Origin of the sequence: Amnibacterium flavum, assembly GCF_003097495.1 — a bacterium.
GTDB lineage: Bacteria > Actinomycetota > Actinomycetes > Actinomycetales > Microbacteriaceae > Naasia > Naasia flava.
Window position 1 is genome coordinate 1,193,660 of record NZ_QEOP01000001.1, and the last position, 56,615, is coordinate 1,250,274.

General features: G+C 69.9%; 53 protein-coding genes and 1 tRNA gene (2 of these 54 running past the window's edge). 29 read left to right on the plus strand and 25 right to left on the minus strand.

The window, feature by feature from the left end; all coding sequences use genetic code 11:
• A protein-coding gene (locus tag DDQ50_RS05540) for a stage II sporulation protein M (protein WP_116756111.1) crosses the window boundary here: on the plus strand, positions 1-671 show its 3' portion. It extends 325 nt beyond the left edge of the window; 671 of the gene's 996 nt are visible here — the last part of the coding sequence; the start codon falls outside the window, past its left edge; it ends in the stop codon at positions 669-671.
• A 399-nt stretch (positions 672-1,070) separates the two neighbouring features.
• Here DDQ50_RS05540 and DDQ50_RS05545 read toward each other — a convergent pair whose 3' ends face one another.
• The 5 genes from DDQ50_RS05545 to DDQ50_RS05565 all read right to left on the minus strand — a co-directional run bounded on the left by DDQ50_RS05545 (position 1,071) and on the right by DDQ50_RS05565 (position 6,509).
• Positions 1,071-2,390, minus strand: coding sequence for a DUF58 domain-containing protein (locus DDQ50_RS05545; RefSeq protein ID WP_116755664.1), 1,320 nt, complete (start codon positions 2,388-2,390; stop codon positions 1,071-1,073).
• A gap of 79 nt (positions 2,391-2,469) precedes the next feature.
• Positions 2,470-3,423, minus strand: a complete 954-nt coding sequence (locus DDQ50_RS05550) for an AAA family ATPase (protein WP_116756112.1) — start codon at positions 3,421-3,423, stop codon at positions 2,470-2,472.
• A 49-nt stretch (positions 3,424-3,472) separates the two neighbouring features.
• Positions 3,473-4,696, minus strand: coding sequence for a DUF4350 domain-containing protein (locus tag DDQ50_RS05555; RefSeq protein WP_116755665.1), 1,224 nt, complete (start codon positions 4,694-4,696; stop codon positions 3,473-3,475).
• Positions 4,693-5,355: a DUF4129 domain-containing protein gene (locus DDQ50_RS05560; RefSeq protein WP_240614242.1), complete on the minus strand. Its 663-nt coding sequence runs from the start codon at positions 5,353-5,355 to the stop codon at positions 4,693-4,695. The genes DDQ50_RS05555 and DDQ50_RS05560 overlap by 4 nt, the downstream gene beginning before the upstream one ends.
• Positions 5,352-6,509, minus strand: coding sequence for a DUF7847 domain-containing protein (locus DDQ50_RS05565; RefSeq protein ID WP_133245921.1), 1,158 nt, complete (start codon positions 6,507-6,509; stop codon positions 5,352-5,354). Before DDQ50_RS05565 ends, DDQ50_RS05560 begins: the two co-directional genes overlap by 4 nt.
• A 97-nt stretch (positions 6,510-6,606) precedes the next feature.
• Here DDQ50_RS05565 and mtrA point away from each other — a divergent pair, with 97 nt between their 5' ends.
• The 6 genes from mtrA to secA all read left to right on the plus strand — a co-directional run bounded on the left by mtrA (position 6,607) and on the right by secA (position 15,522).
• Positions 6,607-7,299: an MtrAB system response regulator MtrA gene (mtrA, locus tag DDQ50_RS05570; protein WP_116755667.1), complete on the plus strand. Its 693-nt coding sequence runs from the start codon at positions 6,607-6,609 to the stop codon at positions 7,297-7,299.
• A 60-nt stretch (positions 7,300-7,359) separates the two neighbouring features.
• Positions 7,360-9,069 carry an MtrAB system histidine kinase MtrB gene (mtrB, locus tag DDQ50_RS05575; RefSeq protein WP_240614243.1) on the plus strand — a complete coding sequence of 570 codons (1,710 nt, stop codon included), beginning with the start codon at positions 7,360-7,362 and terminating at the stop codon, positions 9,067-9,069.
• Positions 9,066-10,766 (plus strand): LpqB family beta-propeller domain-containing protein, encoded by a 1,701-nt coding sequence (locus DDQ50_RS05580; protein ID WP_116755668.1) that lies wholly within the window; start codon positions 9,066-9,068, stop codon positions 10,764-10,766. Before mtrB ends, DDQ50_RS05580 begins: the two co-directional genes overlap by 4 nt.
• Before the next feature lie 107 nt (positions 10,767-10,873).
• Positions 10,874-11,557, plus strand: coding sequence for a ComF family protein (locus DDQ50_RS05585; protein ID WP_116755669.1), 684 nt, complete (start codon positions 10,874-10,876; stop codon positions 11,555-11,557).
• A 143-nt stretch (positions 11,558-11,700) separates the two neighbouring features.
• Complete coding sequence (hpf, locus tag DDQ50_RS05590) at positions 11,701-12,426, plus strand: ribosome hibernation-promoting factor, HPF/YfiA family (RefSeq protein ID WP_116755670.1); 726 nt, start codon at positions 11,701-11,703, stop codon at positions 12,424-12,426.
• A 222-nt stretch (positions 12,427-12,648) separates the two neighbouring features.
• On the plus strand, positions 12,649-15,522 hold the full coding sequence (gene secA / locus DDQ50_RS05595; RefSeq protein ID WP_116755671.1) for a preprotein translocase subunit SecA: 2,874 nt from the start codon (positions 12,649-12,651) through the stop codon (positions 15,520-15,522).
• Positions 15,523-15,694: 172 nt separating this feature from the next.
• On the opposite strand, the gene DDQ50_RS05600 is transcribed toward secA, so the two are convergent.
• Positions 15,695-16,372 (minus strand): NUDIX domain-containing protein, encoded by a 678-nt coding sequence (locus DDQ50_RS05600; RefSeq protein WP_116755672.1) that lies wholly within the window; start codon positions 16,370-16,372, stop codon positions 15,695-15,697.
• Positions 16,373-16,459: 87 nt separating this feature from the next.
• Positions 16,460-16,873, minus strand: a complete 414-nt coding sequence (locus DDQ50_RS05605; protein ID WP_116756115.1) for an Rv3235 family protein — start codon at positions 16,871-16,873, stop codon at positions 16,460-16,462.
• A gap of 199 nt (positions 16,874-17,072) precedes the next feature.
• Here DDQ50_RS05605 and DDQ50_RS05610 point away from each other — a divergent pair, with 199 nt between their 5' ends.
• On the plus strand, positions 17,073-17,651 hold the full coding sequence (locus DDQ50_RS05610; RefSeq protein ID WP_116755673.1) for a hypothetical protein: 579 nt from the start codon (positions 17,073-17,075) through the stop codon (positions 17,649-17,651).
• Between the two features lie 62 nt (positions 17,652-17,713).
• On the opposite strand, the gene DDQ50_RS05615 is transcribed toward DDQ50_RS05610, so the two are convergent.
• A complete protein-coding gene (locus DDQ50_RS05615) occupies positions 17,714-17,989 on the minus strand; it encodes a helix-turn-helix domain-containing protein (RefSeq protein WP_240614244.1) in 276 nt (91 codons plus the stop codon).
• 109 nt (positions 17,990-18,098) lie between these two features.
• On the opposite strand from DDQ50_RS05615, the gene DDQ50_RS05620 reads away from it, so the two are divergent.
• From DDQ50_RS05620 to DDQ50_RS05635, 4 genes are all read left to right on the plus strand, one after another.
• A complete protein-coding gene (locus DDQ50_RS05620) occupies positions 18,099-18,731 on the plus strand; it encodes a hypothetical protein (RefSeq protein ID WP_116755674.1) in 633 nt (210 codons plus the stop codon).
• The gene (locus DDQ50_RS05625) at positions 18,728-19,969 is read left to right on the plus strand and encodes a CpaE/TadZ family protein (protein WP_116755675.1); all 1,242 of its coding nucleotides are present in this window, start codon (positions 18,728-18,730) and stop codon (positions 19,967-19,969) included. Before DDQ50_RS05620 ends, DDQ50_RS05625 begins: the two co-directional genes overlap by 4 nt.
• An 88-nt stretch (positions 19,970-20,057) precedes the next feature.
• Positions 20,058-20,948 carry an aminotransferase class IV gene (locus tag DDQ50_RS05630; RefSeq protein WP_116755676.1) on the plus strand — a complete coding sequence of 297 codons (891 nt, stop codon included), beginning with the start codon at positions 20,058-20,060 and terminating at the stop codon, positions 20,946-20,948.
• A 65-nt stretch (positions 20,949-21,013) separates the two neighbouring features.
• Positions 21,014-22,513 carry a sensor histidine kinase gene (locus tag DDQ50_RS05635; protein ID WP_116755677.1) on the plus strand — a complete coding sequence of 500 codons (1,500 nt, stop codon included), beginning with the start codon at positions 21,014-21,016 and terminating at the stop codon, positions 22,511-22,513.
• Positions 22,514-22,587: 74 nt separating this feature from the next.
• Here DDQ50_RS05635 and DDQ50_RS05640 read toward each other — a convergent pair whose 3' ends face one another.
• The gene (locus DDQ50_RS05640) at positions 22,588-22,836 is read right to left on the minus strand and encodes a WhiB family transcriptional regulator (RefSeq protein WP_116755678.1); all 249 of its coding nucleotides are present in this window, start codon (positions 22,834-22,836) and stop codon (positions 22,588-22,590) included.
• A gap of 204 nt (positions 22,837-23,040) precedes the next feature.
• Between DDQ50_RS05640 and DDQ50_RS05645 the strand changes: the two genes are divergently transcribed.
• A complete protein-coding gene (locus DDQ50_RS05645) occupies positions 23,041-23,451 on the plus strand; it encodes a hypothetical protein (protein WP_116755679.1) in 411 nt (136 codons plus the stop codon).
• A gap of 64 nt (positions 23,452-23,515) precedes the next feature.
• Here DDQ50_RS05645 and bcp read toward each other — a convergent pair whose 3' ends face one another.
• Complete coding sequence (bcp, locus tag DDQ50_RS05650) at positions 23,516-23,995, minus strand: thioredoxin-dependent thiol peroxidase (protein ID WP_116755680.1); 480 nt, start codon at positions 23,993-23,995, stop codon at positions 23,516-23,518.
• Between the two features lie 97 nt (positions 23,996-24,092).
• On the opposite strand from bcp, the gene DDQ50_RS05655 reads away from it, so the two are divergent.
• Positions 24,093-24,165, plus strand: a tRNA-Lys gene (locus tag DDQ50_RS05655).
• 117 nt (positions 24,166-24,282) lie between these two features.
• On the opposite strand, the gene DDQ50_RS05660 is transcribed toward DDQ50_RS05655, so the two are convergent.
• From DDQ50_RS05660 to DDQ50_RS05670, 3 genes are read right to left on the minus strand one after another with little or no spacing between them, the layout of a single operon-like run.
• Positions 24,283-24,864 carry a dihydrofolate reductase family protein gene (locus DDQ50_RS05660; protein WP_116755681.1) on the minus strand — a complete coding sequence of 194 codons (582 nt, stop codon included), beginning with the start codon at positions 24,862-24,864 and terminating at the stop codon, positions 24,283-24,285.
• 18 nt (positions 24,865-24,882) lie between these two features.
• Positions 24,883-25,539: a GlxA family transcriptional regulator gene (locus tag DDQ50_RS05665; RefSeq protein WP_338065142.1), complete on the minus strand. Its 657-nt coding sequence runs from the start codon at positions 25,537-25,539 to the stop codon at positions 24,883-24,885.
• A gap of 10 nt (positions 25,540-25,549) precedes the next feature.
• A complete protein-coding gene (locus tag DDQ50_RS05670) occupies positions 25,550-26,230 on the minus strand; it encodes a TetR/AcrR family transcriptional regulator C-terminal domain-containing protein (protein ID WP_165829712.1) in 681 nt (226 codons plus the stop codon).
• 99 nt (positions 26,231-26,329) lie between these two features.
• On the opposite strand from DDQ50_RS05670, the gene DDQ50_RS05675 reads away from it, so the two are divergent.
• Positions 26,330-27,352 (plus strand): SDR family NAD(P)-dependent oxidoreductase, encoded by a 1,023-nt coding sequence (locus DDQ50_RS05675; protein WP_116756118.1) that lies wholly within the window; start codon positions 26,330-26,332, stop codon positions 27,350-27,352.
• 24 nt (positions 27,353-27,376) lie between these two features.
• Here DDQ50_RS05675 and DDQ50_RS05680 read toward each other — a convergent pair whose 3' ends face one another.
• The gene (locus tag DDQ50_RS05680) at positions 27,377-28,621 is read right to left on the minus strand and encodes an MFS transporter (RefSeq protein WP_116755683.1); all 1,245 of its coding nucleotides are present in this window, start codon (positions 28,619-28,621) and stop codon (positions 27,377-27,379) included.
• A gap of 54 nt (positions 28,622-28,675) precedes the next feature.
• Positions 28,676-29,593: a methyltransferase family protein gene (locus tag DDQ50_RS05685; RefSeq protein ID WP_116756119.1), complete on the minus strand. Its 918-nt coding sequence runs from the start codon at positions 29,591-29,593 to the stop codon at positions 28,676-28,678.
• Positions 29,594-29,671: 78 nt separating this feature from the next.
• Between DDQ50_RS05685 and DDQ50_RS05690 the strand changes: the two genes are divergently transcribed.
• Positions 29,672-30,334, plus strand: a complete 663-nt coding sequence (locus DDQ50_RS05690; RefSeq protein ID WP_116755684.1) for a DUF4166 domain-containing protein — start codon at positions 29,672-29,674, stop codon at positions 30,332-30,334.
• Between the two features lie 135 nt (positions 30,335-30,469).
• On the opposite strand, the gene DDQ50_RS05695 is transcribed toward DDQ50_RS05690, so the two are convergent.
• A complete protein-coding gene (locus DDQ50_RS05695; RefSeq protein WP_116756120.1) occupies positions 30,470-32,200 on the minus strand; it encodes a bifunctional 3'-5' exonuclease/DNA polymerase in 1,731 nt (576 codons plus the stop codon).
• A gap of 153 nt (positions 32,201-32,353) precedes the next feature.
• Between DDQ50_RS05695 and DDQ50_RS05700 the strand changes: the two genes are divergently transcribed.
• On the plus strand, positions 32,354-32,992 hold the full coding sequence (locus tag DDQ50_RS05700; protein WP_116755685.1) for a nucleoside/nucleotide kinase family protein: 639 nt from the start codon (positions 32,354-32,356) through the stop codon (positions 32,990-32,992).
• Positions 32,993-33,132: 140 nt separating this feature from the next.
• Here the strand turns inward: DDQ50_RS05700 and DDQ50_RS05705 are convergent, their stop codons facing one another.
• From DDQ50_RS05705 to DDQ50_RS05715, 3 genes are all read right to left on the minus strand, one after another.
• Positions 33,133-33,591: an SRPBCC family protein gene (locus DDQ50_RS05705; RefSeq protein ID WP_116755686.1), complete on the minus strand. Its 459-nt coding sequence runs from the start codon at positions 33,589-33,591 to the stop codon at positions 33,133-33,135.
• A 130-nt stretch (positions 33,592-33,721) separates the two neighbouring features.
• The gene (locus tag DDQ50_RS05710; RefSeq protein ID WP_116755687.1) at positions 33,722-33,961 is read right to left on the minus strand and encodes a hypothetical protein; all 240 of its coding nucleotides are present in this window, start codon (positions 33,959-33,961) and stop codon (positions 33,722-33,724) included.
• Between the two features lie 102 nt (positions 33,962-34,063).
• Positions 34,064-35,836, minus strand: coding sequence for a glycoside hydrolase family 15 protein (locus DDQ50_RS05715; protein WP_116755688.1), 1,773 nt, complete (start codon positions 35,834-35,836; stop codon positions 34,064-34,066).
• 80 nt (positions 35,837-35,916) lie between these two features.
• Here DDQ50_RS05715 and DDQ50_RS05720 point away from each other — a divergent pair, with 80 nt between their 5' ends.
• Positions 35,917-36,540 (plus strand): nucleoside deaminase, encoded by a 624-nt coding sequence (locus DDQ50_RS05720; protein ID WP_205663575.1) that lies wholly within the window; start codon positions 35,917-35,919, stop codon positions 36,538-36,540.
• 60 nt (positions 36,541-36,600) lie between these two features.
• Here DDQ50_RS05720 and DDQ50_RS05725 read toward each other — a convergent pair whose 3' ends face one another.
• The 3 genes from DDQ50_RS05725 to DDQ50_RS05735 are packed head-to-tail and all read right to left on the minus strand — an operon-like array spanning position 36,601 to position 39,793.
• Positions 36,601-38,286, minus strand: a complete 1,686-nt coding sequence (locus DDQ50_RS05725) for an FAD-binding oxidoreductase (protein WP_116755689.1) — start codon at positions 38,284-38,286, stop codon at positions 36,601-36,603.
• A complete protein-coding gene (locus DDQ50_RS05730) occupies positions 38,283-38,975 on the minus strand; it encodes a lysophospholipid acyltransferase family protein (RefSeq protein WP_116755690.1) in 693 nt (230 codons plus the stop codon). Before DDQ50_RS05730 ends, DDQ50_RS05725 begins: the two co-directional genes overlap by 4 nt.
• Positions 38,972-39,793 carry an SDR family NAD(P)-dependent oxidoreductase gene (locus DDQ50_RS05735; RefSeq protein ID WP_116755691.1) on the minus strand — a complete coding sequence of 274 codons (822 nt, stop codon included), beginning with the start codon at positions 39,791-39,793 and terminating at the stop codon, positions 38,972-38,974. Before DDQ50_RS05735 ends, DDQ50_RS05730 begins: the two co-directional genes overlap by 4 nt.
• Positions 39,794-39,894: 101 nt before the next feature.
• Here DDQ50_RS05735 and DDQ50_RS05740 point away from each other — a divergent pair, with 101 nt between their 5' ends.
• The 3 genes from DDQ50_RS05740 to DDQ50_RS05750 are packed head-to-tail and all read left to right on the plus strand — an operon-like array spanning position 39,895 to position 43,878.
• Positions 39,895-40,824, plus strand: a complete 930-nt coding sequence (locus tag DDQ50_RS05740) for a hypothetical protein (RefSeq protein WP_116755692.1) — start codon at positions 39,895-39,897, stop codon at positions 40,822-40,824.
• Positions 40,821-43,073, plus strand: a complete 2,253-nt coding sequence (locus tag DDQ50_RS05745; RefSeq protein WP_116755693.1) for an HAD-IB family hydrolase — start codon at positions 40,821-40,823, stop codon at positions 43,071-43,073. Before DDQ50_RS05740 ends, DDQ50_RS05745 begins: the two co-directional genes overlap by 4 nt.
• A gap of 10 nt (positions 43,074-43,083) precedes the next feature.
• Positions 43,084-43,878, plus strand: coding sequence for a ferritin family protein (locus DDQ50_RS05750; protein WP_116755694.1), 795 nt, complete (start codon positions 43,084-43,086; stop codon positions 43,876-43,878).
• A gap of 72 nt (positions 43,879-43,950) precedes the next feature.
• Here DDQ50_RS05750 and DDQ50_RS05755 read toward each other — a convergent pair whose 3' ends face one another.
• The gene (locus DDQ50_RS05755; protein WP_116755695.1) at positions 43,951-45,474 is read right to left on the minus strand and encodes an amino acid permease; all 1,524 of its coding nucleotides are present in this window, start codon (positions 45,472-45,474) and stop codon (positions 43,951-43,953) included.
• A 265-nt stretch (positions 45,475-45,739) separates the two neighbouring features.
• Between DDQ50_RS05755 and DDQ50_RS05760 the strand changes: the two genes are divergently transcribed.
• The 6 genes from DDQ50_RS05760 to DDQ50_RS05785 all read left to right on the plus strand — a co-directional run bounded on the left by DDQ50_RS05760 (position 45,740) and on the right by DDQ50_RS05785 (position 52,430).
• Positions 45,740-47,128: a glutamine synthetase family protein gene (locus tag DDQ50_RS05760; protein ID WP_116755696.1), complete on the plus strand. Its 1,389-nt coding sequence runs from the start codon at positions 45,740-45,742 to the stop codon at positions 47,126-47,128.
• Positions 47,109-47,843, plus strand: a complete 735-nt coding sequence (locus DDQ50_RS05765) for a gamma-glutamyl-gamma-aminobutyrate hydrolase family protein (RefSeq protein WP_116755697.1) — start codon at positions 47,109-47,111, stop codon at positions 47,841-47,843. Before DDQ50_RS05760 ends, DDQ50_RS05765 begins: the two co-directional genes overlap by 20 nt.
• Before the next feature lie 40 nt (positions 47,844-47,883).
• Entirely contained in the window at positions 47,884-49,239 is a 1,356-nt protein-coding gene (locus DDQ50_RS05770) for an aldehyde dehydrogenase family protein (protein ID WP_116755698.1), read from the plus strand.
• Between the two features lie 69 nt (positions 49,240-49,308).
• Positions 49,309-50,097, plus strand: a complete 789-nt coding sequence (locus DDQ50_RS05775; RefSeq protein ID WP_116755699.1) for a 3-oxoacyl-ACP reductase — start codon at positions 49,309-49,311, stop codon at positions 50,095-50,097.
• 121 nt (positions 50,098-50,218) lie between these two features.
• The gene (locus DDQ50_RS05780) at positions 50,219-50,968 is read left to right on the plus strand and encodes a FadR/GntR family transcriptional regulator (protein WP_116755700.1); all 750 of its coding nucleotides are present in this window, start codon (positions 50,219-50,221) and stop codon (positions 50,966-50,968) included.
• A gap of 190 nt (positions 50,969-51,158) precedes the next feature.
• Positions 51,159-52,430: a mechanosensitive ion channel family protein gene (locus DDQ50_RS05785; RefSeq protein ID WP_377940290.1), complete on the plus strand. Its 1,272-nt coding sequence runs from the start codon at positions 51,159-51,161 to the stop codon at positions 52,428-52,430.
• 307 nt (positions 52,431-52,737) lie between these two features.
• Here the strand turns inward: DDQ50_RS05785 and DDQ50_RS05790 are convergent, their stop codons facing one another.
• Complete coding sequence (locus tag DDQ50_RS05790) at positions 52,738-53,196, minus strand: hypothetical protein (RefSeq protein ID WP_116755701.1); 459 nt, start codon at positions 53,194-53,196, stop codon at positions 52,738-52,740.
• A 2-nt stretch (positions 53,197-53,198) separates the two neighbouring features.
• Positions 53,199-53,387, minus strand: a complete 189-nt coding sequence (locus tag DDQ50_RS17025) for a hypothetical protein (protein WP_133245922.1) — start codon at positions 53,385-53,387, stop codon at positions 53,199-53,201.
• A gap of 123 nt (positions 53,388-53,510) precedes the next feature.
• Between DDQ50_RS17025 and DDQ50_RS05795 the strand changes: the two genes are divergently transcribed.
• Together DDQ50_RS05795 and DDQ50_RS05800 are read left to right on the plus strand one after the other, a co-directional pair.
• On the plus strand, positions 53,511-54,098 hold the full coding sequence (locus DDQ50_RS05795; RefSeq protein WP_240614245.1) for a TetR/AcrR family transcriptional regulator: 588 nt from the start codon (positions 53,511-53,513) through the stop codon (positions 54,096-54,098).
• Between the two features lie 25 nt (positions 54,099-54,123).
• Positions 54,124-56,615, plus strand: partial view of an MMPL family transporter gene (locus DDQ50_RS05800; protein WP_165829713.1) — the 5' portion only. Its footprint extends 382 nt past the window's final position; the window shows 2,492 of its 2,874 coding nt (coding positions 1-2,492); the start codon lies at positions 54,124-54,126; its stop codon lies off the right edge, out of view.

The window sequence follows — 56,615 nt, forward strand, 5'->3', positions numbered from 1 at the left end:
CGATCGTCATCGGTGCCCTGTACGCCCTCTGGATCATCGGCGACCCGCGTGTTCTCGCCACGATGGGCGACGACGCCGACCTGCAGGCCTACGTCAACGACAGTTTCACGGGCTACTACAGCGAGAACCCCGCCGCATCGTTCGCCGGACAGGTGTGGACGAACAACGCGTTCATCGCCGCCCAATGCGTCGCCTTCGGCATCGCCGGAGTGTGGGTGCCGTACGTCGTTTTCAGCAACGCCCAGAGCATCGGCACCGCGGCGGGTGTCATGTTCTCCTACGACCGCGGAGACGTCTTCTTCGAGTACATCCTCCCGCACGGCATGCTCGAGCTGACCTCGGTGTTCGTCGCCGCCGCCGCGGGGCTCCGGATCTTCTGGGCGTGGATCGCCCCGGGTGCCCGCACGCGGGGCCAGGCGCTCGCCGAGGACGCCCGGGCCCTGTTCACGGTGGCGATCGGGCTCGTCATCGCACTGTTCGTCTCCGGCATCATCGAGGGCTTCGTGACCCCGTCGACGCTCCCGTGGTGGGCGAAGATGGCGATCGGCGGCGCTGCCTTCGCGGGCTTCTGGTTCTACGTGTTCTGGGTCGGCGGACGCGCATGGCGGGCCGGCCAGACCGGGGACCTCGGCGAGTTCGAGTCGGGAGCCCGCCGCATCGTCGCCGGCTGACGCGCACATCACCGGACCCCGCCCATTGAGCCCGTCGAAATGAGCGGGCGGAGTGGAGGAGAGCCCGCCCATTGAGCCTGTCGAAATGAGCGGGCGGGTTGGCGGCGGGTGCCTTCGCTTCGCCGGGCTCAGCGGGCGGAGCGGGCGGAGTGGAGGAGAGCCCGCCCATTGAGCCTGTCGAAATGAGCGGGCGCAGTGGAGGCGGGTGCCTGCGCTTCGTCGGGCTCAGCGGGCGGGGGCGGGGTGGAGGAGAGCCCGCCCATTGAGCCTGTCGAAATGAGCGGGCGCAGTGGAGGTGGGTGCCTGCGCTTCGTCGGGCTCAGCGGGCGGCGGCGGGTTGGCGGCGGGTGCCTGCGCTTCGCCGGGCTCGGCGGGAGGTGGCGGCGCGGTGCGCCCGCGTCAGAGCCGGCCCGAGGCCTTCAGCGCCAGGTAGCGGTCGACCAGGGCGACCGGCAGGTCGGCCGGGGGAGCCGTCACGATGTCGGCTCCCTGTTGACGGATGGCGGCCGCCACGCGTTCCCCGTCGAGGAGTGCTCGCTCGGATGCGGCGGCGCGGTAGACATCGCTGAGCCCGTCGCGCGAGAGGGTGTCCTTCGCGACGCCGGGGTCGAGCACCGACGCGACGACGACGGTGTGCCGACGCGTGAGCTGCGGGAGCACTGACAGCAGCGGCCGGGCGGTGCCGACCGAGTCGACGGAGGTCAGCAGGACGACCAGGGCCCGCTGCGAGGTGATGGTGCGCACCTGCCCCGGGATCGCCGCCCAGTCGGTCTCGATGAGCTCGGGTTCGAGGGGTGCCATCGCGTCGACCATGCGCGCGAGCAGATCCGCGCCGGTAGCGCCCTGCACCCGAGCCCGCTGCCGCCGATCGAACGCGAGAAGGTCCACGCGGTCGCCGGCTCGGCTCGCGAGAGCGGCGAGCAGCAGCGAGCTCTCGATCGCGGTGTCAAGTCGTGGCTCGTCACAGACCCGCGCGGCAGAGGTGCGCCCCGAGTCGATGACGACGATGACCCTGCGGTCCCGTTCGGGTCTCCAGGTGCGCACCATCACCTGGCTTCCCGCACCCGACCCGCTGCTGCGACGGGCGGTGGCGCGCCAGTCGATGGAGCGCACGTCGTCGCCGCGAACGTAGTCGCGCAGCGAATCGAACTCGGTGCCCTGCCCGCGGTGGAGGATGCTCGTGCGCCCGTCGAGCTCGCGCAGCCGCGTGAGCTTCGACGGCAGGTGCTTGCGCGACAGGAAGGGCGGGAGCACCCGCACCGAGCCCGGCGCCGACAGCGTCGCCTGTCGGGCGGCCACCCTCAGGGGGCCGAAGGAGCGGATCGTGACCTGCTCCACCCTCCGCTCGCCGCGACGGAACGGGGTGAGCGCGACCTCGACCCTGCGGCGTTCACCGGTCGGGACGTCGATGCGGACACGGTTCGCGGTCGCTCCCGCCGACGGCTGCCAGGCATCGCGGAGCAGCCCGCGCAGGCGGCGCCGCCCGAGGTTCTGCACGTTGAGCGTCGAGATGGTGGTCTCGCCGAGTCGGAGGCGCGCGGCGACCGACCGCTCGAGCGAAACCTGGCGCGGCGATGCCGCCAGGATCAGGTCCAGCGCGGCGATCAGCACGGAGATCACGAGCCAGGCGAGGAGCACCCAGCCCGCGTTGTCACCGGCCAGCACGACGGGAACGGCCCCGACGAGCACGAGGACGACGAACCGGCCCGAGAGGCTCACGACGCAGACCCCCGTGAGTTGCCCAGTTCCGCCCCTTCCAGCGTCACCGAAGCGGCCGAACTGGGCATCTCGGCGGTCATCAGATCGGCACCTGCACCTGTGCGAGCACCGAGCGGAGGATCGCGTCGACGGAGACGCCCTCGAGTTCGGCCTCGGGACGCAGCTGCAGTCGGTGCCGCAGGACGGGGAGGGTCATCTCCTGGATGTGGTCGGGGGTGACGCTGTCGAAGCCCTGCAGCCAGGCCCACGCCTTGGCCGCGTTCAGGAGAGCGACGGCACCGCGGGGTGAGACGCCGAGGCGCACGGATGGCGCGGCCCGGGTCGCGCGTGCGACGTCGACCGCGTAGCCGAGCACATCGTCGGAGGCGCGGACCGCGGTCACGGCGCGCTGGGCCGCCTCGAGCTCGCCGGGGGAGAGAACGGGCCGTACGCCCGCCGCGCCCAGGTCACGCGGGTCGAAGCCCTCCGAGTGCCGGCGCAGAACCTCGAACTCGGTGTCGCGCGGAGGCAGGTCGAGCACCAGCTTGAGCAGGAACCGGTCGAGCTGCGCCTCGGGCAGCGTGTAGGTGCCCTCGTATTCGATCGGGTTCTGCGTCGCGGCGACGAGGAACGGCGACGGCAGTTTGAGCGTCTGCCCGTCGACCGAGACCTGTCGCTCCTCCATCGCCTCGAGGAGTGCCGACTGCGTCTTCGGAGGGGTGCGGTTGATCTCGTCGGCGAGGAGGATATTCGTGAACACCGGCCCCTCGCGGAAGACGAACCGTCCGGTGCTGCCCTCGTAGATCATCGATCCGGTGACGTCGCCCGGCATCAGGTCGGGCGTGAACTGGACGCGCTTGGTGTCGAGCTGCAGCGCGGCGCTGAGAGAGCGCACGAGCAGCGTCTTCGCGACGCCGGGAACGCCTTCGAGCAGCACGTGTCCGCGCGCCAGGAGCGCCACGATGAGCCCGGTGACCGCTCCGTCCTGCCCGACGACGGCCTTGCCGACCTCGGTCCTCACATCGCTCAGTCGCTGCCGCAGATCGTCGCTCATGTCGTCCATTCTCTCGGGATGCTGTCGCGCACCGCGTCGGTGAGGCCTGTCATCGTGCTGTCCCGTCGCCGTTCACGCGGAGCGCGGCGGCCACGTCCCGCTCGAGGACCAGCAGCCGTTCCGCGTACTCCACGAGCTGCGCGTCGTGGTGCGGGTCGTCGTCGACCAGCAGCGCTCGCACCTCGGCGAGCGGCCGTCGCAGCGTGGAGGCGACAGCGCGGGAGACCTCTTCGACGGTCGCGGTCCGCGACAGCCGCAGGGCGGTCGCCAGGCGCGAGACCGTTCCGATGCGCAGGGCGTCGAGTGCGTGCAGGCGCGACGCGGACCGGGCGTAGAGGCGGGCGCGACCTTCGATGGTCTCGCTCGCGGGCACGACGACCGGCAGGTCCTCGACGACGAGGGGGCCGAAGCGTCGTCCCCGCCAGACCGCTCCGGCGAGGAACACGGCGATGAGGAGGACGATCAGGGGGGTGACCCAGCCCGGGGTCAGGTCAGCGCCCGTCGGGGCGGCGTCGAGGTCGAGATCGCCGATGCCCGGGTGGTACCAGATGAGCGTCGGCGTCTCGCCGAGGACCCCCAGGATGAGCGCCGCGTTGCCGGCGCTGGTGACCCCTTCGTTCTGGAAGGGGGTCGACTCGGCGAGGACGGTGACGGTCTGCTCGCCGTCGGTGGTCTGAGCCAGTTGCGAGCGGCCGTCGGCGTCGGCGAAGCAGAAGGTCGCCTCGGAGCCGGAACCCGACGGCTGCAGGCTGGATCCGCTCGCGGTGAGGGAACCGGCGCGGGTGGCGGCCGGCAGGTCGCAGGCCGCGTCGAGGGAGCCGTCGGCGTCGGGCACCCCGCCGTAGCTGACCGAGGGAGCGTAGGCCTCGAGAAGCGCGGCGGTCGGCGCGACGAGCACCAGGCGTGAGGCGACGGCGCCGAGATCCGCGATCCGCTGGTCGTCGAGGAGGCCGTCGGAGTCGTCGACGAGGAGCGTGGTGGAGGCCGGATCTGCCGAGGAGGCCGTCACGTCAGCGAACGAGGCGGTGTCGATCACGTCGACGCCCTGCTGCCGCAGCACCTCGGCGACCGCCATTCCGCCCGTCGGCCCGGGATTCTGCGAACCGAACGGCGTCATATCGCCCACGGACGCGGTGGTAAGCGTCGATCCGACGGCGGCGACGACGACCGCGATGCCGGCCACCAGCCAGAAGCGCCACGACCGGAGCCATTGCCGTGTCGTCGGGGTGATGGCGACGGCGGGCGTCGCCGTCGCCGTGGTGGGGGAGGTCACGCGGGTGCCTCCGCGGTCGCGGGCCGCGCGGTGCGGAGGCGCTTCTCGAGGTCGGCCATCGCCTCGTAGCGCTCCGAGGATCCCGAACCGCCGAGGTAGCGGACGCGGTCGAAGTCGGCGGAGGCGGCCCGCAGTCGTTCCGCCTCATCGGGGAATGGGCGTGCGGCGTCGCGGGCGAATGACCCGGCCGTCGTCCCGGGCACCACGTCGACGAGCGTGCGCTCGTCCAGTCCGCGGGCCATCGCCCGGAACATCTCCTCGATCGCTTCCGTGTAGTCGCCGTCGCGTGCGAGGCGCTCCGCTTCGCCACGGATCTCGTCGGCCGTCCGCTCGTCCGAACTGCCGAAGAGCGCGCCGGCTCCGGCGCGCCGCCTCTCGAGTCTCGGCCTGCCGAAGATGAGGAAGCCCGCGACGATGAGCGCCGCGATGGCGGCGACGGCGACCGCGAGTCCGATCGCTCCGCCCGCGCCGTTCGCCGAGTCGAGGAGTGGCGCGAACCAATCGAACACCGCCTGCGACAGGAGGTCGAACCAGGTCGGTTTGGCCTCCTGGTAGACGTTCTTGCTGAGCTCGTCGGTCAGGAGCCGCCGCCCCTCATCGGCGTCGGGGTCGACCGGGACGCTCCGCAGCGCCGCGGCGGCCAGGGCGGCGATCGTCACGCGGCGCCCGGGGCGTACGGGTCGACACCCTCGACGGGCTCTTCCACGTGTGCCTGCAGCACGAGATCGAGCCCCTCTTTGCGCATCCGCAGGTCGATGTAGATGAGGGCGACCGCAGCGGAGATGACGATGCTCGAGATGGTGCCGACGACGAGCGACACGACGACGCTGAGGATCGAGCTCAGAACGGTGATGACCACCGCGGCGCCTTGCCCGTTCGGATCGATGACGTACCCGAGGAGCGGCAGGAAGGACAGAGGGGTGGCGACGATCTGCGAGGCGACGGAGATGATGACGGTGATCAGCGCCTGGACACCGAAGGTCCGCCAGAAGTGCCCGTGGGTGAGTCGCCACGACCGGGCGATGGCGCCGCCCAGGCTGAGTCGTTCGAGCACGAGCGCGCTGGGGAGGACGGAGAGGCGCACCGATACCCACACGCCGAGTACGACGAAGCCGAGCCCCAGGGCCACGGCGATGGGGATCGTGACGACGAGGGCGTCGGAGGAGCCGAGACTGCCGACCGCGATGATGCCGACCAGAATCGCGATCGCGATGCCCGCGGCCACGAAGACGACGATCGACCACCCGACGAGCGGCACGATGTAGGAGCGGACGCGTCGCCAGAGCTCCCTGAGGGTCGAGCGTCGCCCGAGGACAGCGCCCGCGACATCGACGACCACGAAGCCCTGAAGGGTCGACGTCACGATCAGGTTGAACAGCCCGACCACGAGCGTGCCGAGGATTCCGCCGCTGATCGTGCCGATGACCAGGGGCGCCTGGTCGGGGTCCTGGAAATCGGTGATGCGGCTGAGCCCGCCGAAGATGACGGCGGCGAGTAGGCCACCGCCGACGATCACGACCGCAAACTGGAGGAGAAGGGCGAGGCCGACGATCGCGCGGCTATGACGCAGCACCCGGAACGGAGCTCCGAGCAGCGTGCCGAAGCCGAGAGGACGGAGCGGGACGAGTCCCGGCTTGGGCGGGGGAGTCCACGCACCGGGCGGAGGAGCGACGGGCGGAACGGCGCCCGGCACCACGGGCGATACCGGGGCGGGCTCAGCTCCTGGCGCGCTCGGGCCGTAGCCTCCGTATCGCGGCCGATCGTCCGGGTCTCCTCCGGGCGACTGCCAGCCGCCGCCTTGCGCATCGCTCACGCCTCAATGCTCGCATAGGCGGCCCGAAGCCGCCCATCAGCGCGCGCCCGGTCATCCGCCCCCGGATCAGGGCTTATCGGTTATTGTTTCCAGCACCATGACGGACACGTCCTCCGGCCCATCCATCCTCGTCGTCGACGACGACCCGGCTCTCGCAGAGATGATCGGGATCGTGCTCCGCGGCGACGGACTCGAGCCCACTTTCTGCGCCGACGGTGCGAAGGCGCTCGCCGCGTTCCGCTCCTCGACGCCCGACCTCGTGCTGCTCGACCTCATGCTGCCGGGCCTCGACGGCATCCAGGTCTGCGAGCAGATCCGCGCCGAGTCGGGGACACCCATCATCATGCTGACGGCGAAGAGCGACACGGCCGACGTCGTCAAGGGCCTCGAGACGGGCGCCGACGACTACATCGTCAAGCCGTTCGACCCGAAAGTCCTGATCGCCCGCATCCGCGCCCGTCTGCGACCCATCGTCGCCCAGAACGGGCTGCTCCAGATCGGGGACCTCACGGTCGACGCGACCGGTCACGAGGTGCGCCGCGGTGAGGAGCGGATCGGTCTCACCCCGCTCGAGTTCGAACTGCTGCACACCCTGGCGAGCAAGCCCCAGCAGGTCTTCACCCGCGAGATGCTGCTCGAGCAGGTGTGGGGATACCACTACAAGGCCGACACCCGGCTCGTGAACGTGCACGTGCAGCGTCTGCGCGCCAAGGTCGAGAAGGACCCCGAGAACCCGCGCATCGTGACGACGGTTCGAGGGGTCGGCTACCGGGCCGGCGCCGCGGTCTGAGATCCCCCATGAGCCCGGCACGGTCATGAGTCGGGCACGCCCGATGGAACCGGAACGCAGATGAGCGCCACCCCCGGCGGGCGCGTCGGCGAGGCCGCCATCCCGTTCGGCATGCGCCTCGCCGGCATCGGCCGCAGCTCGCGCGACATCGCCGGCACCGTCGTCCGCTCCTTCCGGCGGTCGCTCGAGCTGCGGATCATCGCCATCACGGTGGGGCTCTCGGCGCTCGCCGTGCTGGGGACGAGCGCCTACATGGCGCACACGATCGGCGACGGGCTCTTCGACGCCCGCGTCCAGCAGGTCACCGAGGAGGCCGGTCGGGCCACGACGACGGCGCAGGACACCTTCGCCTCCAGCACCGCCGTCGACGACGCGGCGCTCAGCGGTCTGCAGCAGTCGGTGCTCGCCGACGTGGGCGACATCGCGACCTCGTCGTCGGGGCTCTGGTTCGTGCGCGCTCCGGGGACGCGCGCGAACTTCGCCCTCCCCGACGCGAGTCGGGGGTCGGCGGACCAGGTCGTCACCGAGTCGCTGCAGACCCAGGTCGAGAGCGGCGAGGCGCCGCAGTACTGGCAGTCCGTCAGCATGCCGGGCGAGAGCGCCGGCACGCCGGGGATCGTCGTCGGCTCCCTCGTCACGGTGCCCGGAGTCGGGCCGTACGAGATGTACCTGCTGTTCGACCTCAGCGACGTCCAGCAGTCGCTCTCGTTCGTCACCGGCACGCTCGCCATCGGCGGGATCCTGCTCATCCTCCTGATCGCCGCCGTCACCTGGGCTGCCGTCCAGTTCGTCATCTCGCCCATCCGGGTGGCCGCCGAGACGAGCCGCAAGCTCGCGGCCGGTCATCTCGAGGAGCGGATCCCCGTCCGAGGGGACGACGTCCTCGCGACGCTCGCGCAATCGTTCAACGGCATGGCCGACAGCATCGAGCGTCAGATCAGCCAGCTCGCCGGACTCTCGCGCGTGCAGCAACGGTTCGTCTCCGACGTCTCGCACGAGCTGCGCACCCCGCTCACCACGATCCGGCTCGCCGGCGACGTGCTCTACGACCGGCGCGACCAGTTCGATGCCACGACCGCCCGCACCGCCGAACTCCTGCACACGCAGGTCGAGCGGTTCGAGTCCCTGCTCGCCGACCTTCTCGAGATCTCCCGGTACGACGCGCAGGCCGTCGACATCGACCAGGAGCCCGTCAACCTCGTGCGCCTCGCCGAGTCGGCCATCTCGGGGGTCGAGACCCTCGCCGAGCGCAAGGGCTCGACCATCACACTCATCGCCCCCGGCGGCCACTTCGACGCCGAGGTCGACGCCCGGCGGATCGGCAGGATCCTCCGCAACCTGCTCTCCAATGCGGTCGAGCACGGGGACGGTCAGCCGATCGAGGTCGTCGTCGACAGCAATCGCAGCGCGGTCGCGGTCGCGGTGCGGGATCACGGCATCGGCATGAGCGCGGCCGACACCGAGCGGGTCTTCGACCGGTTCTGGCGTGCCGACCCGTCGCGCCAGCGGACGACCGGCGGTACCGGTCTGGGGCTCGCGATCTCGCTGGAGGATGCCACCCTGCACGGCGGCCTGCTCGACGTCTGGTCGCGCGAGCACGAGGGCTCCACGTTCCGGCTGACGCTGCCCCGCCGCGCGGGCGGCACGATCGACGAGTCGCCCGTCCCGCTCGAGCCCGACGCGAGCCCCGCGGACGGCGTTCCGGATGGCGCGACGCGCGCCCAGTTCGTTCCGGAGCCGTCGGCCCCGCGGAAGAGACGCAGATCATGACCGCCCTCGACTTCGCGAGGGCCGCCTCGCGCTGGCGCCGCCTCGCCGCCGGGCTGGTCGCCGCCGCGACGCTCGCCCTCGTCGGCTGCGCCGCCATCCCCGTCAGCGGCCCGGTGCAGGCCGGCGTGCCCGTCACGAGCAACGACGACGAGCCGTTCGCCTTCCGCCCGGCGGGCCCGAGCGACGGCGCCTCGACGGCGGACATCGTCCGCGGCTTCATCGCGGCCGCCGTGCGCCCGCAGGACAATTACGGCACCGCGCGCGAATTCCTGACCGACGGCCTCTCGAAGACCTGGAACCCGAACGCCGGCGTGCTGCTGCACGAGAGCCCCAACGTCGTCGTCGACGAGGGGTCGGGGGCCGTCCAACTGACGATCTCCGCCGTCGGCCAGGTGGGCACATCGGGCAGCTACGCCGAGTACGGCGAGAGCGTCGAGGCCACCCTCGCGTTCCGGCTCGAACAGGTCGACGGCCAGTGGCGGATCGCCGAGGCGCCGGACGGGATCGTGCTGCTGCGGCAGACGTTCGAGCGGCTCTACACGCAGCGCTCCCTGTACTTCTTCGACCCCGCCTTCGACAACCTGGTTCCCGACGTCAGGTGGTTCCCGAACGGTGCCGACACCCAGACCCGCATCGTCGAGGCGCTCATCGCCGGTCCGTCGCCCGCGCTGGCGTCGCCGGTGCTCGCCACCGCGTTCCCCCCGGGCGTGTCACTCGAGCGGCAGTCCGTCGTGCAGAGCGACGGCGTCCTCATCGTCGACCTCGATCCCGCGATCGTCAGCCTCGAACGGATCAGCCAGCAGCGGTTGAAACTCCAGCTGACGCGCAGCCTCCTCGGCGGCTCTGTCGTGTCGGTGCAGATCAGGGCGGACGGTTCGGTCCTCGACATCCGCGACCTCACCGATGTGCCCGTCCTCCAGCAGGTGGACCCGCGAGCGGCGGTCGGCATCGGCGACGCCTTCGGATGGCTCAGCTCCAATGAGGTTCTGCCGATCGACGGGCTGAGCGACGCCGTCGCCGCGCTGCAGCCGAACGCCGTCGCCCTCGACGCCGACGGGGGCCGGGCGGCGGTTCGCGGCGCGTCGGGAGTCACCCTGGTGACCGACGGCGGCGGAACGGTGCCCATCGACGCGCGCGGCGGCCTGATCGCGCCCGCACTCGACTCCCGTGGCTTCGTCTGGACCGTGCCGGCGGGCGAGCCGGGTGCGGTTCAGGTCGCCGACGTGAACGGCACCGCCTCCGCCGTCCCCTCCGGCTGGAACGACCTGGAGTCGGTCGTCTCGATCGGCGTCTCGCGGGATTCGACCAGGCTGATGGTCTACGGCACCGCGGACGGGGCCGGACTGCTGCGCGTCTACGGGATCGTCCGCGACGCCGATGGGAGGCCGACCGGGCTGTCGACGTCATGGTTCGAGCTGGTGCCGCCGGCGGGGACCCCGGTAGCGGCGACGTGGGTCGACGAGACGTCCGTCGCGAGCGTCGCGACCGCTGCGTCGGGGGAGCCGAGCATCGTCAGTCAGGTGGTCGGCGGGATGAGCGAGCAGCTCAGTCGTGCGACCAGCGCTGTGACGATCTCGGGAGCGAACGGCGAGAGCGGACTGCGGCTCCTCGCCGCCGACGGCGACGTGCTCGTCCTGCGCGGCGCCGGCTGGCAGGTGACGGGCGCGGGGGTCTCCTACCTGGCCAACCAGCGCTGACCCGTCGTAGCTGACCGGTGTCCTCCCCAGCGGGGAGATGCGGTCCGTGCGCCATCGATGGCACGTGGCCCCACCTGCGAGCGGTCGGTCCGAGGCAGTGTGGGCGGATGGGCACCCCCGTCCGCTCGATCATCGCCGAGGCGGTCCTCGACGCCCTCGCCCTCGTGCTGCCCGTCCGGTGCAGTGGCTGCGGCGCCCCGGACCGCGCGGTGTGCGAGGACTGCCGCCGCCTGTTCGTGGGAGGGGTGTTGAGGCGCGAGACCGAGGGGCTTCCCGTCTTCAGCGCCGCGCCCTACGGCGGTGCAACGGCCCGCATCCTCGCGTCGTACAAGGACGGCGGCCGCCTCGACGCCGCGCCCGCGCTGGGGTCGGCACTCCGTCATGTGCTCACGCAGATGCCGGCGCCCCGCGACGGGCCGGTGCTGCTCGTCCCCGTGCCGACGACGCGAGCCGCCGTCCGACGCCGCGGCGTCGCCCCGCTCGAGGGCATCGCCCGTGCGGCACGTGTCCCGTTCCTCGATGCGCTCGCGGTCGGTCGCCGGGTCGTCGACCAGAGTCGGCTCGGTGCCTCGGATCGCGCGGAGAACCTGGCGGGTGCGTTCCGGGCTCGACGTCCCCTTCCCGGAGCCCAGGTGGTGCTGCTCGACGACATCGTCACGACCGGGGCGACGCTCCGCGAGGCGGCGCGGGCGCTGGGGGAGGCGGGTGCGCTCGTTCAGTCGGCCGTCACACTCGCGGCGACCCCGCGCCATCATGCGCCGCCGACTCCACTCCACCAGAAGGCTGAGTGAATGGTCCATGACACGGCGGAAGGGGAGGTCTATGGTCGGTGCAAAGGCGTTACCGATCGCCCGGGCCCGGCCCGATCGACGAACACCCTCGTACCGGACCTGGCCGCTCAAATGGGCGAGCGCCGAGAAACGGGGAGGTCAGCATGGACACCACCATCACTGGACGCGGCGCCGGGATCACCGACCGCTTCCGCGGATACGTGGAAGACAGGGCCGGCAAGATCGAGCAGCTCTCGGAGAAGGCACTCGCCTTCGAGGTGCGACTCTGCCGCCACCATGAGACCAACGGTTCGAACGGCGACGACCGCATCGAGCTGACCCTGATCGGCCCGGGACCGGTCGTCCGTGCCGAAGCCGCGGGGAGCGACAAGTACGCCGCCTTCGACATCGCGTTCGACAAGCTCCTCGAACGATTGCGGCGTGCCAAGGACCGGAAGAAGGTGCACAAGGGGCAGCGCCGCCTCGGCACCGTGCGCTCCGTCGACCACCGCGACTTCCGCGTGGGCGATGTCGAGCCGGTCGACGTCGAGGTGCTGCGACGTGTCGACCCCGAGACCGGCGCCATCGCCGCCGTCGAGGAGGACGCCGGATCGTCGCAGCAGGTCGACACGCCGGTCGCCGGCGACGACGACTACTCGCCCGTCGTGATCCGTCACAAGGTCTTCTCCTCCACGCCGATGACGGTCGACGACGCCCTCTACTACATGGAGCTCGTCGGCCACGACTTCTATCTCTTCATCGACGGCGAGACCCGCAGGCCGAGCGTCGTCTACCGGCGCAAGGGCTGGGACTACGGAGTCATCCACCTCGACGAGTCGGCCGGCGAGGTCCAGGAAGCGGTGACAGCGGCGCGCGCGATGGCGCGCTGACCCACGCCGCCCGTCGAGCGCAGCGAAACGACGTCCTCGCGATCGAGGTGCTCGTTTCGCGTCTCTCGACGGGCGGCTCTCTGTGCGACGCGGCGCCGCGCGGCCAGCACGGCACAGGGATAACAGCTGGGTAACGCTGGTACGATTTGGGGCTGCGCGGCATCTGCGGCGCTTCCGCATGAGGGTGCGAACGCCTTCGTGCGAAGAGGAGAGGATTCCCCTTTGGCTTCGGTACTCGAAAAGGTTCTCCGCGTCGGAGAAGGCCGCATCCTGCGACGACTGGAGAACTACGCCAAGCAGGTGAACCACCTCGAAGAGGACTTCACCCACCTCAGCGACGAAGAGCTCAAGAACGAGACGGTCGTGCTGCGGGAACGCTATGCATCGGGTGAGTCGCTCGACGACCTCCTGCCCGAGGCGTTCGCGGCCGTCCGCGAGGCAGCCAGCCGCACGCTCGGTCTGCGTCACTTCGACGTCCAGGTCATGGGCGGCGCCGCGCTCCACCTCGGCAACATCGCCGAGATGAAGACCGGTGAGGGCAAGACCCTCGTCGCGACCCTCCCGGCCTACCTCAACGCGATCACGAGCCGCGGCGTCCACGTCGTCACGGTCAACGACTACCTCGCCAGCTACCAGTCCGAGCTGATGGGCCGTGTGTTCCGCGCCCTCGGCATGACGACGGGCGTCATCCTCAGCGGCCAGACCCCGGCCGAGCGTCGCGAGCAGTACGCCGCCGACATCACCTATGGCACGAACAACGAGTTCGGCTTCGACTACCTGCGCGACAACATGGCCTGGCAGCCCCAGGACCTCGTCCAGCGGGGCCACTACTTCGCGATCGTCGACGAGGTCGACTCGATCCTCATCGACGAGGCGCGCACCCCGCTCATCATCTCGGGCCAGGCATCGGGCGAGGCGAACCGCTGGTTCAACGAGTTCGCGGGCATGGCCCGCCGCCTTCAGGAGGGCGTCGACTTCGAGGTCGACGAGAAGAAGCGCACCGTCGGCGTGCTCGAGCCCGGCATCGAGAAGGTCGAGGACCACCTCGGCATCGACAACCTGTACGAGTCGGCCAACACCCCGCTCATCTCGTTCCTCAACAACTCCATCAAGGCGCGGGCCCTGTTCAAGAAGGACAAGGACTACGTCGTCATGAACGGCGAGGTCCTCATCGTCGATGAGCACACCGGCCGCATCCTCGCCGGTCGTCGCTACAACGAGGGCATCCACCAGGCGATCGAGGCCAAGGAGGGCGTCGAGGTCAAGGCCGAGAACCAGACCTTCGCCACCGTCACCCTCCAGAACTATTTCCGCCTCTACAACAAGCTCTCGGGCATGACCGGTACCGCCGAGACCGAGGCCGCCGAGTTCATGTCGACCTACAAGCTGGGTGTCGTCCCGATCCCGACGAACCGGCCGATGCAGCGCACCGACCAGCCCGACCTCGTCTACAAGAACGAGAAGAGCAAGTTCGATCAGGTCGTCGAGGACATCGCCCGCCGTCACGAGACCGGCCAGCCGGTCCTCGTCGGCACCACGAGCGTGGAGAAGAGCGAGTACCTGTCGCGTCTGCTCGCGAAGAAGGGCATCCGGCACGAGGTCCTCAACGCGAAGAACCACGCGCGTGAGGCCGCGATCGTCGCCCAGGCCGGTCGTCTCGGCTCCGTCACCGTCGCCACGAACATGGCCGGTCGTGGAACCGACGTCATGCTCGGCGGAAACGCCGAGTTCCTCGCCGTCGCAGAGATGCACGCGCAGGGTCTCTCCCCCGTCGATACTCCCGAGGAGTACGAGGCCAAGTGGGACGAGGTCTTCGAGAGCGTGAAGGCCGAGGTCAAGGTCGAGGCCGACAAGGTCATCGAGGTCGGCGGACTGTACGTGCTCGGCACCGAGCGTCACGAGTCGCGCCGCATCGACAACCAGCTGCGCGGTCGTTCCGGCCGACAGGGCGACCCGGGCGAGAGCCGTTTCTACCTGTCGCTCACCGACGACCTGATGCGGCTGTTCAACTCGGGTGCCGCCGAGGCGCTCATGGGCCGTGGTGGTGTGCCCGACGATCTGGCCATCGAGTCGAAGGTCGTCTCCCGCGCCATCCGCAGCGCCCAGTCGCAGGTCGAGGCCCGCAACGCCGAGATCCGCAAGAACGTCCTCAAGTACGACGACGTCCTCAACCGCCAGCGCGAGGCCATCTACGCCGACCGCCGCCGCGTGCTCGAGGGCGACGACATCCACGAGCGCACCCAGGCGTTCCTCGAGAGCGTCATCGACGAGGTGCTCGATGTCCACACGGGCGAGGGCAACAGCGAGGACTGGGACTTCGACGCCCTGTGGACCGAGCTGAAGACGCTGTACCCGATCTCGATCACGATCGACGAGGTGCTGTCCGAGGCGGGATCGAAGGGGCGCGTCTCGCGCGACTTCATCCGCCGCGAGATCATGTCCGACGCGAAGATCGCCTACCAGCAGCGCGAGGAGTCGCTCGGCGGGCCGGCCATGCGCGAGCTCGAGCGTCGGGTGGTCCTCTCGGTCATCGACCGCCGCTGGCGCGACCACCTCTACGAGATGGACTACCTGAAGGACGGCATCGGCCTGCGCGCGATGGCGCAGCGCGACCCGCTCGTCGAGTACCAGCGCGAGGGATTCGCCTTGTTCCAGACGATGATGGGCCAGATCCGCGAGGAGACCGTCGGCTACCTGTTCAACCTCGAGGTCGAGGTCCAGCAGAACGCCACGGGTGCTGTCGCAGCGCCGGTGGTGGCGGCCAAGGGGCTCGGCGTCGCGCCGGCCCCTGTCCAGAACCTCAGCTACTCGGCGCCGAGCGCCGACAACAACGGCGAGGTCGAGGTGCGCAACCAGCGCGGCCAGGTCAACCGTGCGGCGACCGCCAAGGCGCAGCAGAAGGAAGCGGAGCAGGAGCAGGCCATCGCGCCTCTGCCTCCCCGTTCGGCTCCCGCACCCCAGGGTGGCGCGCCCCGCCCCGCTGGACAGCAGCGCCCGGCGGCCCGTGGTGCGTTCGGCCAGTCCAGCGGCCAGCCGGCGGCCCCGGCCCCGGTGAACCGCGCCCAGCGCCGCGCAGCCGACAAGGGCAAGAGCTAGAGAGTCGACGAAAGAACCCCCGCAGCCGAAGCGCTGACGGGGGTTCTTCCGTTCCCGGGCCGTCTGCACGGATCAGGCCCTCTTGCACGGATCAGGAGAAATCTCGGATTCGTCCTGATCCGTGCGGAAATCGTCCTGATCGGTGCAGATCCCCTGATCCGTGCAACCGGCGTCAGCGGGCGAAGGGCCCGGAGAGAGCGGCCCACTGCAGCAGCATGATGGTCTTCGCGTCGATGATGTCGGAGCCGATCGCTGCGAGGGCGGCGTCGAAATCGAGTTCGACGATCTCGATGTCCTCGCCGTCGTCGACCAGGCCCCCGCCGTCGCTGTGGCGGGTCGAGGTGTCGTAGGGCGCGGCGAAGAAGTGCAGCCTCTCGGTGACCGAGCCGGGGCTCATGAACGCGTCGAAGACGTGCTGTACCTCCCCGATGCGGTGCCCGGTCTCCTCTTCGGCCTCACGACGGATCGCGGTCTCCGCGTCGTCGTCGTCGAGGAGACCCGCGGCGGTCTCGAGCAGCAGGCCGTCGGGCGACCCGTTCACGTAGGCGGGGAAGCGGAACTGCCGCGTGAACAGCACGGTCCGGCGATCGAGGTCGTAGAGCAGGATGGTCGCGCCGTTGCCGCGGTCGTAGGTCTCGCGGTGCTCGGTCGACCAGTGACCGTCGCGATGCCGGTAGTCGATGGTGGTGGTGCGGAGTACGAACCAGGACGACGAGAGCAGCTTCACGTCGCGCACCACGACGTCGGGGTTTCCGGTGAGGTCGCGTCCGACCTGATCGAGGCCGACGCGGCCGCGGCGGTCGGGGATGTCGATGCCGGGGATGCCGGGGGAGGGGATCTGATCTGACATGCTTCGACGCTATCGGCCGCATCGAGCTCGCACGGGTGCGGCCGTCCGGTGCAAGACCCCTGCAACAGCAGTCGACAGCTCCGCGTTTCAGAGGACGTGCAACGCGGTCGCCCGCCAGCGGGAGTCGAGTCCCTCGAGGCGGAGCGCGACGGCGCGGGAGCGCTGGCGCCCGTGCACGACGACCGATGCCTCGACGACACCGTCGCGCGGGTAGTCGATGCGCACCGTGCCGATCGTCACCGTGGGGCGACGAGGTGTCGTGCCCCTGAGCGCGCGCGCCCTGTTCGAGAGGACGACCCGCTTCAGCATGTGCCGGTACACGTTCTCGTCGACCCAGCGCCCGATCTGCTCGAGTTCGCGCACACCGGCGAGGATCTCGATGGCGCTTCGACTCAGGTTCTCGACGAGCGGAGTCGGGTCGGGCAGATTCGCAGACGAGGTCGGCTGAGGCGCGAACAGGTCGTCGGCGGGGAGGGCGAAGGTGCGGGCGGGGAGAGGCATCGGGATCGGCTCCACTGTCGGAGGACACTCGTCGCGGGTACAACGAGCGCCGAAAGCCAATCCCCTGGCTCTTCCCGCAGATCGCTCTGCGGCATCGGGTAGGGATAGCAAAGCAGGTCCGCCGCGCTCCGGGCAACTCGATTCGGAACCTGTGGACAACTTCTCCGAGGGCCCGGCTGTGGGCGTAACGTCCGCGACTATGCGCTGGGAATCCCTCTTCGACGACCTCGAGGCCCAACTCGAGCACGAGCGGACCGCCGGTGAGGGCGCCTTCTCGGTGGACACCGAGCGGCACCGTCTGGCCGAGCTGTCACTCGCGGATCGCCTGAGGGCGCTGCCGCCCGGAACCGCGGCGCGGATCCGGCTCCTCGACGGACGGACCGTGCACGTTCTCCCTCAGGCGTTCGGCAGCAACTGGCTCAGCGGGGAACTCCGACCCGCCGCCAGACCCGCGCGCACCGTCGTCATCCCGATCGGGGCGATAGCGGGGGTGCTGCTCGACCCGTACGACGAGACCCACATGATCGCCGCGCCGCCGGAGGCCCCGAGCTCGCTGTCCCGCAAGCTCGGTATCGGAGTCGTGCTCCGCGATCTGTGCCGCCGCCGCGCGACCGTGCAGGTGAGCACCGCGGCGGGCGAGTCGACGGGAACGATCGACCGCGTCACCGGTGACCACCTCGATCTCGCGGTGCACGAGCCCGACTCTCCGCGCCGATCGACGGCCGTGCGGTCGATCGAGATGATCCCGCTCGCCGCGGTGCTGCTCGTCACCTGCTGAGCCTCAGGCATCATCGGCGGAGAGGCGCCGCGCGCGAATCGGCCGGGCTCGCGCCACCCGGCTCAGATGAACCGGTCGAAGGAGAGCTCGGGGATGTCGGCGTAGTCGCTCTGATTGAACAGCGCCGCGCGGCGGGACTCCTCGTACTTCGCCGAGATGTACGCCTCGAGCTGTTCGCGTTCGACTCGCCAGTGGCCGTTGCCGCCCAGCTTGATCGCCGGCAGTTCGCCCGAACGCACCAGTGCGTACGCCTGACTCAGCGACACGTTGAGCACGTCGGCCGTATCGGAGAGGGTCAGGAACCGCCCGATCGAACCCGGGGACACGGTGTCGTTCACGAGCAACGATTATCCGCCTTCGGAGACGTCGGAAACGGGCGTGTGGATAAGTCCGGCGGCCCCGCCGCAGCTCTCGGCACCATGGATCTCCGTCCCCTGAGGAGGAGAGATGACAGCACCGGTCCCGCGCAAGGCCCGTCGGTTCGACGTGCGACTGCTCATCGGCGCCGTGATCGTCGTGGCGTCGATCGTCGGGGTCGCACTCGTCGTGGGAGCCTTCGACCGGAGCGTCATGGTCTACCAGGCGGCTCGGCCCCTCAGCGTGGGCCATCGTCTCGTCTCCGGCGATCTGGCGCTCGCCGAGGTGAGGCTCGGAGCACTGGAGAGCCGGTATCTGCGCGCGGAGGCGCTCCCGGATGACGGAGCGGTCGTGACGCGTCAGGTGGATGCGGGCGAGCTCGTGCCCGTCGCCTCGCTGGGCAGTGACGCCGGGGCAGGCCTGTCGACCGTCGTGGTGCGCGTCGAAGCGCCCGTCGCCAGTGGGGTCCGCGCCGGAGCCGCGGTCGACGTCTGGTCATCGCCCCGAGACGAGGCAGGTCGTTTCGGGCCGCCCTCGGTCATCGCCGCCGACTCGAGTGTCGTGAGCGTGATCGACGAGTCCGGCGTCGGCTCGATCTCCGCGGACACGGGGGTCGAACTGCTCGTCCCGAGCGACGACGTCGCCGAGCTGCTGAGCGCGATCGCCAACGGCGACGCGATCTCCCTCGTCCCCAGCGGTTCCCCGATCGGGGCGGCGTCATGAGGATCGTTCTCTCGCTCACCCCGGCCACCGAGGAACGGCTCCTGGGCGCCCTCATCGGCGCCGGCCATGAGATCGTCGCGCGTCCGGCAGGGGCCGCGGAGCTCGCGGCCGCCCTGGCGAGCCTCCGCCCCGACGTCGCCCTCGTCTCGTCGGCGCCCGGGCTGCTCGGCACGGCCGTCGTCACGCGGGCGACGGAGGTCGGTGTGCGGCTCATCGCACTGGCGTCGGGTGAGGCGCAGAGGGCGCATGCGGAGACGGTCGACGCCGCCGAGGTCATCGACGAGGCGGTGAAGTGGCCGGCTCTCGACCAGATGCTCTCGAACCGGGAGCCTCTCGAGGAGGCTCCGGAGGGTCCTGGAGCCCGAGCGCGGGGTGGCACGCTCATCGCGGTCTGGGGTCCGACGGGTGCACCGGGGCGCACGACCACCGCCATCACCCTGGCGTCCGAACTCGCGGCCGAGGGCAGGCGGGTGGCGCTCGTCGACGCGGACACGCACGGAGCAGCCATCGCCGCGTCGCTCGGCCTCTTCGACGAGGCTCCCGGATTCGCCGCCGCCTGCCGGCTCGCCGGGTCCGGTGGGCTCGACCTCGCCCAGCTCGACCGTGTCTCGACCGCCTACCGTGTCGATCGCGGCGAGATGCTCGTGCTCACCGGCATCTCGCGCCCCTCGCGGTGGCCCGAGCTGTCGGCGCAACGTGTCGAGGAGACGCTCGCGGTGGCGCGCGACTGGGTCGACGCGGTCGTGGTCGACTGCGGCTTCAACCTCGAGAGCGACGAGGAGATCATGAGCGATTACTTCGCCCCTCGCCGCAATGCGGCCACGCTCACCGTGCTCGCGGCCGCCGACAGGGTGGTCGCCGTCGGCTCCGCCGATCCGATCGGGATCGCGCGCCTCATCCGAGGTCATGCCGACCTCGCCGAGATCGTCGACCCCGCCCGGATCTCCGTCGTCGTGTCGAAAGTGCGCACCGCGACCGTGGGCCTCGGCGCCGCCGGGCAGATCACGGGCGCTCTGCAGCGATTCGCCGGCATCGGCGGGGCGACGCTCGTCCCGTCCGACCCGACCGCCTACGACGCCGCGCTGCTGAATGCCACGACCCTCCGGCAGGCGTCGCCGAAGTCGCCGGCCCTCGCGGCGCTCGCCCAGTTCACCCGATCCGAGCTCGTGCCCCTCCTCGCGACGCGTCGCTCGCCGATCGCGGCGCCCGCGAGCAGGTTCGCACCCCTGCCGGCCTGACGCCGACGCGTCGTCACGAGCGGTCACGGTGGACGGGTGCGGGCCCGTCGTGCGAGCGCGCACAGCGTCGGAGGGGCAGGATGGTCAGGTGCCGAAGTCTGCTGTCGTCCTCCTGAACCGTCCCTCGCTCGAGGCCCCGCCGCACGTCGAGGGGGCAGCCGAGTTCGAACTCCTCGATGTCGACGCACCTCACGTGCGCGTCCTCGACCTCGGCGTGACCCGTGGTGACGGTGTCTTCGAGACGATCAGCTTCGGAGCAGGCCACCCGCAGGCGCTCGCCGCCCACCTCGCCCGACTGGCGAAGTCCGCGCGGGCGCTCGATCTGCCCGAACCCGACGCCGACGCCTGGGAGCGCGCCGTCCTCGCCGCCGCGTCGGCGATCGATCCGGCCCCCGAGGCCTACGTCAAGACGGTCATGACCCGCGGGCTCGAAGGGGACGGCCGTCCCACCGGGTGGGCGTACGCGTCGGCCGCTCCCGATCACAGCAGGGCGCGGTCGGAGGGCATCCGGGTCGTCCTCCTCGACCGCGGGTACCGCCACGACGTCGCGAAGACCTCGCCCTGGCTGCTCGCCGGGTCGAAGACCCTCTCCTACGCCGTCAACCGTGCCGTGCTGCGCGAGGCGGCGCGACGGGATGCCGACGACGTGGTCTTCGTGAGCAGCGACGGCTACCTGCTCGAGGGCTCGACCTCGAACCTGCTCCTCCGCTTCGGCGACACCCTCGTGACACCCGGCCTCGACCAGGGGATCCTGGCCGGCACGACCCAGGGGGACCTCTTCGCGTTCGCCCGCTCGCAGGGGCTCGAGACCGAGTACGCGCGGCTCGAGACCCGGAAGCTCGCCGAGGCCGACGCGGCCTGGCTCGTCTCCAGCGTTCGGCACGCGGCCCCGATCCGCCGCGTCGACGGCGTCGACCGCGCCGTCGACACCGACTTCACCGCCGCGGTCAACTCCCACCTGATCGGCCGCACGAGCTGACGGCTCCGCGCGGGGACCGGATCCGCTCGGAGCCTCCCGGCCCGCTCGTTCCGTAAGCTGAGGGCGTGCCAACCCTCAGCGAGCTCGTCTCCTCCGCCGGGCGTTCGACGGCCCCCGATGCCGAGTGGCTGCACCTCGTCGCGGGGGATATGCAGCTGCTCGCCGACCTGGCCTTCTCGGACGTGGTGCTCTGGGTTCCGTCGAGCGACTCCTCGTTCGTCGCCGTCGCCCACAACCGTCCCTCGAGTGCGGCGACGCTGTTCTACCGCGACTTCGTCGGTCAGCGGATCAAGCCCGAGTGGAGCGTGCTCGTCGCCGACGCATTCGAGACCGCCCGCATCGTCGACTCGAACGCGCCCGACTGGTTCGAGGAGACGCCCACCCGAGTCCGCGCGGTGCCCGTGCAGCGACGCATCTCGCCGAGTGGGCGAGAGGTCACCAACGTGCCCATCGCGGTGCTCACCCGCCACACCAACCTGAGCGAGACGCGGTCGCCGAGCCGCCAGGAGCTCACCTTCAACGACTGCGCCGACGAGCTGTTCCAGATGATCGCCGCCGGCGACTTCCCCGACCTCGGCACCCCCACCGGCCCCCGCCGTGGCGCCCCTCGCGCATCCGACGGCCTCATCCGCATCGACACCGACGGCGTGACGACCTTCGCGAGCCCCAACGCCCTCTCCGCGTTCAACCGGATGGGCTTCACCGGCGAGCTCGAGGGCGAATCGCTCGCCGAGGTGACCTCGGCACTCGTCATCGAGCAGCACACCGTCGATGAGTCGCTTCCCCTCGTGGTCACCGGCCGTGCGCCCTGGCGCACCGAGATCGAGTCCCGCGGGGTCACGGTGTCGCTGCGGGCGATCCCGATCCGCGACCGCAACGAACGCAAGGGCGCGATCGTCCTCTGCCGCGACGTCACCGAGCTCCGGCACCAGGAGCAGGAGCTCATCACCAAGGACGCGACGATCCGCGAGATCCACCACCGGGTGAAGAACAACCTCCAGACGGTCGCCTCGCTGCTGCGCATCCAGGCCCGACGGTCGCGCACCGACGAGGCCCGCGACGAGCTGATCCACGCCATGCGGCGCGTCTCGGCGATCGCTGTGGTGCACGACACCCTGTCCGAGGGACTCAGCCAGAGCGTCGAGTTCGACGAGGTGTTCGAGCGCGTGCTGCTCCTCGTCGCCGAGGTCGCCTCGACGGCGGGAACCCGGGTGCACCCGCGCAAGCTCGGCACCTTCGGGGTCCTGCCCAGTGAGTACGCGACCCCGCTGGCGCTCGCGCTGACCGAGCTGGTCACGAATGCGGTCGAGCACGGTCTGGCGGGCCGGGAAGGCACCGTCGAGATCGTCGCGACGCGCACGTCGGAGATGCTCACCGTCCAGGTCCGCGACAACGGCACGGGCCTGCCCGAGGGCAAGGTCGGATCCGGCCTCGGAACCCAGATCGTGCGAACCCTCATCCAGGGCGAGCTGGGAGGGGTCATCGATTGGCACACCCTGGTCGGTCGCGGCACCGAGGTGACGATCGAGATCCCGATGCGCTGGATGGACGCGGCCAAGCCCTGACGTTCCGTGGGGACGGGCTCAGGACTCGGCTATCGAGAGCCGGGGATCGAACCGTCCGTCAGGGCCTCGGAAGGTCAGGAGGCGCGGCGGGCGCGGGCAGCGCGGCGCTTGAGCGCGCGACGCTCGTCCTCGCTGAGGCCGCCCCAGACTCCGTAGTCCTGGCTGGTCTCGAGGGCGTACTGCAGGCAGGTCTCGGTGACGGTGCACCGGGCGCACACCGTCTTCGCCTTGTCGATCTGGTCGACGGCAGGACCGGTGTTTCCAACGGGGAAGAAGAGCTCGGGGTCGGCGGTGAGGCAGGCTGACTTATCGCGCCAATCCATGCGGGTGCTCCTTATGTAGCTGTGTGGTGCGCGGCCTCGCTGAGAGGCCAGAGAGAAAGCGATCGTGGCGGGAAATCGGTGATGAAACGTCGACGTGACCATCGGAACCGAGCCGCCCACTCCGCTGTGGGCACCAGAAAAACGACCTCAAGTATGGTTGCATAGCGCCATCGAATGATCAATAGCCTTGTATGGGGTCCCGCTGTGAGCTCTACCGAAGACGACCGCCCCACGGCCCGCCGTTCGCCGCTTCTGACGGCTCTGATCGTAATCCTCGTGCTCGAGGCGCTGGCTGTCACCGGCACGGCGTTGTACCTCGTCGCGCAGCTCGTGACGGGGGCCGCCTCCGACATCGGAGGGGGTATCGCGATCACCGCCATCGGGGTGCTCGCGAGCGTCTGGCTGATCGCGATCGTCATCGGCGCTCTGCGCGGACGCGCATGGATCCGGGGCGCGGCGGTCACCTGGCAGCTCGTTCAGATCGCGGTGGCCGTCGGCTGCTTCCAGGGCATCTTCGCTCAGCCCGACCTGGGCTGGGCGCTGCTGCTGCCCGCTCTGGCCGCTCTGGCGCTGCTGATCAGCCCGGCGCTCTCGACGCGCGATCCGCGCGCCTGACGGCCCCGCCGAGCGCCCGGGAAGGGACGGGGCGGCGGCTCGGACGGTGTTCGCCTCGCGAAGGTCAGGCGTCGATGCCGAGCTTCTTGCGGAGAGATGCGACGTGCCCGGTCGCCTTCACGTTGTAGAGCGGCAGTTCGACGGCGCCGTTCTCGTCGACGACGAAGGTCGAGCGCAGCACGCCGGTCACCGTTTTGCCGTAGAGCGACTTCTCGCCGTAGGCCCCGTAGGCGTTGTGCACGGCGAGGTCGGGGTCGCTGAGCAGCGGGAAGTTGAGGTTCTCCTGCTCGGCGAACTCGGCGAGCGTCGCGGGCTCGTCCTTCGAGATGCCGAGCACCGTGTAGCCGGCTGACTTGAGCGAGTTGAGGCTGTCGCGGAAGTCGCACGCCTCGGTCGTGCATCCGGGCGTCATCGCGGCGGGGTAGAAGTAGACGACCGTCTTGGCGCCGCGGAAGTCGCCGAGGGAGACCTTCTCTCCGTTCGAGTCGAGCAGGGAGAAGTCGGGGGCGGTGTCGCCCTTCGCCAGGCGTGCGGTTTCGGTCACGGTGAGCCTTCCTCGTTCGCGGGTCGATACCCGCTGCTCCAAGCGGAGCGCTCTTCATGGTAATGTTGTCGATCGGTTCGGATGCTCCGAACTGTGCGCACCTCTAGCTCAATTGGCAGAGCAACTGACTCTTAATCAGTGGGTTCCGGGTTCAAGTCCCGGGGGGTGTACGAAAGTCCCGCATACGCTCGCCAGTGTTGCGGGACTTTTTCGTTTTCACTTCCCGTCACGTTGTCGCCCACTGTCCGACCAGCGAGGTCGCCTCGCAGTCGCGGGCGACTGTCCTGTCACCGAGCGGTCGGCCGATAGGTCAGTTCGATGGTGCGTCCATCCAGCGTGCGGCTGTCGAGCAGGTCCAGGTCGAAATCCCCCAACCCTTGGAAGATGGGACTGCTCCCGGAGTGCCCGGAGAGCACGGGGAAGATCGTGACCTGGATCCGGTCGACCAGGCCGGCTGCGAGCAGTGACCAATTCAGCGACAGGCTCGCCTGCGAACGGAGAGGCACAGACGACTCGTTCTTCAGGTGCCGAACAGCTTCCACGGCAGGTCGGCTCTCGATGGTTGCATCCGGCCAGCCGAGGGTCTCGTGCAGCGTCGACGACAGAACCGTCGCGGGCATCCGGACGAGGCGCGTGTTCCACTCATCGAGGATGTTCGGGTCGAATCCCTCCGAGAATATCTGTGCGACCTCGCGGAAGGTGGTCGCGCCGTAGACCATGCGTTGAGGGGTGCTGAAGAGCTCCGCCCGGTGCGCAAGCAACTCCGGGCCCTGCTTCCCCCAATAGCCACCCCACTCGTTCCCGCCGGGTTCGTACGATCCGTAGCCGTCGAGCGTCGAGAAAACGTCCCACGTGTACTCCGCAGCCATGCCTTGCGCTCCTCTGGATCAGTCGACATCCACTCTCCCAAGAGCGGCATCCCCGCGTCCAGCGGCCATCAGCGCTCGGAGGTCGGCGACGCGCGGGGCGACGACGCAGCGACGGGCCACCCGGTTGGCCATCTCGGTGCCGTGATCCTTAAAGATGAGATGCAGGCAGAGGTCGATTCCCGAGGCTGCGCCGGCCGACGTCATGACATTGCCGGAGTCGACGAAGAGGACGTTCTCGTCGAGGCCGATGTGCGGATACCACTTCTGGAACAGCGGGCTGCACTGCCAGTGCGTCGTCGCCACCAGGGAATCGAGCAGTCCCGCCGCCGCGAGCGTGAAACCGCCCGTGCAGATCGACACCACGCGCGCCCCCGGCCTCACCAGGATCAAGGCGTCGCGCATCTCGGGGCTCAACTCGCGTCGGAGGTAGGTCGGGTCTACGGGTGACACGATGACCGTGTCGGCCGTGGCGAGTTCCTCGGTCGCAACCCCCGGCACGACGGAGAAGCCGGCGTTGGTGACGATGGGGAGTCCGGTCGGCGTGCACAGCGCCACCGAGTAGGCGCCGTCGGCGGCACCGAACATCCGCGCGGGGATGCCGAGTTCGGCTCGCCAGTGTTGCGGGACTTCTTCTTTTCCCGAGGTGACGCCGTCTCTGCTCTCGGCTTGGAGCAGTCACGTCCGCTCAGTCGCGGGCCGCGTCGTCGATCAGCGAGGCGAGACCCCGGAGCAGCAGATCGAGGTCGAACTCGAACTGGTCGGCGGGTTCCAGCATCGCGTGAGCCGCCGCCGCCCGCCGGAGCGCCGGGAGCGGAGTCGTCGCGTCTCCGAGCAGCTCGGCCTCCATCTGCTGGGCCAGGGAGAGGCGCTCCGCCGCCTCGTGCGCCGCCGAGGCGCGCCCGGCGGCCAGTGACAGGTCGATCAGGGCGTTGACCGCACCCACCGCCGCGCGCTCGTTGAGACCCGCGTCGAAGAGGGATGAGATCAGCTGCTCCGCGGGGGCGAGGAAGAGCACCTGGTCGGGTCCCTGCAGGCGCACATGCTGCGACAGGATGCCGGCGCCCGCGACCGCGTCCTGGAGGGACGTCGCGAATCGACGGGCGGCCTGACGCCAGTCGTCGGACTCGACGCTGCCGCGCCGCTGCGCCTGGGCTGCGACCTCCTCGACGGCGACCAGGCGGAGCAGCTCGTCCCTGTCGGCGACGTGGTAGCTGAGGCTCTGCCGCTGGACGCCGAGGTCGTCCGCGACCGCCTGGAGAGTGAGCGTGCGCGGGTCGAGGCGCCGAGCGGCCGCCACGATGCCGGCCCGATCGATCGTCGACGGCCGGCCGCGCCGCCGGGGCGTGGGGGAGCGAGCTTCGGTCATAGCCGATTCTCCCCTCAGCTCGATTTTTCTGCGTGTGCAGAATATATGCTTCTGGCAGTCGGGCGCGCGGACGCGCCACCTCCGAACAAAGGACTCATCATGGCCAAGGACAAACCGCTCACCGCGAAGAGCTCGATCGGGACCTGGCTCAAGCATCCGGCCGGCGGACCGCTCATCCGCGATCTTCTCACCCAGGCCGGGGTCGACGAGCGAGTGCTCACGCCGCTGAAGATCCTGCCGCTGCAGCAGCTGGTCACCATGAGCCAGGGCCAGATGCCGCAGTCCATGGTCGACGACCTCGTGCTGAAGGCCAACGGCGGAGTCGCCGTCGATCCCGAGGACGACGTCGAGGACGAATCCGCGTCGGCGGTCACCGGATCGCAGCGCTTCGCGGGCAGGACCGTGATCGTCACCGGCGCGGCATCCGGCATCGGTCGCGCGACCGCCGAGCGCATCGCACGCGAGGGCGGCCGGGTCATCGCGGTCGACATCTCGGAGGAGAAGCTGAACGAGCTCGCTGCCACGCTCCCCGCTTCCGAGATCGTCGTCGTCGCGGGCGACATCACCAAGCAGGAGAGCGTCGACGCGATCGTCGCGGCCGCGGGCGAGCGCATCGACGGCCTCGCCAACGTCGCCGGGATCAACGACGACTTCTCGCCCCTGCACGAGACGTCGGACGCCATGTGGGACCGGGTCATCGGCGTCAACCTCACCGGTGCGTTCAAACTCAGCCGTGCCGTCATCCCCGTGATGCTCGCGGCAGGACAGGGCTCGATCGTCAACATCGCCTCGGAAGCCGGCCTCCGCGGCAACGCGTCCGGCAACGCCTACACGGTGTCGAAGCACGGCGTCATCGGCCTCACTCGCAGCGCCGCCTTCATGTACGGCCGCGAGGGACTGCGGATCAACGCCGTCGCCCCGGGCGGTGTCGCGACGGGCATCCCGTTCCCGCCGCACGTGTCGGAGTCGGGTCAGGCCAAGCTGACGCCGTACCAGATGCAGATCCCGACCCTTGCCACGGCCGAGCAGCTCGCCGCGTCGATCACATTCCTGCTGAGCGACGACGGGGTCAACATCAACGGCGTCGTCCTCCCCTCCGACGGCGGCTGGTCCATCCAGTAGTCGAGGCCCGCTTGGGCGCCCCGGCTAGTCGGGAGTCGGGGCGCTCACCGGGCCCGGATGCGGTGCCGCGGTCGTGCGCGTCCGTCCGCCCAGCGCACCCGCGAGCGCGAACGCGATGAGCCCTGCCAGCGGGACGACCAGCAGACCGATCCGGAGGGTCGAGGCGTCGGCGATCAGCCCGACGATCGGCGGGGAGAACAGGAATCCGAGCCGCATCAGCCATGACACGACGGTGACGCCGGTGCCCGCCCGCAGGCCGGGTACCTCGTCGGCGGCGTGCATCGCTGCGGGGATGACGGTCGCCACACCGAATCCGGCCGCCGCGAACCCGAGAATCGTGCCGGGTATCGACGGGAACAGCAGTGCGGCTCCCATCCCGAGCGCCGTTATCGCTCCACCTGCCCGGGCGACGGCGCGCTGGCCGAACCGGTCGACGAACCGGTCGCCGAGGATGCGGCCGACGAACTGCGCGCCGACCAGGGCGACGAAGCCGTAGGCGGCGACCGCCGCGGGGGCGTCGAGGCTCCCCGACAGGTACACGGCCGCCCAGCTCGACCCCGCGTCCTCGACGAGTGCGCCGGCGATCGCGATCGCGACGAGGGCCGTCAGGATGAGACCGATCCGACGTGCCGCCCGGCGCCTGTCGGAGGAGTCGGCGTGGGATGGCCGGGGCCGGTCCTCCTCGTCCCTGCCCCGGAGGCAGAAGCGGAGGGCGACGAGCGACACGATGGCGAAGACGGCGCCGGAGGCGACGAGGTGAGGCCCGGGGGGGATGTCGAGCGCGATCGCGGCGGCGGCCATCGAACCGCCCAGCACGGCGCCGATCGACCAGGTCGCGTGCAGCGAATTGATGATCGAGCGACCGTAGAGGCGCTGCACCCGGAGGCCGTGGGTGTTCTGCGCGACATCGGAGACGGCGTCCATCGCGCCCGCGAAGAACAGCGCCCCGGCGAACACGACGAGCGACGGAGCGAATCCGGCGAGGATCGTGCCGATCGCGGTGAGGATGGTCCCGAGGACCGCCGCGGGTCCCGACCCAAGGCGTCGCACCACCACTCCGGCGGCGAGCCCCGCGACGATCGCGCCGGCGGGGAAGGCCGCCACCGCGAGACCGTAGGCCGCATTGTCGAGCTGGAGCTCTGCTTTGATCTCGGGATACCGGGGGATGAGGTTCGCGAAAAGGGCGCCGTTGGTGAGGAACAGCGCGGTGACGGCGACGCGTGCACGACGGGTCTCGCGGCGGGGCGGGGCGGTGATCGTCGCGGACATATCCACGAACGTACTGCGCCGCGCGCCGCGCCCCGCGCCCCGGGCCGGGGAGGGTCAGTCGACGGCGGCGACCTCGCGCCGGTGCTCGGGAATGCGCGGGATCCAGCAGCGCACCGCCCTCTGGTAGCGGCGGTACGGCTCACCGAAGCGGGCGGCGAGGTCGGCCTCCTCGAGTGGACGGACGGCGTAGTTCCAGAGGACCGAGCCGATGAGCGCGTAGCCGACGACGAGCCACGACGACAGCATCAGCCCGACCGCGACACCCTGCGTGATGCCGGCGACCGCCATCGGGTTGCGGACGAACCGGTACGGTCCGGCGACGACGAGCTGGGAGGCCATCGCCGCCGGCAACGGCGTGCCCTGGCCGATCAGAGCCATGGTGATCGCCGACCAGATCCCCAACGCGCTGGCCGGCAGCAGGAGGGCCGCTCCCGCCCACGTGGCGTACGGGCCGAACGGGATCCCGAGCCCGAGGCGATCCTCGAACATCTCGATCAGGAGCGGGACTGCAGCGAGGAAGAATCCCCAGAACAGCACGAGCTGCCCGAACGTCGAGGCCAGGTGACCGGTCGGGCGGTGGACCGCAGCGGGGCGGAAGGCGAACGGGCCCGCGATGATCCATTCGGTCGGGATCCGGCCGAGGACGACGAGGGCCAGGCCGATCACCGAGCCCCCGGCTGCCGCGATCATGACCAGCACACCCCATCCGGCCTCGGTCGTGACGATCGCGTAGCCGGCGAGGGCGACCGCGACCAGGAGGGTCCACACGGTCGCCGTCCACGCCGCGGCGCGGACGGCGAACGCCGCGAGGGCCGAAGCCAGAACGAACAGGGGCAGGTCGAACACTGCGACGATGAGGGGGTCGAGGCTGCCGAGGGTGGTCTCGCGGATGAACGGCGACACCGCGACGCCGATCCACCACGCAGCGCCGGCCGGCGCCTGGAGAGCGAAGTAGGCACGTCCCCAGCGCATGTCGGCACGGTAGCACCAGCGCCCGCCACCTGTGAGTACTCCCGGCTGATCGCGGAAGAGGTCGGGCAAGATCGAGTCATGGGAATCGACGACACCGATTCGGCGCTCTCGCCGTACCAGGTCGCGCTCGGCCCCTCGCTCGACGGGCTGCATCCACACCTCCGCACCTACTTCTCGGCGATTCCCGATGGTCAGGTCGGAATCGGCGAGGGGACCTGGGATCGTGTCGGCACGCCACGGCGCTGGCTGTGGCCGGTGCTGTGGCTGCTCTCGGGTCAGGGCATCGTGTTCCCGGCGTGGGGCCAGGGCGTTCCATTCACCGTGGTCAACAGGCCGTCGAGGTCGCACGGGCACCCCGCCGTCGAGGCGGTACGCATCTTCCGGTTCCCCCGACGCGAGCGGCGGATGAGCGACTCCATCGGTGTCGACGATCACGGGCTCGTCGACCGGCTCGGACGGTCCCGCCGTTTCGTCGCCCGCCTGTCGCCGTGCGTCAGCGAGAGCAGGCTGTCCATGGAGTCGACCGCCCTGCTGATCCGGGTGGGCCGCCGTCTGATCCCTCTGCCCGCATGGCTCTCGCCTCGGGTGGCGCTGACCGAGCGCTTCGACGAAGCGGTGTCGCGCCAGCACGTATCGCTCACGCTCACCGCGCCGATCGTCGGCCTCATCTACGAGTACTCGGGGTATTTCGACTACCGGCTCGAGGCGGACTCCGAGAGCTCGTTCTCCGACCCGAGCTGACCCGGGGCCGCGACGGTCGCCGCGCCGTGGGAGCAGGCGGAGCATTCGGGGGTACTCGCCGGGCCCGCGTCCGAGAACGCACGTTCCGGACACCGATGCACGCCGGAACGTGCGGATGCGCCCGGAGTATCCGAGTCAGCGGGGGGAGGCGAGGTCGGCTTCCAGGTCGGGGTCCTCGTCCTCCGCGTCCAGGAGGAATGCGCGGGAGTCGCCCTCGGCCCACGAGTCAACGATGGCCACGTCGAGCGGGAAGTCGATCGGGAACGTCCCGAACATGACCCTCGTCGCCTCGGCGGCGGCCCGGCGGACCGCGAGGATGGTCTCCTCGGCCAGCGCCGCCGGAGTGTGGATGAGCACCTCGTCATGCAGGAAGAAGACCAGGTGCGGTCGGTCGGTGAGCTCGCCGGCGCCATCGAGCTGCCAGAGCAGATTCCGCAGTGTCGCGATCCAGCAGAGGGTCCACTCGGCGCCGCTGCCCTGCACCACGTAATTGCGGGTGAACCGGCCCCACTTGCGACGGTCCCGGTCGCGCCCCGCATCGTCCGCCGGCAGATCGCCGAGGGCGAGAGTCCAGCGTCCGGTCGGTGCGGGGGAGGCGCGGCCGAGGAATGTCTCGACCACCTCGGCGCGCTCGCCCGCCCGGGCGGCCTCCTCGACGAAGCCGAACGCCCTCGGGTAGAGCCGCGTCATGCGGGTCACCATGCGGCCGCCCTCTCCGCTCGTGCTGCCGTACATCGCGCCGAGCATGCCGAGTTTGGCCTCCTTGCGCGTGGCCACGGCACCCCGCTTCACCATCCCCTCGTAGAGGTCGGACTCGCTGGCGGCCTCGGCCATCGCGAGGTCGGTGCTGAGCGCGGCGAGCACGCGGGGCTCGAGCTGGGCGACGTCGGCGACGACGAACTTCCATCCGTCGTCCGCGACCACCGACGACCTGATCTGGGCCGGGAACGACAGCGCACCGCCGCCGTGCGCGGCCCACCGGCCGGTGACAGTGCCTCCGGGGAGGAAGTTCGGACGGTAACGGCCGTCGCGGACCCAGGTGTCGAGCCACCGCCAGCCGTTCGCGTTCGCAAGGCGCAGCAGCTTCTTGTACTCGAGGATCGGGCCGACGGCGGGATGGTCGAGCTGGCGGAGATTCCAGGCCCGGGTGTCCGTCACGTCGAGTCCGGCGGCTCTGAGCGCCCGCAGCAGGCTTTTCGGCGAGTCGGGGTTGAGATCGGGCGCCCCGAGTGCGCCGCGGATGACGGGAAGCAGCTGCTCGAGCAGCTCAGGGCGCGCCCCCGGCAGCGGACGAGGGCCGATCAGCGTGGTCAGCATCCGCTCGTGCAGGGCCTCGCGCAAGGGGAGACCGGCATGTGCGATCTCGGCGGCGACGAGGGCTCCCGAGCTCTCGGCTGCCAGAAGCAGCCCGAGCGGATCGCGTTTCGTCGACGCGGCGAGCGCAGCCTGCTGGCGGTCGAATTCGGCGAGCGAGTCGAGCGGCTCGTCATGCTCGTGCCAGGCGAACAGGGCGGGGCCGGCGAGTTCGACGGGGTCCATCGCCTCCCACTCGGCGCTCGACGCACCGACGAGCAGGCCCGGGTCGACGTGAGGGGAGCGGCGGAGGATGTCGTGGGACAGTCGGAGGTCGAGGCAGCGGCGCACCCGGACTCCGGACTCGAGGAGCGACGGGTACCAGCGCGTCGTGTCGTCCCAGACCCACCTCGGCCCCGCGCCTCCCTCGGCGTCGAGTTCGCGTTCCGCGACGAACGTCGGCAGGTCGCTCGACGCGACGGTGACGGGGGCGGTTGCGCCGCCGTTGCGCGGCCCGCGGATGTCGACTCGCACCGAATCGCCGATCCGCGTGAGCACGAACGTTTCGTTCATCACCCGCACCGGGAGAGGACGAAGTCGGAGGACACCACTCCATTCGACCATCCCCGCCCGACAGCCGCGCGTGCGCGGTGCGAACGGACATGCGCGGTGCGCAGACCTCCCGCGCGCGGCCGCCCGCACTGCGCGAGCGGATACTGTCGACGCGTGAGTTCCGCCGAGTACGTCGTCGATCGTGCCGTGGCGCTCGCCGCGAAGGGTGAGCGCGTCCTCCTCGGGATCGCGGGCGCCCCCGGAGCGGGTAAGACGACGCTCGCCGTGTGGCTCGTCGACCGGCTGAGCGCCCGAGGAGTCGTCGCCGCCCATGTCCCGATGGACGGTTTCCACCTCGGCGACGCGGTCCTCGACCGCCTCGGCCTGAGCGAGCGGAAGGGCGCGATCGACACGTTCGATCCGTCCGGTTATCTCGCACTGCTGCGCCGACTCAGAGCGGAGACCGGCGGCACCGTCTTCGCGCCCGCCTTCGAACGCGAGATCGAGCAGCCGATCGCCGCCTCGATCCCGGTGGACCCGTCGGTGCGGATCGTCGTCAGTGAGGGCAACTACCTGCTCTCCCCACTCGACCCGTGGCCGTCGGTGCGCCGGGAATTCGACGAGGTCTGGTTCGCCGACGTCGATCACGAGCAGCGTCGCCAGCGGCTCCGTGCGCGTCACGAGCGATACGGGAAGACCGCCGAGCAGGCGGCGGAGTTCGTGCTGAGAGTGGACGAGGCCAACGCCCGGGTGATCCTCGGGACCCGGGAGCATGCGGATCTGTTCGTCGACGTGGATGCCGTCGTCGGCTGAGTCCGCCGGGGACGCCGTCGTCGGCTGAGCCCCCACGAGCGTTGCCCGCCTCGCTGTGCCCGGCGGATTGGCTGAGGGCGCGAAACAGCCCCGCCGGAACGTGCCACGGCGGGGCTGAGTGCGAAAGAGGAGCGGTGTCCTCAGCTGTTGGTGACCTCGCCACGCCAGGCACCGTCCTCGACGCCCCGCGCCTCGATGAACTCCTTGAAGTTCTTGAGGTCCTTCTTGATCATGTGGTCGTCGATGCCGAGCACGGCACCTGCCGACTCGACGAAGCCCTCGGGCTTCCAGTCGATCTGAACGGTGACACGCGAGGTTGTGTCGGAGAGCTTGTGGAAGGTGACGACACCGGCGTGCTCGTCCTTGCCGGAGATGCTGTTCCAGGCGACTCGCTCGTCGGGCAGCTGTTCGGTGACCTCGGCGTCGAATTCGCGCTCGACTCCACCGATCTTCACGACCCAGTGGTTGTGGGTGTCGTCGGTCTGCGTGATGCTCTCGACGAAGCTGAGGAACTTGGGGAACTCCTCGAACTGAGTCCACTGGTTGTACGAGGTGGAGACGGGAACGTCGACATCGATCGCTTCGATGATGCTGGCCATGATGGGCCCTTCCTTTCGTTGGTGCGGGTGGGGAGGGTGTATCCGACGCTATGGGGCTGCGGCGCCGCATCCACCGCTTTTCAGTTCACTCTCACACCACGTACAGGATTCTCCGGCGCACGCTCAGCGGTTACTCGATGTCGGGGAAGTCGTCGACGGCGCGCGGATCGACGGCGGGGTCGGCCGAGTCGTCCGGAACGGGGTCGACGAGCGGTGCCTCCGGGTCCTCGACCTCTTCATCGATCGTGCGCTCCTCATCGGTGAGCGGGGGATCGACGATCTGGTACTCCTCGATCTCGCCGGCGACGCTCGGGTCGTCGATGCGATCTCCGCGATCGGCGTCATCGGACGAGGGGAAAGCCTCGGTCATCGTCACTCCTCGGGTGGAATCGGTGCGCTCTCCCGATTCTCACTCCGAAGGGCGGGTGCCCGACCGGATGCTCAGCACACTCCCGACGAGGCGGCAGACGGGTCAGCTCGCGGTGCTGATCGCGTCCGCGGCGCGCACGAAGGTGAGGTGCGAGAGAGCCTGAGGCGTGTTGCCCATCTGGAGCCCTGCCGCGAGGTCGTACTCCTCCGAGAACATGCCGACATCGTTGGACAGTGCCGTGAGGCGGTGCATGAGCTTCTCGGCGTCGGCCTTCCTGCCGCTGCGCGCGTACTGCTCGACCAGCCAGAACGAGCAGGCCAGGAACGGGTTCTCGCCGGCGGGCAGCCCGTCCGTCGACGCCTCGGTGCGGTAGCGGAGGACCAGCCCGTCCTGCAGCAGGTTCTTCTCGATCGCGGCCACGGTGCCGAGCATGCGGGGATCGTCGTACGCCACGTAGCCGACCTGAGCGAGCTGCAGCAGCGACGCGTCGACTTCGGACGACCCGTAGTGCTGCACGTAACTGTTCTGGGCCGTGTCGAAGCCCTTGTCCTCGATCTCGGTGGCCAGCTCGTCGCGGAGCCGCTTCCACCGGGTGGGGTGACCCTCGAGGCCGCACTCCTCGACCGCGCGGATGCCGCGGTCGAACGCCGCCCACATCATGGCTCGGGAATGGGTGAAGTACTGCGGGTCGCCGCGCATCTCCCAGATGCCGTTGTCGCGCTGGTCGAGGTGGTCGGCGGTGAAGCGCAGGAGGGCGAGCTGCAGTGCCCAGGAGTCGGCGCTGTCGGGGAGCCCGCTCAGGCGCGCCTCGTGGAGGGCCACCATGACCTCGCCGATCACGTCGGCCTGGAACTGGGTCGCCGCGCCGTTCCCGACGCGCACGGGGGAGGCGCCCAGGTAGCCGGGGAGGCTGGTCAGCTCGCGCTCGATGAGCTGGCGCTCACCCGCGAGCCCGTACATGATCTGCACATCCCCCGGATCCCCGGCGATCGCGCGGAGCAGCCAGTCGCGCCAGCCGGACGCCTCCGCGTTCGACCCGTGGGAGAGCAGCACGATGAGCGTGAGCGCTGCGTCGCGCAACCACACGTAGCGGTAGTCCCAGTTGCGCACCCCGCCCGCCTGCTCGGGGAGGCTCGTGGTCGCGGCCGCGACGATGCCGCCGGTGTCCTCGTGCGTGAGCGCGCGCAGCAGCACGAGCGAGCGGAACACGTGGTCCTTGTGCGGGCCCTCATGGGTCAGCCCGCGCGCCCAGGACTCCCACTGATGATGGGTCGACCGCAGGGCGTCGTCGATGTCGAGCGGTGCGGGCGCGTCCCGGTGCGAGGGATACCAGGTGAGGACGATGTCGACGGTCTCACCGGCCGCGACCAGGAACTCCGCCTGGTGCGAGTGGTTCGCGGGCTCCAACTGGGGGCCGCGGATCATCAGCGCATCGGGCCCGGCGACCGCGATCATCTCGGGCTGCGCGTCATCGCCCACCTGACGCACCCAGGGCAGCGCCTCTCCGTAGCCGAAGCGGATCCGGAGGTCCTGCCGCATCAGGACATGGCCCTTCAGGCCGTGCACGCGGCGGACGACATCCGCCCGACGGTTGCCGTACGGCATGAAGTCGGTGACCAGCACCTCGCCGTCGTCGGCGACCCAATGGGTCTCGAGGATGAGGGTCTGCCCCCGGTAGCGGCGGGTCGACGTCGCGCCCGGCCCCATGGGAGCCAGCAGCCACCGTCCCTGGTCCTTCGTGCCGAGCAGCCCGCCGAATGTGGACGGAGAGTCGAACCGGGGGAGGCACAGCCAGTCGATGCTCCCGTCACGGCCGACGAGCGCAGCGGTGTGGCGGTCGCCGATCAGGGCGTAGTCCTCGATGGGAAGCGGCATTCCGTCATTCTGGCGGTTGGCCGCTGGTGGATCGGCCATAGTGGAACGGACACGCACGAGCTCCGTCGAGAGGAAACGCTGTGGACACCAGCGCACTGGCCACCCGCTTCACCGCCGAGCTGCCCGCATGGGTGCTCGACGAAATGGCCGACGTCCCCGAGACGCTCGCCACCGATGAGGAGCGGATGGCGCTCGTGCACCGACTCGCCGACCGCAACTTCCGGGAGAAGACCGGCGGGCCGTTCGCGGCGATCGTGGTCGAGTCCGAGTCGGGCGCCATCGTGTCCGTCGGCGTCAACGTGGTGCTCGCCTCCGGGCTCTCCGTGGGTCACGCCGAGGTCGTCGCGCTCTCGCTCGCGGAGACCCGCGTCGGCGGGTGGGATCTCGGTGCCGAGGGCGCACCCGCCCGCGAACTCGTCGTCAATTGGCGGCCGTGCGCGCAGTGCTACGGCGCCACTCTCTGGTCGGGCGTGCGCCGCCTCGTCGTCGCCGGGCACGGGCCCGAGCTCGAGCACCTGACGAAGTTCGACGAGGGCCCCGTCCGCGAGGACTGGGCCGAGCAGTTCGAGGCGCGCGGCATCAGCGTCACGCAGGACGTGCTGCGCGACGAGGCGCTCGCCGTGTTCGCCGCTTACGGCCGCAGCATCGAGGACGGCGAGCAGGTCGTGTACAACGCCCGCTCGCAGGGCGCGATCGACCTCTAGGCCGCCGAGTCGCCCACTTCGGGCAGTGTTCGAGCGCGAACACTGCCCGAAGCGGGCAGGTCAGCGTGCTTCGGGAACCCGGACGTCGGTGATGATCTTGCCCGGGTTGAGGATGCGCTGCGGATCGGCGCTCTCGAGCAGGCCGCGCATGATCGCGACGCCCTCGGGAGAGATGTCCTGCTCCATCCACAGCGCGTGCTCGACGCCGACGCCGTGGTGGTGCGAGAGCGTTCCGCCGGCGTCGATGAACGACTGCTGGATCGCCGACTTGACGACGTCGTACTCGGCGATCTTGTCCTCGCCGGTCACGAAGGCGAAGGTGAAGTACAGGCAGGCGCCGGATCGGTACGAATGCGACAGGTGGCACATGATCCAGCCCGAGACGCCGATCGAGTCGTAGGCGCCGTTCGCCGCCTTGACGACGGTGTCGTAGACGTCCTGCAGCTTCGACCACGGCGCGGCCGTCTCGGACACGTCGGCGGCGGCCCCGCGGTCGAGCAGGAAGTCGCGGAGGTAGGGGGTGTCGAACTTCTTCTGGTCGTACAGGGCACCCGGCCCCGCCCCGACGCCGAGCCCGCCGTGCTTGCGGACGATCTTGCCGACGATGCGCTTCTGGTAGCGCACATGCGAGGGAGAGCCCTCGTACCCGATGAACGAGAGGGCGAGCTCGTCGAGGTTCCAGCCGCGCTTCTTGAGGAAGGCCATCAGGCCCTTCTGCGCCGCTCCCGAGAGGCCCTTGCTCTCCTTGCTCGTCGCGAGCGAGAAGCCCGACTCGCGGGCGTCGGAGACGCGGGTGATCGACGGGCTCGCATCCGACTCGGAGATCTCGTGCATGGCCTTGAGACCCGCGGAGAACGAGGGGAAGAAGTAGGCCTGGATCTGGCGCTCCTCGGGGCGGCGGTGCACCTGCACGGTGACCTCGGAGATGACTCCGAGCCGTCCCTCGCTGCCCACGATCATCTCGCGGACGCTCGGACCGGTGGACGCGCTCGGGATGGCGCGGATCTCGGCGATGCCGTCGGGGCGGACGAGCCGCATGCCGCGGGCGATGTCGGCGATGTCGCCGTACTTGTCGCTCTGCGCGCCCGACGAGCGGGTCGCGACCCAGCCGCCGAGGCTCGAGTGGGTGAAGCTGTCGGGGAAGTGGCCGATCGTCCAGCCGCGGTCGTTCAGCTGCTTCTCGAGGTCGGGGCCGAGGGCGCCCGCCTGGATCCGGGCGAGCCCTGATCCCTCGTCGAGCTCGAGCAGGCGCCGCTGCCGGCCCATGTCGAGCGACACGACCGGGCGCGTCTCGCCCTTCTCGGGCTCGAGGCTGCCGGAGATGTTGCTGCCGCCGCCGAACGGGATGATGACCGCATCCTCCTGAGCGGCGAGCGCCACGATGCGCTGCGACTCGGCCTCGTCGGCCGGGTAGACGACCACGTCGGGCACGCGGGGCAGGATGCCGGCGCGCACCCGCATGAGGTCGCGGATGCTCTTGCCGTAGGTGTGGATGACGCGCTCGAGGTCGTCGGTGACCACCTGCTTCTCGCCGACGATCGCAGCGAGGCCCTGCACGAGAGATGCGGGCGCCTGGGAAGCGGGGACGTCGAGGTCCTCGAACGACGGCTGCTCGCCCGCGGGCTGCCAGACATCGAGTCCGACGGCCTTCTTCACGAAGGGGGCGAAGGCGGGCTTGTCCTCGTGGTGGAAGCCGACGCCCTCGACACCCCAACCCCACCACTTCATGTGCTTGACGTCGGTCATCGGACTTCCTCCTGAGACGAGTCGGCGTTCGACCAGGACGAGAGTCGCTCGACCTCGCCGCGCAGCCGGCTGGTGAAAGCTTCCGCGGTCTCGCCCTCTTCGGCGTACAGCGGCGAGCCGAAGACTACCGCGACCGGCGTGCGTCCGCGCACGGGCCAGTTGCGGTCTCGAGGCATGGCGCGGGCTGCGTCGATGATGCCGATCGGCAGGACGGGCACACCGCTCGACATCGCGATCGCGGCAGCACCCGGCTTGAAGGCTCGGATGCCCTCACCGGTCCGAGCGCGGCCCCCCTCGGGGAAGATCAGGATCGGGACCCCGGCGGCGAGCAGCGACCTCGACAGACGGGGCCTGCCGCCCATTCCGCTGCGGTCGATGGGGAAGGCGTTGAAGAACAGGACGGTCAGCCAGGTCCGCCACTTCACGTCGAAGAAGTAGTCGGCGGCGGCTCCCGCGGCGAGCTGCCCGGCGAGACGCCACGGCAGGCTGCCGAAGACGAGAGGCGCATCGAGGTGACTGGAGTGGTGCGCGACGGCGACGAATGCGCCGTTCAGGTCGCGCAGACGGGAGCGGCCCACCACGGTGACTCGCGTGCACGTCCAGACGACGGGCTTCAGCAGGCCGCGCTGGGCGAGGAAGCGCGCAGCGAGGAGGGAACGCGATCGGAATCGCTGGGTCGGATCGTTCACTTGCCGGTCTGCTCCACGGAACTGGGTTCGGAGCCCGATGCGCCGTCGGATTCCCGGCGCGACGACGAGATCATGCCCGAGATGCGGCGGATCACCGACCGCGGGAGGTGCCGGCAGAACCAGAGCAGGACGGTGAAGGTGGCGGTCGGCACCGAGACGACCTTGCCGCGACGCGCGTCCCGAAGACCGACGTCGACGAGACGTTCGACGTCGATCCAGAGCGGCGCGGGGATCGACGACGTGCGGATGCCGGCCCTCTCATGGAACTCGGTGCGGACCCATCCCGGGGTCAATGCGGTCACGGTCACCCCGCTTCCCCTCAACTCGACGGCGAGACCTTCACTGTACGACGCCACCCAGGCCTTGATCGCCGAATACGACCCCATGGTGATGTAGCCGGCGACGCTCGAGACGTTGATGATCGTGCCCCTGCCGCGGGAGCGCATCGAACGGGCGGCCGCGCCGCCGAGGACGAGAACGGCCCGGATCATGACGTCGATGCCGTGCTCGTGCTCGGACGTGTCCTCCGAGGTCAGACGGGCGTGCACGCCGAACCCGGCGTTGTTGACGAACAGCTCGATCGGGTGCTCGGGATCGGAGAGCCTGCGCACGACGATCTCGACCTGGTCGCGGTCGGCGAGATCGGCCTGGATCGTCTCGACACGGACCCCGTGAGCCGCGCGCAGACGCTCCGCCGTCGCGGCCAGACGGCCGGCGTCCCGAGCCACGAGGACGAGGTCGTAGCGGTCACGCGCGAGCGACTCGGCGTACGCCGCACCGATGCCGGACGTCCCACCCGTCACCAGTGCCGTTAGCATTGCCACACCCTACGCTTCGCCCGTCATTCTCGAATGTCACGGAATCCGAAGACCCGGTCCGCGACGAATCCTGGAGATATGAACGTTACGGGAGAGCTTTCATGACGCGCGCCACAGCACCGCGTCCCCCCGCCGGTGAGTCGGATTCCGACGCGGACGACCTCGTCCCAGGCGCCGAGTTCAATGTGCGCGAGTTCGCGCGCACCGCCGTCGGCAGTCACCGGCCCGGGCTCGACCTCGAGGTCTACGCGACCGATCCGCTCGACGATCGCACGCTCGACCTCGTCGCCTACCTCGCGCGCCTCGAGCACTCGACCATGCGTCACCTCCGCAGCGTCCTCGTCACGCCGACCCACAAGGACGCCCGTGTGACCGCGTTCCTCGTCACCTGGGCGTACGAGAAGTACTGGATCGCCGACGCGCTCGAAGCTGTCCTCGACGCCCACCCGTCCTACGAGGCAGCGGCAGCGGGGCGCCTCGGACCCCTCGCCCGGTTCTGGCACTCCCTCGCCGAGCGGGTGGAGCCGATCCACGAGTCGGTCATCGCCAACGCGATCGGCGAGGACGTCGTCGCCGTGCACTCCGCCACCGGAGCGGTCGACGAATGGGTCACCCGCGCGGCGTTCGTCTCGCTCGCCGAGCAGGCCGACCACGAGTCGTTCCGCGCGCTGCTCGAGCAGCTCGCGGAGGTGAAGGCCCGCCACGAGCTGTTCTGGTCGCTGCAGTCCCGCGACCGGCTGAAACGATCCCCGACGGCATCGGATCTCGCGCGCCGCCGACTCGCCCGCGCCCAACTGCCGCTCGGTGCCATCGACGAGTCCCCGGACGCGACGAGGCGCTTCTACGCGGCCCTCATCAGCGACGACACGATCGCGACCATCGACGGCCGCATCGACGAGCTGCCCGGCCTCGCCGGTCTGCGCCTGCTCGAGCGATCCGCCCGGGAGACGCCCCGCCGCGGCGGCCTCGAGGGCATCGCATCCTGGATCGGCCGCGTCGCGGCCGACCTGACGACAAGACGGCGAGCATGAACCCCGACCTCGGCAAGGCCCACATCCTGCTCACCGGCGCGACGGGATTCGTCGGACAGGCGGTGCTCGAGCGACTGCTGACCGACCACCCCGAGACCACGATCTCGGTGATCGTCCGGGCCAAGGGATCGACTCCCGCCCAGGCGCGCGTCGACAAGCTGATCCGCAAGGCCGTGTTCCGCCCCTGGCGCGAACGCGTCGGCGACGAGGAGGCGGCCCGGATCCTCGCGGAACGGGTGCGCGTCATCGAAGGCGACCTCGACTCGGTCGAGCAGCTGCCGGGGGACCTCGACATCGTCCTGCACGGAGCATCCACCGTCAGCTTCGATCCGCCCATCGACAAGGCCTTCGACACGAACGTCGGGGGAGCGACGGGTCTCTACGGCGCGCTCGCCGCATCGGGCTCCGATCCGCACGTCGTGCACATCTCGACCGCGTACGTGAACGGGGCCCGCAAGGGGCTCGTGACCGAGAACGCCGTCGACCACCAGGTGGACTGGCGGCTCGAGCACTCGATCGCCCAGCAGGCGAGGGAGCGGGTCGAGTTCGACTCCCGGCAGCCCGAAACGCTCCGCCGCTTCATCCACTCCGCCCGCCAGCAGCACGGCAAGGTCGGCCCGCGCGCCGTCGCCGAGGCGGCTGAGACGCTGCGCCGCGAGTTCGTCGACGCCGAACTCGTCGACCACGGCCGATCGCGTGCCGAGAGCCTCGGCTGGACCGACGTCTACACGCTCACCAAGGCGCTCGCCGAGCGCGTCGCGGAGGAGCAGTGGGCGGGTGCCGGCCACCGGCTGTCGGTCGTGCGCCCCTCGATCATCGAGAGCGCCGTCAGTCATCCCTACCCCGGCTGGATCGACGGGTTCAAGGTCGCCGATCCGCTGATCCTCGCCTACGGCCGCGGTCAGCTCCCCGAGTTCCCCGGGGTGCCCGACAGCGTGCTCGACGTCGTGCCCGTCGACCACGTCGTCAACGCGATCCTCGCCGTCGCAGCGAGCCCGGAGGAGCCGGGCCGGGCGCAGTACTTCCACGTCGCATCGGGCGCTCGCAATCCGCTCCCGTTCCACCGGATGTACGAGAACGTCAAGGAGTTCTTCACCGCCAACCCGATCCCGGCGGAGGGCGGCCCCGTCGAGGTGCCGAGCTGGCGGTTCCCCGGCGGCCGCAAACTCGAACGCGAACTCGGCCAGCGCGTTCGGCGCTCCCGCGCCGCGGAACGCGTCGTCACGCATCTGCCCGCGACACCGCTCACCCGCAAATGGCTCGACCAGATCGAGACGGGCAAGCACGAGCTCGAACTGCTGCGCAGCTATTCGGACCTGTACCGGGCCTACGTGCAGACCGAGATCATCTTCGACGTCTCGCGCACGCACGCCCTCCACGAGAGCCTGCCCGATGATCTCCGCGACGACCGCGGGTTCGACGTCGACACCATCGACTGGGAGCACTACCTCCAGGGCGTGCACTTCCCGTCGATCACCTCGCTGACCCGGGCGTTCGCCGATCGCGGCTCGGCGTCGGCGCGCACGGCGAAGCCGCTGCCGCAGCGCTCGGACGTCGTCGCGGTCTTCGACCTCGAGGGCACGGTCCTCGAGGCGAACCTGATCGAGCAGTACCTGATGCTGCGGCTCGCGGACCGGGCCGCCGTGCTCTGGCCGCGGGAGGCGGCGCGTCTCCTCGCCACGTTCCCCAAGTACGTCGCGGCCGAGAGACGGGACCGGGGCGAGTTCATCCGCACCCTCCTCCGCCTCTACAAGGGCATGAAGGTCGCCGACATCCGCCGACTCGTCGAGGGACGGGTGGGGCGCCAGCTGCAGGCGCGACTCCTCCCCGACGCCCTCGCCCGCGTCGCGGAGCACCGCAAGGCGGGGCACCGCACCGTGCTCGTCACCGGCGGGATCGATCTGCTGACCGCCCCCGTGGCGGAGTATTTCGACGAGGTGGTCGCCGGTCGTATGCACGAACGCGACGGCGTGCTCACCGGATACCTCGACCGTCCGCCCCTCGTCGACGAGTCGCGGGCCGCCTGGCTGCGGCACTACGCCGATGAGCACGGCGTCGACCTCGCGCGGTCGTATGGTTACGGCGACAGCCTCGCCGATCGATCCTGGCTGCAACTGGTCGGGAATCCGACCGCGGTGAACCCGGATGCCGCGCTGTACCGCTTCGCGCGGGGCAAGCGGTGGGACGTCGCGGAATGGACCAAGTCCAGATCCGACTCCGCTCCGAACCACATCGACAACCTCCGCTGAACGGGGAACCATGGCATTCGACATCGACGACTACACCGCGACATCCGAGAGCGTCGGCTGGGAGGACCTCGACTTCGAGGCCTTCAAGACCGACCCGCTGCCCGAGCAGACGCTCCGCAGCCTCCGGTACATGTGCGACGTCGAGTACCACACGGTCTGCTACCTGAGGGACCTGCTGGTCACCCCGTCGCACAAGGAGCGCGACGTGTCCGCCTTCATGACCATGTGGAACCGCGAGGAGTTCTGGCACGGCGAGGCGCTCGCCCACGTGCTGGGCCTGCACGGCATCACCGTCGACTTCGACGAGCTCAAGGCCAAGCGCCTCAAGCTCGGCTGGCGCGACAAGCTCGGGCCGCTGCGCCAGTCCATCCTGGGCAACGTGGTCGGCAACGACTTCGTCGCCGTGCACATGAGCTGGGGCGCCGCCAACGAGTGGAGTGCCGTCGCGGCCTACCGTCGCCTCGCCAAGCTCGAATCGCACCCGACACTGTCGCCCCTCCTCCAGCGCATCGCCCAGCAGGAGACCCGCCACGTCGCGTTCTACGCCTCGCAGGCACGCGACCGGCTGGAGAAGAGCAAGGTCGCGCAGAAGCTGACCCGCCTCGCGCTGCAGAACGCCTGGGGACCGGTCGGCTCCTCCATCTCCGCGCCCGAGGACGTCACCCACGTCATGAAGCACCTGTTCGGCAGCGAGGAGGGCATGAAAGAGGTCCGTCGCATCGACTCGAACATCGCCAAGCTGCCCGGCATGGACGGCCTCACGATCGTCGCCGACTCCCTCGCGAAGCGGGGCGTCGCCGCCTAGCGCGCCGAGTTGCCCACTTCGGGCAGTGTTCTCGCAGGAGGACTCCCCGAAGTGGGCAAATCGGCGTCAGGCCTACAGGTCTTTCGGGGTGACGTCGCCGTAGCCCTCGACCTGCGGATCGCGGTGGAGGCCGCCGGTCATGGCGTACTCCTCCTCGGGCGACAGGACCAGGCGGTGCCGGCCCCAGACCGCGAAGACGACGAGGCCGATCACGTAGAGCACCGCGATCGCGACGATCGCCGGCCGGAACGCCTCGTTCAGCAGGAAGCCGAGGAAGATCAGCAGCGCGATCACACCGGCCACGACGGCACCCGCGACTCCCACGGGGCTCTTGTAGGGACGCGCCGCGTCGGGGAACTTCCGCCGGAGCACGATGAACGACACCATCTGCAGGATGTAGGCGAGCACCGCGCCCCAGACCGCGATGTTGAGCACGATCGCGCCGGCGGCTCCACCCGATCCGCCCGTCGCGTCGACGACGACGAGGGCGAGGAAGCCGATCACCGCGCCGACGACGAGAGCGACCCACGGCGTCTGGTGGCGCTTGCCGGTCAGCGACAGGAAGCGCGGGTAGTAGCCGGCGCGGGAGAGCGAGAACATGTTGCGTCCGTAGGCGAACATGATGCCCTGCAGCGACGCCAGCAGTCCGATCAGGGCGAACAGGGCCAGCACGCCGGCCAGCTCATCGGGCATGAAGGCGCGGAACCCGTCGAGCAGCGGCTCGCCCGACTCGCCCGCCGCGCTCGATCCGATCGCGGCCGTGTTGAAGAACAGGACGGCGGCACCCGTGACGACGAGGGTGATCATGCCCCAGATGCCCGCACGCGGTATGTCCTTCTCGGGGTTGTGCGCCTCCTCCGCGGCGAGCGGCAGCTCCTCGATGCCGAGGAAGAACCACATCGCGAACGGCAGGGCGAACAGGATGGGCACGACTCCGAAGGGCAGGAACTCGGACTGTCCGGGGTCGGGAGCGATGTCGAAGAGCGAGTCGACGTCGACGGCGCCCGCCGCGATGACCGAGACGACGAAGACGCCGAGGATGGCGATCGAGATGATCGAGACGACGATCGCGAAGCGGAAGCCGACGGCCGCGCCGAGCGAGTTGAGGCCCACGAAGACGGCGTAGAGGATGACCCACCAGAGCCAGAGTGGGATGCCCCCGCCGAAGAACGCCTGCGTCACCCCGTCCGCGTACGAGGCCGAGAAGTAGACGACGACCGCGGTGGTGGCGACGTACTCGATGGTCTCGGCGAAGCCCGTGATGAAGCCGCCCCACGGGCCGAGCGCCGCGCGGGCGAAGGAGTAGGCGCCGCCGGTGTGCGGCATCGCCGCCGACATCTCGCCGATCGAGAAGAGCATGCCGAAGTACATGATCACGACCAGCACGAACGCGATCGACATGCCGCCGAATCCGGCCGAGGCGAGGCCGAAGTTCCACCCCGAGAAGTCGCCGGAGATGACCGCGGCGATTCCGATGCCCCAGATCCCCCAGAACCCGGCGGTGCGCTTGAGGCCTCGCTTCTCGAAGTAGCCCTCCTCCGCAGCGGTATAGGTGACTCCTCCGCTCGAGGTGGGGGTCTTGGCGGTGTCGGTCATGGCGCTCCCTGCTGGCTTGCGACGGTGGAACCGGAATCGCACCGTCGGGTGGAGAACTGCGAGTGTTCGGTGCCGATGCTGCACTCGCGGGGAGGCGCGGGGGCGCACGTCGCGAGTACCCAGAGCATGCTGGCTATTGGTACCGCGCGTCCACCATTGGATGTAAACAGCGCGTAAATTCAGAGCCCGTTTCGCGCCACGCGGCTGTGGTGTAATGGTCGACATTCGCGCATCCGCCCGGTGCGCGAGACGAGAGGATGTCTCCATGTCGACAGCCCCGGCCCGGCCCGCACTCGGTACCGGCAACCTGACCCTCGACAGGCTCTACGAGCTGATCGACGAGGGCGCGATCGACACCGTGATCGTCGCCTTCACCGATATGCAGGGCCGTCTCGTCGGCAAGCGCGTCGCCGCCCGGCTTTTCCGCGAGGAGATCGCGGGCCACGGCGCGGAGGCCTGCAACTACCTGCTGGCCGTCGACGTCGAGATGAACACCGTCGCCGGCTACTCGATGTCGTCGTGGGAGCGCGGATACGGCGATATGGCGCTGATCCCCGACATCGACACCCTGCGCCTCGCGCCATGGCTGCCGGGCAGTGCCATCGTCACGGCCGACCTGCAGTGGCTCGACGGAGCGCCCGTCGTGCAGTCGCCGCGTCAGATCCTGCTCGCCCAGATCGAGCGTCTCGCCGAGATGGGCCTCACGCCCTACGTGGGCACCGAGCTCGAGTTCATCGTCTTCGACAACAGCTTCCGCGAGGCGTGGGCAAAGGGGTACCGCGACCTCACCCCGGCAAGCGACTACAACATCGACTACGCGCTTCTCGCATCCACGCGCATGGAGCCGCTGCTGCGCGACATCCGCAACTCGATGGACGGCGCGGGCATGTACTGCGAGGGCGTCAAGGGCGAGTGCAACCTCGGCCAGCAGGAGATCGCATTCCGCTACGCGCATGCGCTCACGACATGCGACAACCACTCAATCTACAAGAATGGCGCCAAGGAGATCGCCGATCGCCACGGCAAGGCGCTCACCTTCATGGCCAAGTTCAACGAGCGCGAGGGCAACTCGTGCCACATCCACCTCAGCGTCCGCGACGACGAGGGCGGCTTCCCGATGGCGGACAAGGAGCACCCCTACGGGTTCTCGAAGCTCATGGAGCACTTCATCGCCGGTCAGCTGGCCACGCTGCGCGAGATGTCGCTGTTCTTCGCCCCCAACATCAACTCGTACAAGCGCTATGCGCTCGGCAGCTTCGCCCCGACAGCCGTCGCATGGGGCCTCGACAACCGCACCTGCGCACTGCGCGTGGTGGGATCAGGTGCCTCCCTCCGGGTCGAGAACCGCGTGCCCGGCGGCGACGTCAACCAGTACCTGGCCGTCGCCGCGCTGATCGCGGGCGGCATCCACGGGATCGAGAACGAACTCGAACTCGAGCCGATCTTCGAGGGCAACGCCTACGAGAGCGACAAGCCCCGGGTGCCGTCGACTCTGCGCGACGCCGCCGAGCTGTTCTCGCAGTCGGCCGTCGCGCGTGCCGCTTTCGGCGACGAGGTCGTCGACCACTACCTCAACAACGCGCGCGTCGAGCTCGCGGCATTCGACTCGGCCGTGACCGACTGGGAGAGGGTCCGTGGCTTCGAGCGCTTCTGACACCCGTCCCCCGCTGATCGGGCTGACCAGCTACCTCGAGCAGGCGAGCCAGGGAGTCTGGAACTACCGGGCCGCCCTGCTCCCCGAGGTGTACCTGATCGCGGTCCGCGAGGCGGGTGGCATCCCGGTGCTGCTGCCGCCGCACAGCCCCGACCCCGAGGCCGTCGGGCGCGTGCTCGACGGCATCGACGCGCTCGTGCTCACCGGCGGCGCCGACGTCGATCCCGCGCTGTACGGCGCCGATCGGCACGAGCGCACCCAGGATCCGCGGCACGACCGCGACGCCTGGGAGAGTGCGCTGCTCGCGGCGGCGATCGATCGGGACATGCCGTTCCTCGCGATCTGCCGTGGCGCGCAGCTGCTCAACGTGACCCTCGGCGGCACCCTGCACCAGCACCTCCCGGACGTGGTCGGATCCGAGAAGTACCAGCCCGCACCCGCGGTGTTCGGCACCGTCGACGTCGAGGTCCAGCACGGCAGTCGCCTGCAGCGGCTGCTCGGTTCCGTCGGCGACCGGCTGACCGTTCACGCCTACCACCACCAGGCCGTCGACCGGGTCGCCGAACCGCTGCTCGTCTCGGCGCGCAGCGACGACGGCGTCATCGAGGCGCTCGAGCTGCCCTCCGCCCGGTTCGGGGTCGGCGTGCAGTGGCATCCCGAAGAGGACGCGGCCGACCGGCGACTCTTCACCGCGCTCGTCGACGCCGCTCGATGACGGATCGGGCCGTTCGATGACAGATCAGGAGAACGCACGAGTGACGTCGATAACCCTCATCAACCCCGCCGACGAGACCATGATCGGCGAGGTCGACCTCAACTCCGTCGACGAGGTCGACGCCGCGGTCGCCAAGGCGGTCGTCGCGCAGAGGCTCTGGGCGGCACTCGCGCCCTCCGAGCGTGCGGGAGCCCTGCGGGCCTTCGCCGCCGCCGTCGACCTCGACATCGAGCACCTCGCCCGGCTCGAGGTCGAGAACTCGGGTCACCCGATCGCCTCCGCGCGGTGGGAGGCGGGGCACGTCCGCGACGTGCTGACCTACTACTCGGCAGCTCCCGAGCGGCTGCTCGGCAGCCAGATCCCGGTCGCGGGCGGGCTCGACATCACCTTCCACGAGCCGATCGGCGTCGTCGGCATCATCGTGCCCTGGAACTTCCCCATGACGATCGCCGCATGGGGTTTCGCCCCGGCTCTGGCGGCAGGCAACGCCGTCATCCTGAAGCCCGCTGAATGGACGCCCCTGACCGCGCTGCGGCTGGGCGAGCTCGCCCGTCGGTCCGGGCTGCCCGAAGGTCTCTTCACCGTGCTGCCCGGCCGCGGCGACGTGGTCGGGACGCGCTTCGTCACCCACCCCGACATCCGCAAGGTCGTCTTCACCGGCTCGACCGCGGTCGGCAAGAAGGTCATGGCGGGCTGCGCCGAGCAGGTCAAACGCGTCACCCTTGAGCTGGGCGGCAAGAGCGCCAACATCGTCTTCGCCGATGCCGACCTCGAGCTCGCAGCGACGAGCGCGCCCGGCGCCGTCTTCGACAACTCGGGGCAGGACTGTTGCGCGCGCAGTCGGATCCTGGTCGAGCGCAGCGTGTTCACCCGATTCCTCGAGAAGTTCGAGGTCGCGGTGGGTCGGTTTCGCGTCGGCGATCCCCTGCACGACGCGACCCAGATGGGTCCGCTCGTCTCCGCGGCGCATTTCGACCGTGTCGGCTCGTTCCTCGACGGGGTCGACGTCGCCTTCACCGGAGCCGCGCCCTCGGGCCCGGGCTACTGGATGCCTCCGACCGTCGTGCTTCCGAAGAGCCTCGACGACCGGATCGTCCGCGAGGAGGTCTTCGGGCCCGTCGTCGCGGTCATCCCGTTCGACACCGAGGAGGACGCAATCCGCATCGCGAACGCCACCGAGTACGGGCTCGCCGGGTCGATCTTCACCCAGAACCTGTCCCGCGGAATCCGCGTCTCCCGCGCCGTCCAGGCCGGCAACCTGTCGGTCAATTCCCACTCGTCGGTGCGCTACTCGACCCCGTTCGGCGGGGTGAAGCAGTCGGGTCTCGGGCGCGAGCTCGGCCCCGACGCGCCGTTCGCCTTCACCGAGACCAAGAACGTCTTCTACGCCACCTGATCCGCCGGCGTCCCCGCGGGGACGCCGCTGCCAACCCGCCGCACCCTGCACCTCCGGAAGGACCCGTCCATGGCCATCGCCCCTCTCGACCTCACCCAGCGTCTGCGCGACCGCGTCGCCGTCATCACCGGAGGCGCGAGCGGGATCGGCCTCGCCACCGCCCGCCGGTTCGCGGCCGAGGGAGCGAAGGTCGTGATCGGCGACGTCGATCCGACGACGGGTGAGAGCGCGGCCGCCGAGGTCGGCGGGCTCTTCGTGCAGGTCGATGTCGCCGACGAGGCGCAGGTCAACGCGCTCTTCGACACCGCGGTGGAGACCTACGGATCGCTCGACATCGCCTTCAACAACGCGGGCATCTCACCGGCCGACGACGACTCGATCGAGACCACCGAGCTGCCCGCATGGGATCGGGTGCAGGAGGTCAACCTCAAGTCGGTCTACCTCTGCTCGCGCGCGGCACTGCGCCACATGGTTCCGCAGGGGAGCGGCTCGATCATCAACACCGCCTCCTTCGTCGCGATCCTCGGGTCGGCGACCAGCCAGATCTCCTACACGGCGTCGAAGGGCGGTGTGCTCGCGATGACCCGGGAGCTCGGCGTGCAGTTCGCCCGGCAGGGCATCCGCGTCAACGCCCTCTGCCCAGGCCCCGTGAACACCCCGCTGCTCAAGGAGCTGTTCGCGAAGGACCCCGAGCGCGCTCAGCGCCGCCTCATCCACGTGCCCGTCGGACGCTTCGCCGAGCCTGACGAGCTGGCAGCCGCCGTCGCGTTCCTCGCCAGCGACGACGCCTCGTTCATCACCGCATCGAGCTTCGTGGTCGACGGCGGCATCACCTCCGCCTACGTCACCCCGCTATGACCCGCGCGGCGCCGCCTCCCTCTGCGCACATCGTCGAGATGGATAGACCAGAGGCCTGTTTCGCCTCGGTGTCGGGCGATCCGCGGCGTGATCTCCTCGATTCGTGCAGGGGAGGGGGGAGATGAGCGACCCGCGGGAGCCCGTCGGGGCCGTCGACGACGTGCTCTTCCGTCCGGTCCGCAGCGGCAACGCGTTCGAGGACACTGTGCAGCGCCTGCTGCAGACCGTCCGGCTCGGGGTCGTCGCGCCGGGGGAGTCGCTGCCGCCCGAGCGCGACCTGGCCGCGCGTCTCGGCGTCAGTCGCGACACCGTGCGCGACGCGATCCGCGCCCTGTCGGATGCCGGCTACCTCGTCGCGCGCCGCGGCCGTTACGGGGGAACCTTCGTCAGCGATGAGCCGCCGACCGGGCTTCACCCGGGATCCGGATCGACGCTTCCCTCCGACCCGTCGCGCAGCGCTGCCGAGATCGACGACGTGCTCGGGCTGCGCGACATCCTCGAGCCCGGCGCGGCTCGGGCCGCCGCCGCGCGCACCCTCAGCGCCACCGACCGAGAGCTGCTCTGGAGCAAGCTGCTCGAGACCGCGGCCTCCGGGGTCGACGACTACCGGCGCACCGACTCGCGGCTGCACCTCGCCATCGGCGAGCTCGCGGGCATCCCGTCCCTGCTTCCTCTGCTCGTCGAGAACCGCTCGCGCGTGACCGCCCTCCTCGATGAGATCCCGCTGCTCGAGCGCAACATCCGGCACTCGAACGAGCAGCACGAGCTCGTCGTCACCGCCATCCTCCGCGGCGACCCCGATGCGGCCGAGCGGGCCATGGCCGAGCACCTCTCCGGCTCCGCGGCGCTCCTGCGCGGCTTCCTCGGCTGAACCTATCCGTTCTCACCCGATCCGATCGACTTCGCTGGGCAGGACCCTCCCGTATTCGCGACGCTGAGTGAGGGCTCCATAAGGCACGCCGCGCGGGGGCGGCTGAGTCGGCGCTCAGACCCGTCGATCAGACTGGATCCCATCCTTCGGCGACGGAGCCGTTCCATCCACCGAACCGGAAGGACTCAGTTTGCTCCGCACACTGACCGACCCTCTCGTCGCCGCCGGCGACGTCTTCTCGAACGTCTGGGCCCGCGCGGGCGTGTTCACCGCCATCGGAATCGTCGTGGCCGTCATCGTGACCGCCATCATCGGCTTCGTTTTCCGCTGGATCGCACGGAAGCGGCGCTGGGAGGACCGGGACATCGCGGCGCTGCGGCGACCGTTCCGCGTGTTCGCGATCGTCATCGCGGTCTGGACGGCGCTCGAGGTGGCGCAGTTCCCGGGAACCGTGCCGACGGACAGCGGGCAGGGCCCGCTGTCGCACCTCTTCGTCGTCCTGTCGATCCTCGCGGGCGCCTGGTTCGTCTCGCGGATCGTCACATTCCTCGTCGACCTGTCGCTCGGCCGCTACCGCACCGATGTGCGCGACAACAGGGTCGCGCGGCGCATCCGAACGCAGATCCTCATCCTCCGCCGGCTCGCGATCGCCGCGATCGTCATCATCGCCCTCGGCGCGATCCTGCTCACGTTCCCCGGCGCACGCGCGGCGGGGGCCAGCCTGCTCGCATCGGCCGGGCTCGTCTCGGTGATCGCCGGTCTTGCGGCTCAGTCGGCGCTCGCGAATGTGTTCGCGGGTATCCAGCTCGCCTTCAACGGCGCCATCCGGGTCGACGACGTCGTCATCGTTGAGGAGGAGTGGGGGCGGATCGAGGAGATCACGCTGACCTACGTCGTCGTGCACATCTGGGACGACCGGCGCATGGTGCTGCCCTCGACCTACTTCACGACCACCCCGTTCCAGAACTGGACGCGCAAGAACAGCGAGCTGCTCGGGGCCGTCGAGTTCGATCTCGACTGGCGGGTCACACCCGCCGAGATGCGGGAGGAGATGCACCGCGTCCTCGACCGGACCGAGCTGTGGGACAAGCGCGTCGCCGTGCTGCAGGTCACCGACGCGGTCGGCGGCTACGTCCGTGTGCGCATCCTGGTCACCGCCATCGATGCGCCGACGCTGTTCGATCTGCGCTGCTACCTGCGCGAGGAGCTCGTCGCCTGGCTGCACGAGACGAGCCCGCAGTCGATTCCGCGCACGCGGGTGCAGATGGTCGAGGCCGACGCGGCGAAGCGGAAAGCGCCGGCTCGCGCGTCGACGGAGGTGCACAACGACGACCGCTCGCTCTTCGCGGGCGACGCGGCGGCGGAGAAGCGCGCCAGCCAGTTCACCGGCCCGATCAGCGTCCTCACCCCGGACGAGATCGAGCAGGCGAGGGCCCGCCGCCCGGGCGAGGGCGACATCTGAAACCGACCCGCCCCACACTCAGGTAGGGCGTTCCGGGCGAACGCGCACGTTGCGGCCGGCCCGAGGCGCCGGAACGTGCGCGTCAGATCGGATATTCAGGGTGCGTACGCGCGTTTCGTCGTGAGCACGTGCCCGAAGTATCCGCATGAGCCCGGAACAAATGTCCTCGTCACGGGATTGCGACTGCCGGCAAGATCTCCGAGCATTCGCCGCGCGCACGTTGCGGCGTGCGGGGCCCGCCGCAACGTGCGCGCTCGCCCGGAACGCCCGTCCCTGGGGGTGAGAGGGGGGCGATGGGGCGGAGTCGTCAGGAGTCGCGGGGTTTGCGCGGGGTGCGCTTGATCTGCTTCGTGACCGGCGGTTCCGTGTCCGCGATCTCCGGGGCCGTGAAGGCGACCGTGGGAGCCGTGTCCGTCGTCGGCACCTCGGCTGCGGGTGCCGGCGGGGGAGTCGGCTCGGTCACCGGGCGCGGCGCAGGGGCCGCCGGTGACGAGGTCGGAACGGTTGCCGGAACCGGTGCCGGGACAGCCGACGCGGGAGGAGCCGGGGCCGGTGCCGGTGCAGCCGACGCGGGAGGAGCCGGTGCCGTTGCCGGGGCTGCCAGCCTGTGCTGCTTCACATAGAGCTCGGCGGCCTTCGTCGCCACCAGCAGGAAGCGCACGAGCAGCACGACCAGCCCGATGAGGACGACGACGACGATCAGGGAGAACCCTGCGAACAGCACGTCGAGAACGTTCAGACCGAAGCGGTGACCCTCGAAGCCCATGTTCAGTCTTCCAGGGCCTGTTCCTGCGATTCGGCGCGCACCGTGCCGATGGCGATCGCGACGGTCAGCAACGAGGCGACGACGCTGAGGTAGAACCGCCAGTCACGCGGGCCGGCCTGTCCGGTCCGGAGGGTGGAGATCGAGCTCACGATCGCGCTGATGATCGAACCGTTCAACAAGTATTTGCGCACGTTGCGAGGCTACCGCCAAGCGATGCCCCGTCGAGGGGCGGTATCCCGGGACTTCGTGGGAATCAGCCGTGAGGGCTGACCGATCGTTCAGAAACCTGACCGATCGGACAGTACGCTGTCCGGGTGCCCAACACCTCTGCCGCCGACGTGCTGCGCGTCGCGCGGATGCTGTTCGCGATCGACGGATACGCGGCCACCTCGATCGGTCACATCGCCGAGGCGGCCGGTCTCTCCAAGTCGGCCGTGCTCTACCACTACTCCTCGAAAGAGGCTCTCCTCGAGGCGATCATCACGCCCGCGGTGGACGGGCTCGAGGGGGTCGTCGCGAGCTTCGCGCGCTCGGCCGACGCGGATCCCCGTCATGAGTTCGTCGAACCGTTCGTCGACTACCTGCTCGCGAACCGACTCGAGATGAGCATCTTCGTGAACCAGGGGCAGTCGCTCCGGGGGCTGCCCGTCATCGACCGTGCGAACGGTCTCGTGCAGCGACTGGGTGATGCCGTGTCGCTCGGGGTCGTCCGCATCGACGACCGCATACGCTTCGGAATGGCACTCGGGGGAGCCGCGTACACGGTGGTCGCCGCCATCAACTGGACCGACAACGCGCTTCCGAGCGCCGAACTCGAAGATGCCGACGAGGTCAGAGCTGCCCTCGTCGAGATCGTCACCGGCCTGCTCGTCGCCTCGCGCACGAGCGTCGCCGCCCACTGATCCGCACCGATCCCGAAAGCAGCTCATGGCTACCCTTCTCTACCGTCTCGGTCGCTGGTCCTACGCACGTCCGTGGCGGGTCGTCATCGCCTGGCTCGTGCTCGTCGGAGCCGTCGGCGGCATCGCCCTCGGGCTCGGCGGTTCGCTCAAGAACGCGTTCACCATCCCGGGCACCGAGTCGCAGCAGGCGATCGACAAGCTGGCCGCCGTGTTCCCGCAGACCGCGGGTGCGACCCTGCAGATCGTCTTCCAGGCGCCCGAGGGGGATTCCGTCGAGGACGAGCCCTACAAGACGGCCATCGAGGACTCGATCGACGCCGTGTCGAAGATCGACGGAGTCGAGGCGGCCACCTCGCCCTTCTCCGAGTACGCGGTCGAGGCGGTCTCGGACGACGGCAGGGTCGGGCTCGGTCAGGTCACCTTCACCGAGCAGCAGGACAACGTCACCGACGCGACCGTCGAGGACGTGCTGGCCACCGCGTCGATCGGGGAGGACGCCGGCCTCAACGTGCAGTACACCGGCGGGGTGCTGACCAGCACCAGCATCGGCGTCACCTGGATCGAGGGCGTCGGCGTCGTGTTCGCCGGCCTCGTCCTGGTCATCGCCTTCGGTTCCCTGCTGGCGGCCGGGATGCCCCTGCTCGTCGCCTTCGCCGGGGTCGGTGTCGCGATGAGCGGCCTGATCATCGCCGCCGCGTTCACCCCCGTCTCCTCGAGCGCACCGCTCCTCGGCCTGATGATCGGTCTCGCGGTCGGCATCGACTACTCGCTCTTCATCATCTCGAGGCACCGGAACCAGCTGGTCACCGATGTCAGTCCACAGGACTCGGTCGGGATCGCGGTGGCGACGGCCGGAAGCGCGGTCGTCTTCGCCGGCATCACGGTCATCATCGCGCTCCTCGGCCTGCTCGTCGTCGGCATCCCGTTCCTCTCGGTCATGGGTCTCGGAGCCGCGGGAACAGTCCTCATGGCCGTTCTCGCCTCGGTCACGCTCCTGCCCGCGCTCCTCGGCTTCGCGGGCGAGCGGCTCCGGCCGAAGCCCGGTTCCCGCGCCCACCGCAGGGCGCTCGCGTCCCAGCCGGGCGCGACCGAGGTCAAGCCGGCCTTCGGCGCCCGCTGGGTGCGCGGCGTGCTCAAGGCGCCCATCCCGATCGCGATCGCCGTCATCGCCGTGCTCGGCTCGCTGCTGATCCCGGCTCTGCAGCTGCAGCTGAGCCTGCCCGACGCGGGTTCCCAGTCCGAGGACACCACCTCGCGTCAGGCCTACGACATCATCGCCGACGAGTTCGGGGCGGGGCGCAACGGTCCGCTCATCGTTCTCGTCGACATCACCCAGACGACCGACATCTTCGACGACCTCGACGCCATCGGCGCCCGGATCGCCGAGCTCCCCGACGTCGCCCGCGTCGGAGACGGCATCCCGAACGAGACGGTCGACACCGCGATCATCCAGGTCATCCCCGAGAGCGCACCCGACTCGCCCGAGACGACGAAGCTCGTCGAGAGCATCCGCGAGCTCGAGCCCGAGATCGCGGAGGAGTTCGACACCCCGATCCAGGTCACCGGTGCCACCGCCGTCTACAACGACATCTCGTCGACCCTGATGGCCGCGCTCATCCCGTTCGCGGCGATCGTCGTCGGGCTCTCGATCATCCTTCTGATGATGGTGTTCCGCTCCCTGTTCGTGCCGATCACCGCAGCGCTCGGCTTCCTGCTGTCGGTCGTCGCCGCGTTCGGCGCGGTGGTCGCGGTCTTCCAGCTCGGCTTCGGACTCGACCTGCTCCACATGGATCCCGGCCCCATCCTCAGCTTCCTGCCGATCATCCTGATAGCCGTGCTGTTCGGGCTCGCCATGGACTACCAGGTGTTCCTCGTCAGCGGGATGCGCGAGGAGTACATCCGCACGGGCAACGCCCGCGAGTCGGTCGCCACCGGTTTCGCTCACGCGGCCCGCGTGGTCACAGCGGCGGCGCTCATCATGTTCTTCGTCTTCTTCTCGTTCGTGCCCGAGGGCATCGACATGATCAAGCCGATCGCACTGGGGCTCGCCGTCGGGATCCTGGTCGACGCCTACCTCGTGCGGATGACCCTCATCCCCGCGCTCATGGCGCTCGCCGGCGACGCCGCGTGGTACCTGCCGAAGTGGCTCGACCGCCTGCTGCCCAACGTCGACATCGAGGGATCGAGCCTCGAGCACCACCGCGAGGGTCTCGAATGGGCGGAGACCCAGCACGGCGCGATGGTGAGCACCGAGCACCTGATCGTCGCGGGCGCGTCGCGCTCCATCGATTTCGCCGCTCCGGCCGGGGGACTGACCCTGCTCCTGTCGGAGGGGCCGCTGCGGCGCTCCCTCTTCGCCACTCTCGCAGGGCGTGCGGAGCCGGTCTCCGGTCGCGCCCAGGTCGCCGGGCGCCCGCTTCCGACCGACGCCTCGGCGGTATCGCGGATGGTCGCGATGGTCGACCCCGACATGATCGGAGCGGACCCCGACACCACGGTCGAGGACCTGCTGCGCGA

Excerpts from the sequence above, each read along its gene's own strand:
- DDQ50_RS05550 (WP_116756112.1), bottom strand. The coding sequence starts at position 3,423 with ATGAGCGACGATCTGCGGCAGCGACTGAGCGATGTGAGGACCGAGGTC.
- mtrA (WP_116755667.1), top strand. The coding sequence starts at position 6,607 with ATGACGGACACGTCCTCCGGCCCATCCATCCTCGTCGTCGACGACGAC.
- mtrB (WP_240614243.1), top strand. The coding sequence starts at position 7,360 with ATGAGCGCCACCCCCGGCGGGCGCGTCGGCGAGGCCGCCATCCCGTTC.
- DDQ50_RS05580 (WP_116755668.1), top strand. The coding sequence starts at position 9,066 with ATGACCGCCCTCGACTTCGCGAGGGCCGCCTCGCGCTGGCGCCGCCTC.
- DDQ50_RS05585 (WP_116755669.1), top strand. The coding sequence starts at position 10,874 with ATGGGCACCCCCGTCCGCTCGATCATCGCCGAGGCGGTCCTCGACGCC.
- hpf (WP_116755670.1), top strand. The coding sequence starts at position 11,701 with ATGGACACCACCATCACTGGACGCGGCGCCGGGATCACCGACCGCTTC.
- DDQ50_RS05600 (WP_116755672.1), bottom strand. The coding sequence starts at position 16,372 with ATGTCAGATCAGATCCCCTCCCCCGGCATCCCCGGCATCGACATCCCC.
- DDQ50_RS05605 (WP_116756115.1), bottom strand. The coding sequence starts at position 16,873 with ATGCCTCTCCCCGCCCGCACCTTCGCCCTCCCCGCCGACGACCTGTTC.
- DDQ50_RS05610 (WP_116755673.1), top strand. The coding sequence starts at position 17,073 with ATGCGCTGGGAATCCCTCTTCGACGACCTCGAGGCCCAACTCGAGCAC.
- DDQ50_RS05620 (WP_116755674.1), top strand. The coding sequence starts at position 18,099 with ATGACAGCACCGGTCCCGCGCAAGGCCCGTCGGTTCGACGTGCGACTG.
- DDQ50_RS05625 (WP_116755675.1), top strand. The coding sequence starts at position 18,728 with ATGAGGATCGTTCTCTCGCTCACCCCGGCCACCGAGGAACGGCTCCTG.
- DDQ50_RS05640 (WP_116755678.1), bottom strand. The coding sequence starts at position 22,836 with ATGGATTGGCGCGATAAGTCAGCCTGCCTCACCGCCGACCCCGAGCTC.
- DDQ50_RS05660 (WP_116755681.1), bottom strand. The coding sequence starts at position 24,864 with ATGGCTGCGGAGTACACGTGGGACGTTTTCTCGACGCTCGACGGCTAC.
- DDQ50_RS05670 (WP_165829712.1), bottom strand. The coding sequence starts at position 26,230 with ATGACCGAAGCTCGCTCCCCCACGCCCCGGCGGCGCGGCCGGCCGTCG.
- DDQ50_RS05675 (WP_116756118.1), top strand. The coding sequence starts at position 26,330 with ATGGCCAAGGACAAACCGCTCACCGCGAAGAGCTCGATCGGGACCTGG.
- DDQ50_RS05680 (WP_116755683.1), bottom strand. The coding sequence starts at position 28,621 with ATGTCCGCGACGATCACCGCCCCGCCCCGCCGCGAGACCCGTCGTGCA.
- DDQ50_RS05685 (WP_116756119.1), bottom strand. The coding sequence starts at position 29,593 with ATGCGCTGGGGACGTGCCTACTTCGCTCTCCAGGCGCCGGCCGGCGCT.
- DDQ50_RS05690 (WP_116755684.1), top strand. The coding sequence starts at position 29,672 with ATGGGAATCGACGACACCGATTCGGCGCTCTCGCCGTACCAGGTCGCG.
- DDQ50_RS05695 (WP_116756120.1), bottom strand. The coding sequence starts at position 32,200 with ATGAACGAAACGTTCGTGCTCACGCGGATCGGCGATTCGGTGCGAGTC.
- DDQ50_RS05705 (WP_116755686.1), bottom strand. The coding sequence starts at position 33,591 with ATGGCCAGCATCATCGAAGCGATCGATGTCGACGTTCCCGTCTCCACC.
- DDQ50_RS05710 (WP_116755687.1), bottom strand. The coding sequence starts at position 33,961 with ATGACCGAGGCTTTCCCCTCGTCCGATGACGCCGATCGCGGAGATCGC.
- DDQ50_RS05715 (WP_116755688.1), bottom strand. The coding sequence starts at position 35,836 with ATGCCGCTTCCCATCGAGGACTACGCCCTGATCGGCGACCGCCACACC.
- DDQ50_RS05725 (WP_116755689.1), bottom strand. The coding sequence starts at position 38,286 with ATGACCGACGTCAAGCACATGAAGTGGTGGGGTTGGGGTGTCGAGGGC.
- DDQ50_RS05735 (WP_116755691.1), bottom strand. The coding sequence starts at position 39,793 with ATGCTAACGGCACTGGTGACGGGTGGGACGTCCGGCATCGGTGCGGCG.
- DDQ50_RS05740 (WP_116755692.1), top strand. The coding sequence starts at position 39,895 with ATGACGCGCGCCACAGCACCGCGTCCCCCCGCCGGTGAGTCGGATTCC.
- DDQ50_RS05745 (WP_116755693.1), top strand. The coding sequence starts at position 40,821 with ATGAACCCCGACCTCGGCAAGGCCCACATCCTGCTCACCGGCGCGACG.
- DDQ50_RS05750 (WP_116755694.1), top strand. The coding sequence starts at position 43,084 with ATGGCATTCGACATCGACGACTACACCGCGACATCCGAGAGCGTCGGC.
- DDQ50_RS05755 (WP_116755695.1), bottom strand. The coding sequence starts at position 45,474 with ATGACCGACACCGCCAAGACCCCCACCTCGAGCGGAGGAGTCACCTAT.
- DDQ50_RS05760 (WP_116755696.1), top strand. The coding sequence starts at position 45,740 with ATGTCGACAGCCCCGGCCCGGCCCGCACTCGGTACCGGCAACCTGACC.
- DDQ50_RS05775 (WP_116755699.1), top strand. The coding sequence starts at position 49,309 with ATGGCCATCGCCCCTCTCGACCTCACCCAGCGTCTGCGCGACCGCGTC.
- DDQ50_RS05780 (WP_116755700.1), top strand. The coding sequence starts at position 50,219 with ATGAGCGACCCGCGGGAGCCCGTCGGGGCCGTCGACGACGTGCTCTTC.
- DDQ50_RS05790 (WP_116755701.1), bottom strand. The coding sequence starts at position 53,196 with ATGGGCTTCGAGGGTCACCGCTTCGGTCTGAACGTTCTCGACGTGCTG.